Source organism: Ancylomarina sp. YFZ004, assembly GCF_054254355.1.
This window is the reverse complement of record NZ_JBTCHQ010000008.1, coordinates 1-57,671: the sequence shown is the minus strand read 5'-3', so window position 1 is coordinate 57,671 and position 57,671 is coordinate 1. Positions and strand designations below refer to the sequence as shown.

Sequence of the window (57,671 nt, the reverse complement as noted above, 5' to 3'; positions counted from 1 at the left end):
GAAGCCTTGGCAAAACGAAAAGTTGATGGCAACTATTTCTTCAGCTATTAAACTTAGAAAATCGAAGGAGGAGGTGACTCAACTAAAAACCAAGCAGAAAGAGTTAAATGCAGTACTTGATCAGCCATTTAATGATTTTATTGGTGTGTCTCCTGAGATGCAAACTGTTTTTAGTACGATTCAGAAGGTAGCAGTTACTGATGCTAATGTTTTAATTCTCGGAGAAAATGGAACAGGTAAGGAGTTAGTTGCCAGAGCTCTTCATCGTAACTCGGCGAGAAAGGATGAGGTTTTTATTAGTGTAGACCTAGGATCTATTAATGAAAATTTGTTTGAGAGCGAATTATTTGGCCATGTAAAAGGTGCTTTTACAGATGCCAGAACAGATCGCCCAGGCCGTTTTGAAATTGCATCAGGAGGAACTCTTTTCCTCGATGAAATTGGAAATCTTTCTTTACCAATGCAGGCAAAATTGCTTACAGTTCTTGAAAGACGTGAAGTAATACGAGTAGGGTCGAATAAGCCTATTCCAATTGATATTCGATTGATTTGTGCAACCAATATGCCTATTCTTCAGATGGTTGCTGAGGAAAATTACAGACAGGATTTATTATATAGAGTAAATACGGTAGAGATTAGTTTACCTACACTAGGCGAACGATATGAAGATATTCCGTTATTGGCAGAACACTTCTTGCAAATTTATGCAAAGAAATATAAGAAGAATTTTGGAACACTTTCTAAAGCTTGTATTAATAAATTATATGATTATTCATGGCCAGGGAATGTGCGTGAACTTCAACATTTAATGGAACGTGCAGTTATTATGGCTGATGATAATAATTTACAACCAAGCGATTTCCAAATTAATCCAGGGCATACACAACAAGGAGATGTTGAGCTGGATAGTTATAATCTGGAAGAAGTGGAAAAGAATATCATTCAGAAAGTATTAAAAACCAATCAGGGAAATATTTCTAAAGCAGCCGGAGAACTTGGTTTAACTAGAACGTCCTTGTATCGAAGACTAGAAAAATATGGTTTATAAAAGTTTCAGACTTAATTTTATTTTAAGGATCATAGCGCTTTCTGCGACAATTTTTCTATTTGCTTTTGTTCTGTCAAAAAATAATTATTTTACGACAGCAAGCCTTATTTTTCTCGTTATTATCTATCAGATATATGAGATGATTAAGTATGTAGAAAAAACGAATAGACTGCTTAAGAATTTCTTGGAATCGATACGTTATTCCGATTTTACTAGAAATTTTAAGGTGCAAGGCTTGGGAAGTTCCTTCGATAAATTACAAGAGTCATTTAATGCTGTTATTTCTGATTTCCAGAAGATAAGGGCTGAGAAAGAAGAGCACTATTTTTATTTGCAGACCGTTATTCAGCATATTGGAATTTCATTAATTGCATTCCATCGAGATGGTGCAGTTGAGATGATAAATAATGCTTCTAAGAAACTGTTTCAAGTTAGTAACCTTACTAAAATTCAAGATCTGGAGGCTTTTAGTCCCGAGTTCGTTGAAGCACTTCTCAAACTTAAACATGGAGAGAATACCCTGATTAAGGTTAATGATAATGATGATATTCTGCAATTGGCAATTTATGCTACTGAATTTAAAATAAACGACAGGCAAGTTATCTTGGTGTCAATAAAGAACATTCAGTACGAGTTAGAGGAGCAGGAGATTGAATCATGGCAGAAACTGATTCGGGTTTTAACTCATGAAATCATGAATTCTATTACGCCTATCTCATCTTTATCTAATACGCTTACGACAATTCTTGATGATTTTGGAGTGAACAATATGAGTAAGTTTGATGAGCATGATCAGGAAACCATTACGGAAGTAAAGATGGCCTTAGCTACAATTCAGAAACGGAGCTCAGGTTTATTACACTTTGTTGATACTTATAGGAATCTAACGAAAATACCTAACCCAAGTTTTAGTATTTTTCCGGTTAAGCAGCTTTTTGATAACATTTATATGTTGATGAAAGAGGAAATGAAGAGACGTAATATTGAGTGTGTTATTGATATTGAACCTGAGTCTATTGAACTTTCTGCCGATGAACGATTGATAGAGCAAGTTTTGATTAATCTCATAAAAAATTCGATTCATGCGCTTGATCACACAGAAAATCCCAAACTTAAATTGCGTGCTTATTTAAATAAGAGAGGACGTATTTCTATTCAGCTTACTGATAATGGGCAAGGGATTATAAAAGAGGTCCTAGATAAAGTTTTTATTCCATTCTTTACCACTAAACCTAAGGGGTCGGGAATTGGTTTGGCACTTTCTAAGCAAATACTTCGTTTGCATGGTGGAACGATAACCGCTCATTCTGTACCTGATGAAAAGACGACTTTTACTTTAACCTTTTAAGTTATAGTAGAATTAATTTGTGAAGTTATTACACAAAGAATAAAGGCAAGTGAGATTAATTTCACTTGCCTTTATTCATTTCCATCCAAAAGTTATAATTGAATTTGAAATATTATTGATTATCTTAATGTTTTGTGTGTCAGGATAAAAATAGATTATATTTATTAATCATTAATATTGAAGAGATGGAGAAAAAGAACAAAATAATTTATTGGATGGCAACAGGCTTGTTGTCAGCCATGATGTTAATGTCAGCCTCAATGTATATTTTCAATTACGAGATGGTAGGTCAAACTTTTGCCAGCTTGGGATTTCCGATTTATATTATTTATCCTCTAGCAATTGCAAAAATATTAGGTGTTATTGCTATTCTTTCAAGGAAATCGAAGTTTCTTAAGGAATGGGCTTATGCAGGTTTCTTTTTTGATTTTGTTTTAGCCTTGTCGGCACATTGGGTTGCTAACGATGGTGAATTTGTTTCCGCTTTTGTTGCTATATTATTGTTGATGGTTTCATATAGATATGATGCAAAGACCTTCGCTTAAATTATTCTAAGAGCTAATTGTATAAAAAAAGGTTGGCATGGAGCCAACCTTTATTTTAAAAAAAAAGCTATCTATTATAAATTTTCAGGGAATTCCTTCAAGTTATTTTGATATATTTTCATTCCTGTTTTTGGATCATAATTTGAACTTGGACCTGCAATACAGCCACCTTCACATGCCATAACTTCGATGAAATTACCACTGGTTTTACCTGTCTTTGCAAAAGCTTTAAGCATGTTAATTTTCTTTTTATCTAAGCCGTTTACAATAACGGGCTTGATATTAACATATGGTTTTATCTCAAGAACAGATTGAGCAACTCCACCACTGGCAGCATAGGCACGACCATGGTTTTTAATACTTCTGTCAAGTTCTATTGGGTTACCATCAATATTGATATTCCATCCTGCAAATAAACCTGAAAGCTCTTCAAATGTCATCACATAATCAACATTGGGATCTTCCATTCCTTCACGACGCTTTGCAATACATGGACCTATAAATATGAACTTGCCATTAGGATATTGTTTTTTAGCCAATTCAGCTGCGTAATACATTGGACTTTTTGTATGTGATACATACTGCTCCATGTTTGGTATATGTTTTTTTACAGCTGAAACATAAGCAGGACAACATGAGGTTGTCATAAATGGAGCCTTATTTTCTAGACGTTCTAGTAGTTCATCAGCCTCATTTACGGTTGTTACATTGGCACCTTTTGCAACTTCAATCACATCGTGGAAACCCAATTCTTTGATGGCGCCAATAACATTTTCAGTTTTATATTTGAATTGACCATACAGAGCGGGTGCAACCAAGGCGATTGTTTCTTGCTCTGATTTAAGTGACTTCATCACGTCAATGATTTGAGAGTTCTCCATAATTGATCCAAAAGGACAGGCTGTGATACATTTTCCACAGTCAATACATTTGTCTTCATCGATTTGCTCTTTACCATGCTCGTTTTTAGTGATAGCGCCTACGGGGCAAGCATTTTCACAAGGTACTGGCATGTAGATGATTGAATGATATGGACAAACATTCATACAAATTCCACAATTGATACAGCTTTTTGGATCAATTTGTGCTTGGCCATTTGCATTCCAACTCACAGCTTCTTTAGGGCAGTTCATCATGCATGGATGAGCAACACAACCTTTACATAGGTTGGTTACGATATATGAATTCTGAACGCATGATGTACAAGCTTCATCTACTACGGTTAATATTTTTTCAATTGGCTTTTCACGCTGCATAGCCTCTGTTGCATATTCAGCTAAAGTTTTAAGTTCATCACGATCTTCTTTAAGTTCGCAACCTAGTAATGGAATTAATTTTTCTTTAATTATTACTCTTTCTTTGAAAATACAACAGCGATCAGAGTAATCTCTGTTGCGAGGAGCCATTTCCAGAGGGACTCTATCAATGTTTGTAATAAGCTTTTCTTCGTTAAAGAGTTCAGCCATATTGGCTACTAAATCTCTTCGGATAATCATGGTATTATCAACGTAAGCCATATATTGGTATTTAGATGTACTAGTTAGATTGATTTTGACGCCGCAAAAGTAGATATAATATGTTTTTTTTTAGTGAAATATTTATATGTTATTTAATTATATTTTTGTGAAATTTAGTTTAACAAAAAAAGCTCGGATGAATCATCCGAGCTTTGTATGCCAATTATTTGATTTTGTATCGTTTTTATTTCTTTTCGACAGCCTTTAAACCGAGCTCTTCTCCTTTTTTGAGCATAAATTGATAGGCATCTTCATAGTTGTTTTGAATTTCCCCATCGAGGATGGCATCTTTTATTGCTGTTTTGATATCACCAATAACACGTGATGGAGAAAGATTGAATGTGCTGATAATCTCTTCACCGGTGATTGGAGGTTGGAAATTACGAATGGTATCTTTTTCTTCAACCTCTTTTAATTTCTGTCGGACCAATTGGAAGTTGTCAAGAAACTTTTTGACCTTAGCTTCATTTTTCGAAGTGATATCAGCCTCGCATAGAAGCATCAATTCGTCAATATCATCACCTGCATCGAAAAGTAAACGGCGAATAGCAGAATCGGTTACAAGTTCTTGTGCTAAAACGATAGGGCGCATATGTAAGGAAACCATTTTTTGAACGAATTTCATTTTTTCATTCAAAGGCAGCTTCATATTCTTGAATATTTTTGGAACCATTTTCTCACCAATAAAATTGTGAGCATGGAAAGTCCAGCCAATACCTTTTACAAATTTTTTGGTCTTAGGTTTTGCAATATCGTGAAGTAAAGCTGACCAACGTAACCACAAATTGTCAGAATGGCAGCATAAATTATCGAGTACTTCAAGGGTATGATAGAAGTTGTCTTTGTGACTGATGCCATTTCGAGTTTCTCTACCTTTAAGTTTCTGGAATTCTGGAAAGATGATATCAAGCAAGCCTGATTCATCCAATAGTTTAAACCCGATTGAAGGCTTAGGTGACATTACAATTTTATTCATCTCCTCAATAACTCTTTCTTGAGAGATGATATGTATTCTATCTTTATTGGTTTTAATCGCTTCGAAAGTCACATCAGAAATTTTGAAATCTAATTGTGTTGCAAAACGAATCGCACGCATCATTCTAAGCGGATCATCCGAGAAGGTGATCAAAGGATCCATAGGTGTTTTTATGATCTTGTGCTGAAGATCCTCAACGCCACCAAAAGGGTCAAGTAATTCACCGAAATTGTCTTTGTGTAAGCTTAAAGCCATGGCGTTAATAGTGAAATCCCTTCGTTTTTGGTCGTCATCCAAAGTTCCATCTTCAACAATAGGGTTACGTGATTCTCTTTGGTAGGATTCCTTTCGAGCCCCAACAAATTCAATCTCACAACCTTTATATTTCAGCATGGCTGTACCATAGCTTTTAAAAATAGAAACTTTGGTGTTACCAGCTTTTGCAGCTACTTTCTTCGCTAGTTCAATGCCGCTACCTATCACAACAACATCAATATCTTTCGATCCTCTTTCAAGAAAAAGATCCCTAACAAAACCTCCAATAACATAGGATTCAAGATTCTCTTTAGTGACAATTTCTGATAGTATAGGGAATATAGGGTGTGTTAAAAATCTCTTCACGTTCTTTTCTTGTTTGTATATCAATACGGGAGTTTCAATTCAGTTTATAAACTCTTTAGGCTCCACGAAGAGACAAAATTACAATTATTTAGGATGATTCTAAAATATAAAGAAAAATAATATGCGGTCAGATGGAAGACTTAATTGATTTTTCTAGGTGAATCGTTGTTTAGATCATTTTATACGGCATTTTGTCAGTTTTTAGCTGATTTTAACTTTTGGCATACCAATTGATATGTAAGAATCTATATATTTGTATTTTAAACTTTGTAATTATGGTAGAACATTTAACATTAGCATCTTTCAAGGAAAAGGTGTTTGATTTCGAAAATAATAAGGATTGGAAATTTGAAGGTAATAAGCCTTGTATAATTGATTTTTACGCCGATTGGTGTGGACCTTGTAAAACAGTTGCCCCTATTCTTGAGGAATTGAAGAAAGAGTATGGCGAAAAACTAGAAATTTATAAGATTAATACAGAAGATGAAAAAGAGTTGTCATCTGTCTTTGGTATTCAGAGTATACCTTCACTCTTATTTGTTCCACAAGAAGGACAACCTCAAATGGCACAAGGTGCTCTTTCAAAAGAATCTTTTAAACAAGCTTTCCAAGATGTTTTGGGTGTGAGTGAATAAGCTTTGAAAACGAGATTATTCATGTATATTTGAGTTTCAACATTAAATCAGACTATTATGAGAACATTTATAAAATCAGCCTTTCTACTTAGTTTTGTATTGCTAAGCCTTACAAGCTTTTCACAATCAAAAGTAATTGCTTTGGATGATGAAGGATTTAAAGAAAAAGTTTTTGACTTTGTGAAAGAAAAGGAATGGGTATTTAAAGGTGATAAACCTGTAATAGTCGATTTTTATGCGACTTGGTGTGGTCCTTGTAAAAGAGTAGCGCCTATTTTGGAAGAGTTACAAGAGGAGTATGGCGATGCCATTCAAATTTATAAGGTCGATACAGATAAAGCTAGAGGAGTTTCAGCTGCATTTGGTATCACAAGTATACCTTCCTTCCTATTTATTCCTGCCAAAGGACAACCTCAGATGGCAAAAGGGGCTTTTCCTAAAGCAACATTTGTGAAAGCTCTAACTGAGGTTATGGGTGTAAAGGAAGTGACTAAAGAAAAATAGAAGATTGTTAAGTCTTTAAATGTGAGAGCACCCAATACAATTGGGTGCTTTTTTTGTATCTAATACTTTTAGATACGATCACACATTCCTTGTATCTTTGTTGATAATCATAAGTTTAAGTCATTCTGTTTTGAAATGAACTAAGACTTGTATTTTAAGGAAATCAAATTACCTTTGCGCACTAATAACAGTGGGGTGCCTTAAATAAACGGGCTGAGATTATACCCTAAGGAACAGATTTATTTCGGTTTCTTACACCTGATCCGGATAATGCCGGCGTAGGGAATTGCGAAAATACGATTCGCCTGATATCTCATCTTAAGAACCTCATTGCAATATTTTTTTATCGAATGCTGATCATTCAGCCTAAAAAAACTTTATTGTAATGTCTACAAACAAATTCAATTCATTTTTTACCAAAGTAGTTTTACTACTTGTATTCCAATTCTTCTGTTTTGCAGGATTCTCTCAAATAACGCTTACAGGGAGAGTTTTAAATCAGGATGGAGATCCACTTCCGGGTGCAGCAGTTGTTATCAAAGGAAGTATACATGGTGTCTCTACAAATGCAGATGGAGAATATCAATTTGAAAACCTAAAGTCAGGTTCTTATGAGCTTATTGCAAGTTTTTTAGCTTTTGAGTCTCAAACACAAGAGATTGATCTTAAATCAAATTTAACTCTGGATTTTGTCCTAGAATACTCTGCAATACTTGCAAATGAGGTGTTGGTTTCGGCTACTCGTGCTGATGCGAAAACGCCGGTTGTTGTAACTAATGTAAGTAAGGAAGAGCTGAATAAAAGAAATTTAGGTCAAGATATCCCAATGCTATTATCCTTAACGCCATCATTTGTTACTTCTTCCGATGCTGGTGCAGGAGTTGGTTATACTGGTTTTAGAATTCGTGGATCGGATGCCAATCGTATTAACGTAACTGTTGATGGAATTCCATTGAATGATTCAGAATCACATGGTGTGTATTGGGTAAACATGCCTGACTTTACTTCATCTTTAGATGATATTCAAATTCAGCGTGGTGTGGGTACATCGACTAGTGGTGCTGGTGCTTTTGGTGCTAGCATCAACATGCAAACACAAAATGTGAACACGCAGCCATATGCCGGAATTTCAAGCTCGGCGGGTTCATTCAATACTTTTAAGAATACGCTTAAGCTTGGAACAGGTTTAAAGAAAGGTTTTGCTTTCGATACCCGTTTATCAAAAATCACGTCTGATGGTTTTATCGATAGAGCTAGTTCAAATCTGCAATCGGCTTATTTTTCTGCAGGATATTATGGTGACAGAACAAGTGTAAAGGCTAATGTAATTGTAGGTAAAGAAAAAACATATCAAGCTTGGAATGGCATACCGAAAGTACATTTAGAGAACGATGAAGCAGGTATGCAGCGTTATGCTGATCACGGTTTGGTAAGTCAGGAAGTTGTGGATCATATGATGACTTCTGATTCTCGTACTTATAATCAGTATACTTACAAGAATGAAACTGATAATTACTGGCAGAAGCATTACCGTTTATTCTTAACACACTTGTTTAAGGATAATACGAAGTTCAATATGGCTTTCCATTATACACAAGGTGAAGGCTATTATGAGCAGTTTAAGAAAAATGATAAGCTTAAGAAGTATGGTTTGGCTCCCATTGTAATTGGAGGTGAAACAATAGAGAAAACCGATATTATTCGTCGTAAATGGTTGGATAATGATTTTTACGGAACGGTGCTTTCTTTTTCGAAGAAAATGGAGGGACTTGATTTAGTTGCTGGTGGTGGCTGGAATAAATACGATGGTGATCATTTTGGTGAAATTCGCTGGATGAAGAATGCAGGTGATACATTCTTAGGCGATAAATACTACGACAATAAAGGGACTAAGGAAGAATATAATGCTTACGTAAAAGCGAATGTTGCTGTTGGTTATTACTTGAGCTTGTATGCCGATATGCAATTGAGAGGGATTGATTATAAAATCAATGGTACTGACTCTGATTTAAGAGACGTTAGTCAGAAACATGATTTCTTATTCTTTAACCCTAAATTTGGTTTGAATTATGAAATCAATAAGAATCACCGTCTTTTCGCTTCATTTGCTATAGCTAATCGTGAACCTAATCGAAGTAATTATACCGATGCTAAACCTGGTAATGTGCCTACAAGTGAGCGTTTGTTTGATTACGAACTAACTTATAAGATGTCGAAAGAAAACTTCTTATTCGAAGCAAATTTATTCTATATGGATTATAAAGATCAGTTAGTTCTTACTGGTGAGATTAATGATGTTGGTGGAGCTGTAATGGTCAACGTTGATAAATCATATCGAATGGGTGTTGAGTTGAGTGCAGCAACAAATATCACAGAGTCATTTTCATGGAAAGGAAATTTGTCTTTGAGTGAAAATAAGATTAAAAACTTTGTTGAGCATGTTGATAATTGGGACAACTGGGAAACTGGCGAGCAAACGATTAATGATTTAGGAACAACTGATTTGGCTTTTTCACCAAATGTAACGGCTAATTCAATCTTTTCGTATAATAAATCAGGATTCGGCATGCAGTTTATTTCTCAATATGTAGGTAAGCAGTATATTGATAATTCATCGAATAATGACAGAAGTCTTGATGCTTATACGGTATCAAATTTGAATTTCTCTTACGAATTCAAACCTAAGTTTGCTGAAAGTTTAAAATTCAATATTTTAGTAAATAATGTATTTAATGCCGAATATGAGTCGAATGCATGGGTTTATTCTTACATTTCTGGAGGCGAGCGTTTTGCTATGGATGGTTATTTCCCTCAAGCAGGAGCTAACTTTATGGCAGGTTTAAGCCTTACTTTTTAAGAAGAATAATTTATAAAATACTTCAACCAAGCTGAGAGTTTACTTTCAGCTTGGTTATATATATAAAAACGATGTTAGATTGGATTAGCGCAAATATTATTGAGATAATAGGAACTCTTTCGGGGTTTATATTTCTGTATTTAGAGATAAAGCAAAATAAATGGCTTTGGCCTGTTGGCTTATTTTCTGCACTGATGTATATCTATGTGTTTTTTATGGCTAAGTTTTATGCCGATATGGGGCTGCAGTTTTACTATGTCTTTATTAGTATTTATGGCTGGTTTCATTGGTCACGATCGAAAGGTCAGGATGTAAAGCAACTACCTGTTGTCAATTTAGGTAGGCGTCTGTTTTTTAAACTATTACTAGCAAGTTTATTCATCTATATCGCCATTTCTTTTATTTTGGTGAACTATACTGATTCCCCAATACCTTACTGGGATTCTTTTACAACTGCTTTAAGTATTATAGCCACCTGGATGCTAGCGAAAAAGATCCTTGAGCAATGGTTGGTATGGGTGATTGTAGATGCTGTTTCTATGGGCCTATATCTTTATAAAGAATTGTACCCAACTGCCATTCTGTTTGCCTTTTATTCGGTCTTGGCTTTGTATGGCTATATTCAGTGGAAAAAAGACATGGTAAAGTCTAAAGCATTCTAAAGCAATTCGCTACTTTTGTGACTCATAAGTTTAAAGGATAAAAAATGAGATCAAAATCAGCAGTTATATTGGCCAATGGTAGTTTTCCAATAAATGATATTCCTTTAAATATCCTAAAAACATCGGAGTGTATCGTATGTTGCGATGGAGCCATTAATAAGTTGGAAACTGCTGGTATAAAAGCTCATGCTATTGTAGGCGATTTAGATTCACTTTCCAACGATTTAAAAAGAAAGTACAAAGACATCATCCATCATTATTCAAATCAGGATACCAATGATTTAACTAAAGCAGTGAATTGGTGTTTGACTAATAAATACAATGATATTACCATTGTGGGTGCTACTGGCGAACGTGATGATCATATGATAGGCAATATCTTTCTCCTACCATCTTACACTAAAAAGATGAAAGTTAAAATGCTGACCGATTATGGTACGTTTACACCGATAATACGCTCCAGAAACTTCGATAGCTATATTGGTCAACAAATTTCAATCTTCTCACCAGAATCAGAAACGACTATTACTACTGCTAATTTACGCTACGAACTCACCAATCAGAAACTTGAAATGCTATGGCAAGGGACCTTAAATGAATCAATGGGGGATAGCTTTCGTATCGATTTCGAAGGTAATTCTCTAATTGTGTATCAGGAGTATGGAAAATAATTTTAATAGAGGATTCTGCATTGCCCGTTTTTACTATGATGAATAGAATTTCAATAACTTGACAGGTTTGACAGATCATAATATGGGGAAAATTAAATATATTTAGATCATTACTAATTTATTTAAAAGAATATTATGAAGAAAACTTTAGTTGTTATTTGTGTTCTGATAGCTTCTTGTAGTTTTGCACAAGATATTAAACTTGGTGCAAAAGGAGGTCTAAATATTGCGGACTTTGTTGGCGACGATACAGGAGGTAACGATGCCGTTACAAAATTATATTTTGGTGGTTATATTAATTCTCCAATAACAGAAAGATTATCTTTTCAACCAGAGTTATTAATTTCATTTCAAGGGACAGAAATTAAAGATGATTATTCTGGAGAGTCTGCAAAAATTAATACAAGTTATCTTAATATACCATTATTGGTGAAGATGGATCTTGGATCTAATGATTTTGTGAGTCTATACGCTGGGCCACAACTTGGTATATTGTTAGATGCAGAAGTTGAGATAGATGGTGACTCTGATGACATCGAAGATGAGATGAATAGTATTCAATTAGGCATAAACTTAGGGATTTCATTAAATGTGACTGAAGAGGTTGCTATTGATTTCAGATACAATAGAGGTTTATCTAAGGCTTTTGATGGTGAAGGGAAATTATTTTCTTCTGTAATTCAGATAGGAGCTTCTTTTTCATTCTAATTTTTGTAGAGCCGTAACTTATAAACCTCTAAGTATTATGTTCCCTTATAGGTTCTTTTTCATCTTGGCAAAGCTGTAGCTCTCCCATCTTTAGATTCTTATATCATCTCATCCTCAAATCTTCACATCTTCTCTTAACACATTTTAACTCTCATTAAATAAACTATCTTTGCGGCAAATATAAATTTTTAAGCAATTGCTATGAACCGCAACAACTATCTATTCCTTATTCTTCTATTTTTTTGCAGCACAAGCCTATTATCTGCACAATCAACAGAAGAGAAAAAGCCCATTAAAGTGAAATTTGGTGGCTATGTACATTCTCTATTTACCTATGACACCCGTCAGACAGTTAGTGCACGTGAAGGCTTTATTCTACTATATCCAAAAGATGAACTTATGGATGATAATGGTAAAGACATTAACAAAGGCAGTGTGTATAATATGGCTGTTATTCAGTCTCGTGTAAATGCAAAAATTACTGGACCAGATATCTTAGGTGCAAAAACCAATGGTTTATTGGAAGCTGAGTGGATTGGAAATGCAGAATCGGATGTAAACGGTATGCGTTTGCGTCATGCTTTTGTGAATTTGAATTGGGGTAAGACTTCTTTATTGGTAGGTCAAACATGGTCACCACTTTTTGTTGCTGAGGTATTTCCAGCTACTGTTGGAGCCAATGCAGGTTTACCATTTAAGCCTTTCGCTCGTAACCCTCAAGTTCGTTTAACTCATAAAACAAAGAATTGGAAGTTTTTGGCAGCCTTAGCTTCCGAGCGTGATTATACCAGTACGGGTCCTAATGGTTCAAGCAACCAATATTTGAGAAATGCAGGTTTACCAATCATGCAAGCTCAGATACATTATTATGCAGGAAAGCATTTAATTGGAGCTAGTGCAGAGTTTAAAAACATTAAGCCAACATTGGTAACGCCAAGTGGATATAAGGCTGATGAAACGCTTTCTTCATGGGCTTTAATGGGTTATTTCAAGTTGGATTTTAAGCCTCTTACTTTTAAAGCACAGGCAACTTACGGATCAAATATGACTGATGCTTTGATGTTAGGTGGATATGCGGCTAAAAGCTTAAATTCTGTAACTAATGAAGCATCTTATACACCAATTAAAGTGTTAGGTACTTGGGCCGACTTATCATACCAGAAGAATGACTATACATTTGGAGTATTGGCAGGTTACTCTAAGAACTATGGAGCAGATGATAAAGTTGTTCCAGGTATGATTTATAGCCGTAGTCAGAATATTGGAGAGTTGTACCGTATAGCTCCTCGAGTATGTAAGAAAATCAACAACCTTAAAGTTGAGCTTGAAGCTGAATATACGGCTGCAGCTTACGCTAATCTAGGTGGTATGAATGAGAAAGCAGAAGTTATCAGCTCACATTGGGTTGGAAATACTCGTATTTCAGTAGGATTATACTATTTCTTCTAAGAAGAAGTAACAAATATATTAAGGAAGCTTTACTGATGAGAATCGGTGAAGCTTTTTTTTATTCCGGATAATCGAGTTAATTGTTTATTTGCTGGCTAAGTTGATAAGCAAATCTTTATATTTTTCACTAATGATTTTACTGCTACAAGAGTAATTGTTGATGATAAGACTAATGGCGATTTGCTGTCCATCTTTTTTTGTCAATAGACCAGAATAGGAACGAACACCTGTCATGCTTCCCGTTTTCGCTTTGAAGTTACCTGCTAGTATACTTTGTTTTCCAAAACTCTTTAGCGTGCCATTTTTACCCGCTATTGATAGGGAATTGAAAAAAGTCTTAGCATTTTCACTTTTATTCATTTGAGTCAATATTTGATTCAAGGCTTTTACTGAGATAGCATTAAAATGAGATAGACCACTGCCATCAAATAGAAACAAAGCATTTGAGTCAACTCCCCTTGATTGCCAAAACTCTTTTACAGCCTCGATACCTGATAGCCAACTTGCTTCATTTTTTTTTGTCATTCCAATTTGAAATAATAAATGATCAGCAAAAAGGTTGATGCTTTTTTGATTGGTTACTGCTATAATTTCTGATAGGGGAGGTGAGTTAAATTGGACTAATGTTTTTTGAGTTTTAGTCTTAAATACTTGTTCTTTTATTGGAATTCCACCAGCATGAAGAACTTTTCTTAAATCTGAAAGCAGTACAAGTTCTGGTTTAGAAATCGCACCTTTAACTTTAAAGTCAGATCGGTATTGAGGAATCGTTCCTTCAATAAGCCTTTGTTCACTTGTTGTTCCACCAAAAATGTAAGCTCTGTCTTTATTGATTGTAGAACTCAATACCTCATTGGAGAAACTAATCCCATTTTGTTTGCTGTCAATCTTTTTTATCTCTGTGAGTTTACCAGCTTCTTTTGATTCAAAATGTAGGGTGTAGGTATTGTCCTTATAGCTTATAGGATGAGGAATGGCTCCATAATAGTTGCCAATATCTTCCCATATCCATGTTCGTGGAATTGAGCTTTTGAAGTAGTGATTATCAACTATAAGCTTACCATTAATCTGAGAAATCCCGTTATTTTTCAGCTCTTTATATATTGTAGATATAAAGCGATTGTTCTTAGGGAAATATTTTGAAGCCAAAGTAGGATCCCCATAGCCTTTGATGACGAGATTACCCATTAATATGCCGTTTTTATCAATTCGACCTGTGATAAAAACATCAGTTCTAAATTGAAAATCAGCACCTAAAATTTCGATAGCCGCAGCCGTTGTAACAAGCTTTTGAGTAGAAGCAGGCGTTAAACTTTTTTCTGATTGATGTTCAGCTAGAATCTCACCAGTTTCCAAATCCCGAATCTCAATACCAATACTGGCAGATTTAAAAATCTCTTGCTCCACAAAATGATCAACTATCTTTTGATCGCTAGATCTTTGTGCAAATAGAGAGAAGTTCATGAATGTAATTAGGACAAAGAAGCCTAATTTGGATATAAAATGATTCATATTGAATTGAGTCTAGTACGATAAAATATCAAGTGCTAAAATAGAGATAATCATAAATCATAGATCTGTAATCTAAACGATTTTAGTCTTCCATTTCATTTAGAATATTTTCAACTTCCTTTTCGGTATTGTGTAGTTTTTCTTTGCAAATTTTCAGAAGCTCTGATACACGCTTCACTTTATCGGAAAGTTGGTCCACATCCAATTCCTCATTTTCTATTGCCTGAATCGTTTCTTCAATTTCAGTGATGGCTTCGCGGTAGTTTATTTTCTTTTTAGGCATGATATTTATTATTTGTGATTTCTGAATTTGGATTGATGATTCTATGAGTGATAAAGGACTATTTTTTTATGCGTTTAATTTGACTCTCAACACTTCCTTTGGCAAATTTAGTCTCAATGATATCGTCTTCTTTTAGTTGGCTAATATCTTTTATTATCTTCCCATTGCTAAGTGTTAAGGTGTAGCCCTTTTTCAGAATGTTTTCAGGATCTGCATATTTTGCACTTTGTTCGAAAAGCTCAAGCTGGTGCTTGTGTTTATTGAAGAATCTTCTACTGACATTTCTTTGTTTTAGAACAAATCGATTTAAACTCATTTGTTCCATGTCAAGCTGATGCTTAATACTTAACTTTAAATCGAATGTGAAAGATTGAAGTTGATGTTTTGAATTACGCAAAAGACTTTTACCAGAAGTAATAATACTTTGGCTGAGCATATCTAATTGGTTGTTCTTACTCGCAAGAATTTGATGAACAAGTGGTGTGAATTTTTGAGATAGCTGTTGAAGTCGATCTGACGATTCCATTAGAATATCTTGTACACCAGCTAAGAAATTTTCCTGTAAACCTTCGTGATAAGATTCACATTCATCGAAACAATCGATTAAGAATTCAGCAGCAGCAGTTGGTGTTTTTACTTTTACATTAGCGACCATATCTACAACACTCTCATCACGTTCATGACCAATTCCCGAGATAACTGGCAAAGGAAATTGTGCAATATTTTGAGCTAAATCATACTTGTCGAAACAATTTAGATCGGAAGTTGAACCTCCACCACGGATGATAACTACCACATCAAAAACATCCTCGTAAGCGTATATTTTCTCCAGTGTGTCAATAATCGAAACTTCAGCCTGATTACCCTGCATAATAGCAGGAAAAAGTTTGTGATGAAATTGAAAGCCTTGTGAATTATTCTCCAACTGATCAACAAAGTCTTCATAACCAGCTGCTGTTGGCGATGAAATAAGAGCTATTGTTTTTGGGATTTCTGGAAACAGAAGATCTCTGTTCATATCGAAGACACCTTCTTGTTTCAACTTATCGATGACCTCTTTTTTTCTTCGAGCCATATCTCCCAAAGTATAAGTTGGGTCAATATCTTTAATATTTAGGCTATAGCCATATATCTCTTGAAATTCTACCGTAACTTTTATTAAAACCTTAATGCCAGAACTTAGTGCTTGTCCAGTGCTCGTCTTAAAATAGGGATTAAGCATTCTAAAGGTATAAGCCCATATGGTAGCACGAGCTTTCGCAGTAATTTGATCCGTGTTCTTGTCTTTTTCGATCAGCTCTAAATAGCAATGTCCTGGTTGAGTTTGTCTTAGTTCAGATATTTCAGCAACGACCCATATCTCATCCGAAAAGGCATCGGATAAATGCGATTTAACTTGATTGTTTAGTTGATATAAGGATATGCCTTTCACAGATTGGATTTTTATTGTTGATTGATTCGGTTTACGCACTACTTTACAAAGTACTTATTTTCCTCTTTGTTTCATTAAATACTCAGTAGGGTTTTCTATATAATGTTCAGGATCGATGTCTTTATTTTTATTCGCTTCCATAGCCTCCAGTTCCTGTTTTTGTATATTGTCAAGCTCACTTTGGTTATCTGCGACACCCATTACGTATGAAATTGTTTTTTCGATTTCCCCTTTTACAGTATAAAAAATCCATTTACCATGTCGTTTCCCGTTCTTATATGAGCCATCAATTTTGGTAATGCCATTTTTAAAATAAGTTGTGAAAAAAGAATCTAATCTTCTATTTGTGTAGTTGGCACAAATGATTTTCTTACCATCTCGATCATATCGTAACCACTGTCCATGCTTATTATTTTGCTTATATTCATAGGTCTCGTATATCTGTCCGTTTGGATAATAATAGGTGCTTAAGCCATCCTTTTCGCCATTTACGTAAAACTCTTGAATTCGAATTTGTTCATTTTTATCAAAGTATTGCCATAGCGAATCTTTCTTCTTATCGATATAATTACCGGTAGCAGACAATTGTCCATAAGTGTTGTAGAGTTGAGCTTTGGCATTTTTGCCTTTATTTGAAAAAATAAGAAGGGCTTTAATTGCACCATTCTTGTGAAAACGTTTCATCTCTCCTTTAGGGTAATCATCTTTAAAATTTCCTGCATAAACCCTTTTGCCTAATGGTGTCACATTTTCCCAATAGCCCTGTTTACGACCTTGTGCATCTTTTTTATTGATGTTTTGAGCAGATAAGGTCAACGAAAATAGGCAGAGTAAGCTAAAATGTAGGAATTTGTACATGAGTATATTCTTAAGGTGTTGGATATGATAGTGATAAAAATTTTGATTGTTCCTACTCAAAAATAGTAAGAATTTATGAATCTGTTTTTTGTTTTATCATAAAAAAATGAGTATTGGTATTGTTTATCAATATATATATGTTATGTTAGTGCTGTTTTTTAATTAACGAATTGATTTTATTTGTTAGTATTGTGTTTAGTAGGATGATAAGGGTAATTATTTAAAAATAGGATTTATGAAAATATTTAGATTGAGTGTTTGTATTATCTTATTGTTTTTTGGCTTTAGTGCTAAATCTCAAATAAACTGGTTGAATTCATATGATCAGGCAAAGGAAATTGCCAAAGAACAAAATAAATTAATAATTGTAGATTGTTGGGCAAATTGGTGTGGACCTTGTGTTAAAATGGATGATGAAGTCTGGTCAAGTGAAATAATTAATGCCTATGCAGATAGTTTTATTTTTGTGAAAATAGATTTGAGCTCAAGTTTTTCGCATCCGAATTTCACGGTTAAAGCTATTCCTAAGATATTTATAACAGATGCCTGGAATTCTCAAATGAAAGACTATACAGGTTATCAGAGTAAATCAAGAATGAATAATATTTTAAAATCTTTTAATTTTGATATTTCTGAGATTTATAATGCAAAGGAGGGAATCACCCAGAATAAGAAAGATTTTGCAGTTTGTTTAGAATTAGCTATGACATATCAAAAAATAAGCATTGGTTTAGAGCGGGATGCTTGTACTCCAATTAGATATTTAAGTATGGGTTATTTCAAAAAAGCTATAAAAGAATCGAAAAATAGAAAAGATATAAGATTAACTGAACAAGCAATTATTTTAAGTTGCCTTAATAAAAATTCAAAAAAAACTATTAAGATTCTACAGAAGCTTAAATCTGAAAATAATAATAACTTGATATTGAAACATGCTGTTTTAGCAAAAGCCTACTTTGCTTTGAAAGATATAAAAACAGCTAAAATGTATTTAGACAAAGTGAAATCTGAAGAATTACCTTATTATGATTTTCTAGAAGAAGAACGAAGTTTATTGAATTGAAAATACAGATACATTCGATTAATTTTTATTTTTAGATAAATAAGATTTTAGTGGATTGATATCTGTCAAAAAAAATAGATCTAATATTTAATATTAAATAAATGAGTTTTAGTTTAATTAGTCATCAGTACAAAGCTGCCACACGATCTCTCATATTTGGGAAGAGTTTGGGCATAAAGCTGGTTATGGGTTTTTTATTTTTTATCATCTCATTAGAGCTTTTGGGTTTTGCATTTTATGTTGGTACAACATTAGCCAAGCAGGGTGGCGATCCTTTAAATGAATTATTAAGTTATTTCATTTACTTTTTTGGAGCCATGTTGATCTTGCGATCGTTAATGCAAAAGTTACCAGCTATGGCCGGAACGCCATATCTTCTATTGCCTATAAAGAAGTCACGCTTGGTGAATTTTATTCTGACAAAGCCTCTCTTTAATGTGCTTAATTTGATTCCCATATTAATCATATTGCCACTTTTGTTTCCAATAGCTTCTTATCTCACATCATCTCAGATTTGGTTGGTTTTGGCATCCATAGTGATTTGCGATTTGTTTGTTAATTATTTGGCAATCTATATTAAAAGGGTGCAAATCAAGTACGAGATCGTTTTTTACATCTTCTTACTGACGATTGTTCTTTTTGGTGTTATCGATCATTTAAATTTGATTGATATTAAGTCTTATTCGGCTTCTGTTTTTCAGGCTATGATTCAGCAGCCGATTTTACTATTGTTTCCAACAGCTATGTTTGCTGTTGCCTATCTTTTAAATTATCGTTTGTTGTTTAGCAACTTTTCTTTGGAAGAATTCTCAAAAGGGAATGGTTCTTCAAAAGGAGCTTTAAGTCAGTTGACCTATTTTGAACGTTTTGGTAAGATAGGTGAATTTATGATGCTTGAAATGAAAATGATGATTAGAAACAAGCGTTCCCGTACCCTGTTAATGATATCTCCTTTGTTTGTCTTTTATGGTCTTATGGTTTATCCAAAGGCAGATGTGGTAGAAGAGATATCTTTAATACTCCTGATTGGTGTTTTTATGACAGGTAGTTTTATGATGAATTTTGGAATGTATTTATTCTCCTGGGAAAGTGGACATTTTGATCTGGTCTTAACTTCTAATACCAGTTATTTAAACTTTTTGAGGAGTAAGTATAACCTAATGGCTTTATCATCATTAGTGATGTACTTTTTGGTATTACCCTATACTTATTTTGGTTTCTCTATTTTATTAGTAAACACAGTTGCATTGATCTTTAATATTGGTGTTAATACTTTTATGCTACTATATTTTGCTTGCAATAACAATAAGTATATGGATTTGTCAGGAGGAGCAGCCTTTAATTTTCAGGGGGTAAGTGGACAACACTTTGTTTTGATGATTCCTCTTATATTATTGCCACTTATTCTATATGCTCCTTTCGGAATTATGGAATCTCCTATTATGGGTCTAGTGACTATTGGAACCATTGGATTATTGGGAATTATTTTTCATGAGAAGTTACTCGTAGCAGTTACAAAACGATTTATTAGCAAAAAATATAAAATGGCCGAAGGCTTCAGAATTAAATCTTAAGGTGATGATAAAAATAGAAAATCTTAAAAAATCTTATAATGGAGCTCTCGTATTAGATATTGATGAGCTAAATATAAAAGAAGGTAATAGTTTTGGCTTAGTTGGTAATAATGGTGCTGGTAAAACAACTCTTTTCAGGTTAGTATTAGACTTAATTAAAGCCGATATAGGTTTTGTTGAATCAAAAGGTATTGATGTAAAAAGAACTAGTGATTGGAAAACCTATACAGGGAGTTTTTTGGACGAAGGTTTTCTCATTGATTTTTTAAGTGCTGAAGAATATTTCAATTTTATAGCTAAGATCAATTCGGTCTCTAAATCAGAATTGGATGCTTTAATAGATCAGTTTTCTGATTTCTTTGGAGGGGAAATCCTAAATCAGAAAAAATATATACGTGATTTTTCAAAAGGAAATCAAAAAAAGATTGGAATTTTTGCTGCGATCATGAGCCAGCCAGAAGTTTTGGTTCTTGATGAGCCTTTTGCGAATCTAGATCCTTCATCACAGATTAGATTAAAGCAATTATTAAAAGATCTACAAAAGAATAAAAATGTATGTATGTTGATTTCATCTCACGATTTGAACCATGTAACAGAGGTTTGTGAGAGAATTGTCGTTCTGGAAAAAGGGAAAATTATTAATGATCTTAAAACTTCAGAAGATACTTTGAGAGATTTAGAAAGTTACTTTAGTGCAGAAGTATATTCATAATCTCAGATTACAATTAATCTTAAGATAAAAAAACGCCAAGCAAAATCAATTGCTTGGCGTTTCTATTATATATCAGTCATGTGATTTATAAAATCATCATTTCTAATTTGTCGCTTATTTTACTTCTTCGAAGTCAACATCAGTTACCTCGTCATCAGCTTTAGCTTGTTGTCCGCCTTGAGCACCTGCATCAGGTCCTGGCTGTCCACCTTGCTCTTGAGCATTGTAGATATCCTGAGAAGCTGCTTGGAATACAGTATTCAATTCTTCAATTGCTGTATTAATTGCTTCAAGATCCTCAACTTTGTGAGCTTCTTTCAATTTGTTAAGCGCATCTTCGATAGGCTGCTTCTTGTCAGCTGGCAATTTATCACCTATCTCAGTTAGTTGCTTTTCAGTTTGGAAGATTGTACTGTCAGCTTTGTTCAAAGTATCAACTCTCTCTTTAGCTTTGTTGTCAGCTTCTTCGTTAGCTTTAGCTTCGTCTCTCATACGAGTGATTTCTTCGTCAGATAATCCAGAAGAAGCTTCGATACGAATCGACTGCTCTTTTCCTGTTCCTTTATCCTTAGCAGATACGTTCAAGATACCATTCGCATCGATATCGAAAGTAACCTCGATTTGTGGTACACCACGCTGTGCTGGAGGAATGTTGTCTAAGTTGAAACGACCAATAGATTTGTTACCATTTGCCATTGGACGCTCACCTTGTAGTACGTGAATATCTACAGCAGGTTGATTGTCGGCAGCAGTTGTAAAAGTCTCAGTCTTCTTAGTAGGAATAGTTGTGTTGGCTTCAATTAATTTAGTCATCACAGCTCCCATAGTTTCAATACCCATTGAAAGTGGAGTTACATCCAAAAGAAGAACATCAGTTACTTCTCCAGTCAATACACCACCTTGAATAGCAGCACCTACAGCTACAACTTCATCAGGATTAACCCCTTTTGAAGGTGTTTTTCCGAAGAAATCCTTTACGATATTCTGAATAGCTGGAATACGAGTTGATCCACCTACTAAAATAACTTCGTCAATTTCTGAATTAGAAACACCAGCGTCTTTCATTGCTGACTTACAAGGAGCAAGTACAGCTTGAATCAATTTGTCAGATAATTGCTCGAATTGTGAACGAGAAAGAGTTCTAACAAGGTGCTTAGGCATTCCGTCAACTGGCATGATATATGGCAAGTTGATTTCAGTGCTAGTAGAACTAGAAAGCTCAACTTTCGCCTTTTCAGCAGCTTCTTTCAAACGTTGAAGAGCCATAGGATCTTTACGAAGATCAAGGTTCTCATCTTTAATGAATTCTTCAGCTAACCAGTCAATAATGATTTGGTCAAAGTCATCACCACCTAGGTGAGTATCACCATTAGTTGATTTTACTTCGAATACACCATCACCTAATTCAAGGATAGAAATATCGAAAGTACCACCACCAAGGTCAAATACTGCAATTTGCATGTCTTTGTCCTTCTTATCAAGACCATATGCCAAAGCTGCAGCAGTAGGCTCGTTGATAATACGCTTAACTGTTAAACCAGAAATCTCACCAGCTTCTTTAGTTGCTTGACGCTGTGCATCGTTAAAATAAGCAGGAACAGTAATAACCGCTTCTGTTACTTCTTGTCCTAAGTAATCTTCAGCAGTTTTCTTCATTTTCTGAAGAGTCATTGCTGAGATCTCTTGTGGAGAATATTTTCTATCGTCGATTAAAACACGAGGTGTGTTGTTATCGCCTTTTACTACTTTATAAGGTACACGTCCAATTTCTTTAGATACTTTATCGTGAGTTTCACCCATGAAACGCTTGATAGAGGAAATAGTTTTAGTAGGGTTAGTAATCGCCTGACGTTTTGCAGGATCTCCAACTTTTCTTTCTCCATTTTCAATAAAAGCCACAATTGATGGTGTGGTTCTTTTTCCTTCGCTGTTAGGAATTACAACTGGTTCATTTCCTTCCATTACAGAAACACAAGAGTTTGTTGTTCCTAAGTCGATTCCAATAATCTTACCCATTTTACTATTTATTTTGGTTTTAAAATATTCAATTTTGTTTTGAGTTCTATTTCAAACTCGATTGGATTTAATCAAAGGCTGTGCCAATTTTTTTTTTGCCAAAAGCAATGCATATTTGGCACTGAGATTGCCAAAATCAAGTATTGCCATGACAGAATAGCTGCCAAAAAGACAGAATACCGACATTAATTGTGAAAGAAAATCATGACTTAGGCAGTTGTTATTGGTGATATATATTGCCTGGTTTATTAGATATCGACTAATTTAGAATACTCCAAAGGTCTATTTATCTCTATCTGTTTCAACTTATTTCAATCTTTTTCTAACTTTGCGGAGTAAATATGCAATACTTAAGTAGCTTTGCAGATTCAACTATTTAAAAATTAGCAAGAAGAAAAGATGTCAATTCATAAAGAATCAATCAAACGAGTAACCACTCATATCCTTTCAGAGATGAAATTGAAAGGAGAAAAAATCGCCATGTTAACTTCTTACGATTTTTCGATGGCAAGTATTGTTGATAAGTCAGGTGTGGATGTGATTCTAGTTGGAGATTCCGCTTCGAATGTGATGGCTGGTCATGAAACAACACTTCCTATTACACTTGATCAAATGATTTACCATGGAGCTTCTGTGGTTCGTGCTGTCAATCGTGCTTTGGTTGTTGTCGATTTACCATTTGGTACTTATCAAGGTGATTCGAAAGAAGCTTTGTGTTCTTCAATTCGTATCATGAAGGAATGTAGTGCTGATGCGGTAAAATTAGAAGGTGGTCGTGAAATAATTGAATCGGTTAATCGAATTCTATCAGCCGGTATTCCAGTAATGGGACACTTAGGTTTAACACCACAGTCGATCCATAAGTTTGGTTCGTATGCGGTTCGAGCTAAAGAGGAAGAAGAAGCTGATAAACTATTGGAAGATGCTAAAATGCTTGAGGAAGCAGGTTGTTTTGCAATTGTATTAGAAAAAATTCCGGCTAGCTTAGCGACTAAAGTAGCTAAAGCACTTTCAATTCCAGTTATTGGAATTGGAGCAGGAGGAGGCGTTGACGGTCAAGTATTAGTTGCTCATGATATGCTGGGGATTACTCAAGAATTCTCCCCTCGCTTTTTAAGAAGATATCACAACTTATTTGCTGAAATGAAAGGCGCTGTTGAGAATTATATTCAAGATGTTAAGTCGAAAGACTTCCCAAGTGAAAGAGAGCAGTATTAAGAATTATAAATATAGAATTAGTAGTTCATTAATTGCTAATTAGGCATTAAGATATGGCAAAAGAAAGAGTTTTAGATATATTATTTGAGGATAATCATATTATAGCTATTAATAAGCGAAGAGGGGATATTGTTCAGGGTGATAAGACTGGGGATGAGCCTTTAAGCGAAAGAGTAAAGGCTTATATAAAAGAAAAATATAAAAAGCCAGGTGAGGTTTATTTAGGATTACCACATCGACTTGATAGACCTGTTAGTGGAGTTGTCGTTTTTGCTAAAACAAGTAAGGCACTAACTCGCCTTAATTTGATGTTTCAGCAGAAAGATGAGCAAATTAGCAAGATCTATTGGGCTATTGTTAGTAAATGTCCAAGACTTGAAGAAGAAGTGTTGACTCACTATATGTTGAAGAACGAGGAAAAAAATAAGAGTAATGTTTTCGACAAGCAGAAAAAAGGAGCTAAGGAAGCAATTCTGGAATACAAGCTTATGACTCGATCTCAAAAATATTTCTTACTAGAAGTGAAACTTCATACAGGACGTCATCATCAAATTCGTGGACAACTGGCAAAAATTGGTTGTCCCATTCGAGGTGATTTGAAGTATGGTTACCTTCATGCAAATAAAGGTAAAGGAATTGATCTTCATGCTCGTGAGATTAGCTTTATGCATCCAGTAAAACAAGTGCCGATTACTATTAAGGCTCCAATACCTAAGAATGATAACCTTTGGAAAGAACTATACCATTTGGTTATAGGAAGATCTTAAGTTTAGTAGAGGAAACTCACTGAAAAATAAAATGGCTAAATCATCAGCGTGAGCTTGAGGATTTAGCCATTCTTTTTTGAAATAAAGCTGATACTTATTCATCAAGCATATCTTTTTCGAAATACAAAGGAAGCAATTGTTTGATGTTTGCTATTTCGAATATTTGTTTTTGTCCGTAAAGGAAAACCTGCATGGGCGTATTGTGACGCTCTTCAGTTTCCAATAAAACCTGACGACAACTACCACATGGAGGAATAGGTCTTTCAAGAAATTGCCCATTATTATAACAAGCAATGGCAATACTTTTTACAGGGATATTAGGGTATCTAGAATTGGCATAAAACATAGCAACTCTTTCTGCACATAAACCAGAAGGATAAGCTGAATTTTCTTGATTACTTCCTTGAATAATTTCACCATTTTCAAGTAGAATCGCTGCTCCTACACTGAATTTTGAATAGGGAGAATATGATGATTGAGTGGCTTCTTTGGCTTTCTTAATCAATTCTTGATTGATAGAATTTAGTTCTTCAATTGAATTGTATTCTAGAACAGTTGTAATTATTTGAGTTTTCTTCATTACCATACAAATTTCCTGATAAATAAATTTTTATTACAAATTAACGGAGAGTAGTAGGATTGTATTTTGATTTCCTATTTTTATGGTTGTTTACTAGAAGTGGCGATAAAGATATAGAATTATTATCAATATTTTGTAAAATGAATTCTAATCCCATTGAAAATCATATTTTTCAGATTTGATGATAAGCAATATACTTCTAGTAAAAAGATATTATTTATTCTGATCCTTATAATAAAGATGCATATATGAAACTACATAAAGCTCTACTTGTTCTTTTAACTTGCTGTTTGTTTTCAACATTAGCTTTTGCTGAAAAAACATCGCGAAAGGCTTATATTTCCAAGTATAAACAGTTGGCAATTACTGAAATGGAACGTACTGGAATACCTGCTAGTATAACCTTAGCTCAAGGTTTACTTGAATCAGGTAATGGCAATTCTACTTTAGCTACAAAGGCAAATAACCACTTTGGAATAAAATGTCACGATTGGACTGGGCCCTCCATTAAAATTGATGATGATAGGAAGAATGAATGCTTTAGAAAGTATAAGGATCCTTATCAATCTTATAAAGATCATTCAGAATTTTTAACGAATAGATCTCGTTATGAATTTTTATTTAAGTTAAAGCTAACTGACTATAAGGCTTGGGCAAAGGGATTGAAGAAGGCAGGTTATGCAACGCATCCCAAGTATGCTCATATGCTTATCGATATTATAGAGGAAGAAGAATTGTATCTTTTTGATAGTAATGCAAAGAGACATAAGATTAAGCATTCCGAAAAATCAAAATTTGAGAAAAGCTTAGGGAACTTAGATTTAAGATTAGAAGTCGCTAATGGTGTTCATTTTATTAAGGTTATAAAGGGTGATACTTTTTATAACTTAGAGAAGAACATGGATGTTAGTCGTGCAAAACTTTTGAAGTATAATGAACTTCCTAAGGATTATGTTTTGGGCATTGATCAAATCTTATATTTCCATAAGAAGAGAAATAAGGCAGCAAGAGGCTACAATTTTCATCTCGTAAAAGCAGGTGAGACTTTATATGATATTGCACAGAAATATTGTGTGAAACTTAAAAGGATTAGAAAATTCAATAACTTTTCTAAAAAACATAAAGTTTCAGAAGGAAATCGAATCTACTTGAGGAAAAGATAAATATTTTTTGAAAATAGTTGAAAAGAGAAAGGTTTATTAAAGCCTTTCTCTTTTTTATTTTATGGATTTGTAGATTTCCATAAGTCGTTATTTATGAGTGTTATGATTAGGAATTATCTGTGATTAATTATACATTGAGCAGTGGGAAATTGATGTGATTTTATCTTACGAAATATAGCATATCATTTATTTGGATCTTATTTTTCACCAAAACACTTAATCATGACTAATCTAATGCAATTGCTGAAAAACACGAGCTTGCTCCTCTTGTTATCAGCTTTTCTTCTTGTACCCAATGTTTCTAATGCCAAGAAGAAGAAACCGGAGCTTGAAAAGAAAGATACTTTAATAAATTCGAAACTTCTGAATGGACTTAAATTCCGAAATATTGGACCTGCAACGACCTCGGGTAGAATTGCTGATTTTGCAGTAAACCCAAATAATCATAGTGAATACTACGTTGGGATAGCCAGTGGTAATATTTTCAAAACAACAAATAATGGAACAACTTGGAAGCCCGTTTTCGACAAATATGGGTCTTATTCTATTGGAGTTGTAAGTATGGATCCTAATAACAGCAATGTTGTTTGGGCAGGAACAGGAGAGAATAACCATCAACGAGCTTTAGGATATGGTGATGGCGTATATAAAACTATGGATGGTGGAAAGAGCTGGAAGAATATGGGTTTGAAAGCATCTCGCCACATTGGAGGTATTGTTATCGATCCACGAAATTCCAATATAGTTTTTGTTGCGGCTGAAGGTTCAGCATGGGGACCTGGTGGTGATCGTGGCTTGTATAAAACTATGGATGGCGGAATAACTTGGAAGAAGGTACTAGCCATAAGTGAAAATACCGGTGTTAATAATGTGATTATCGATCCTGTAGAGCCAAATATCATGTATGCAACATCGGAACAAAGACGTAGACATGTGTATGCTAAAATTAATGGCGGACCAGAAAGTAATATCTATAAATCAACTGATGGTGGGGAGACATGGCGAAAGCTGACGTCAGGTTTACCTATGGTTCATAAGGGAGGAATGGGAATTGCCGTTTCTCCAGTGAATCATAACTATGTTTATGCCATAATTGAGGCTGCTGATGATAAAAGCGGTTTTTTTCGATCAACAGATAGAGGAGAATCATGGATTAAAATGAGTTCTCATGTGAGTAGTGGTCAGTATTATAATGAGATTTATTGTGACCCCATCGATGCTGATAAAGTGTATTCAGTAGAAACCCGATCTCATGTAACTGAGGATGGTGGTAAGACCTGGACGCGATTGGGCTTGAAGAATCGCCATGTTGATGATCATGCAATATGGATTGATCCTAATGATACGAAGCACTTCATGATTGGTGGTGATGGAGGGATCTACGAAAGTTTTGATGCAGGTGCTAATTACTTATTTAAATCAAATCTCTCTGTAACACAATTCTATCGTGTACAAGTGGATAATGATAAGCCATTTTATAATATTTATGGAGGAACTCAAGATAATAATACGCTTGGAGGACCGTCAAGAAATATTAATAGAAAAGGCGTTACAAATGCCGAATGGGATCCTATTCTAGGTGGAGATGGCTTTTGGGCTCAAGTTGATCCGACTGATCCCAATATTGTGTATTGTGAATATCAATATGGTAACTCATTTCGTTACGATAAAAAAAGTGGTGAAAAAATAAGTATTAAGCCCCGGGAAAGAAAAGGTGAGCTGACTTATAAATGGAATTGGAATGCACCTATGATTATATCTTCTCATAATAATAAGAGACTATATGTTGCGGCTAATAAATTATTTAGAAGCGAAGATAGAGGAAACTCGTGGGAAGTCATTAGTGATGATTTGACCAGTGGAAAAGATCGTGATTCATTTAAAGTGATGGGTAAATATTGGGGAACTGATGCCTTAAAAAAACATGTTTCTACTTCTCAATTCGGAACCATCGTTTCATTGGCTGAATCTCCAATTAATGAAAATATTCTGTATGCTGGTACTGATGATGGATTGATTCAAATGACACAAGATGGAGGTCAGACTTGGGAAAAGACTGCTGTGTTTATAAGCGTTCCTGAAATGACTTATATCAGTGATATTCTACCATCAAAATTCGATGAGAACACTGTTTATGCTGCCTTTGATAATAGGAAACGTGACGATTTTAAACCTTATATTCTAAGAAGTTCAGATAAAGGTAAAACTTGGGTAAGCATTGCTTCCAACCTTCCTAAGAATGGAACGGTTCATACGATAGAACAAGATTTTATTGATCCAAATCTTTTATTTGTTGGGACAGAATATGGTATATTCTTTACGAATGATGATGGGAAAAACTGGGTGCAGTTAAAGTCTGGTATTCCAACGATTGCTGTTCGAGATTTAACGATTCAAGAGCGCGAAGGCGATTTGGTTGCTGCTAGCTTTGGACGTGGCTTCTATATTCTAGATGATTATTCACCATTAAGGGATGTAAAGCTTGATCTTGTAAAGAGTGATGCTCACCTTTTCCCAGTTAAGGATGCTTTAATGTATATTCAAAAAGGAGGTAAAGGAAGCATGGGAGCGACTTATTTTACAGCTCCTAATCCAGTTTTTGGTGCAATTTTCACCTACTATTTAAAGGATGTGCCTAAAACTGCTAAACAAATCCGAAAAGAGAAGGAGGCGAAGTTATTAAAAGCGGGTGATTTTATTCCACAAGCAAGTTGGAAAGAATTGGACGATGAGACTATAGAGTTAACACCCTATCTGGTTTTTACTATTAAAGATGCTGATGGAATGGAAGTTCGTAAGCTGTCGGTAAAAGCACAAAAAGGAATCAATCGGACCCATTGGGATTTAAAGTTTCCTTCTGTACGACCTTTAAAGAACAAAGAATTTAAACCTACAGGAAAAGTTCAATCTGGAATGTTTGCTATGCCTGGGGCGTATCAGGTAGAAATGGGAATGGTCGTTAATGGCAAATACAAACAATTGGCTAGCCCAGTTAAATTCAATGCAGTTCCATTGAATAACACCACACTTCCTGCAGGAAGTAGAGCTGAACTGGTAGGTTTCCAAAAGAAGACAAGTCGAATGTCTAAAGCTATTCAGGGAAGTCGTCAGTTAATTGAAACTTATAAAGCTAAATTTGCTGCTATTAGAACAGCTTTAATTCAAACACCATCTCTTTCTGATAATTTGAATGAAAAAGTAGAGCAACTTATTGAAGATCTAAGTCAAGTTGATTTCCTTTTTAATGGCGTTAAAGCTCGAGCGAGTTGGGAAGAGATTCCTCCTACAAAGCTCCCAATTTCCAATAGAATCAATAATATTATTGGAACACATTGGTCAAGTACTTCAGGAATTACTCAAACGCAAAAAGATCAGTTTGAAATTTTGAAAGGTGAATTTCCTATAGCACTGAAGAAGTTGCATAAAATAGCTGATGATATGAATTGGGTAGAAGATGAATTAGAGAAACAGGGTGCTCCTTGGACTCCAGGAAGAGTACCTACTTATGACGTAAAATAAAATTTTAAGGATAGGTGTGTTGAACATCAGATCTTAAATTATAAAAAAATAAATGGGACAATCCTCTTAATTGGATTGCCCCATTTTTTTAACAGACTATTTTGAATTTATTTTTCTAATTGTTCTTTTGTTCTACTTAATAGTAGTGAATCTGCCAGCTGAATGGCTGTCAAGATGATCAAGCCAAATGCAAGAGGGGATTTAAATTTCAATACAAATTCAAGGAAAATATTAGCTTGCTCAGTTCTGAAGTAAAATAAGAAGGCGACTGTGAAGGCTATAATAACAAATAAACCTAAGGACATCATCAGATGTTTCAATAAGGCTTCTCTTATCGATTTTCGCTTTTCAACAAGTTCAGTGACTTGATCTGCAAAATCGGTAGGAATAGATATCTCAAAATCGTCCTCTAGACTTTCCTTCATCATTTGATCAATAAAATTCAATTCCTCCAAGTTGAATTTATCCTCTGTATATTTATCTTGATTTTTTTGCATATCAGTTCTATTTATAACTAACTAATTCGCTGTTTACAATCAGTTCTTTTAATAATTTACGGGCTCTAAAAATATAGTTTTTTACAGTCCCTTCAGGTAAGCCTGTTATTTCAACTATTTCTTTATAGCCCATCTCTTCCAGATGATACAAACTGAGTACCGTCTTATATTGAGAGGGTAGTTGATCCACCATTCTCCTCACATATGCTTTCAATTCCTTCTTTTCAACTATATTCTGAGGATGATCATTTGTTATCATGTCGTCGTGCAAAAACTCTCTCTCTGAGTCATCGATATCGGTTTCAGCTTTCTTTTTCTTAATGTGGTTGACTGCCACTCTGTAGGCAATTGTTGCAATCCACGTTGAAAGCTTTGAATCTCCCCTAAACTCTGGTAATTTCTGATGCACTTTTATAAATACTTCCTGACAGATATCCTCCAAATCTTCCTGTCGGTTCAACAAACGGGCAGCCACGTGAAATACGAGTCGCTCATATTGCTTCACCAAAAACCGAAAGGCCTGTGGATTACCATTACATATTTGGTGTATCAGTTCTTTTTCCTTCATCTTCTACTTGAGTAGACAAGCACTCGTTTAAATAGGTTGCAACAAAATCACTAAATTCTGAAAAATATTTCATGGATGTATTTTCAGCAGTTCTAAAGTTAGCTATTTATTGATGAAGATTAGATAAATGAAAGAGTCCATAAGTTTAATAATATGGGTGTTCAAAAAAATAATTCAAACATTTTGCAACATTTTAAAAGCTTCATGGGTCTAATAGGCAAACACATTGAAAAACTTAAAAATTGAAATATGAATATTGGTGAATTATTAATGGTTGCAGTGGTGTTCTTTAGTATCATCACCTTTGTGAAGGTCTTATCTTCTCACTTTCTGAAAAGAAAAATTATTAAAACGGGACATTTTGATCGAGCTGATATTTTGGATCAGAATACAGATGTAGAAGTTAAGAAGCAAGTCGAGTACGATCAGTATCCAGCCTTAAAATGGGGCTTGGTTGCTTTCTTTGGTGGCTTAGGATTTATAGCTCTGGAAATATTAGGTTTGGAATATCCTATATTCAAAGAATATAGAAGTGCTATGCCTTATGGAATATTCTTTGTTTCGGTTTCGATCGGATTCTTAGCGTATTATTTCATAATGAGTAGAAAGATTAACGGTTGATATTATTCTTCAGTTTAAAAAAGCTCTCAATGCAAGATGTATTGGGAGCTTTTTCTATTCACACTCAATAAGTAATAAAAAAAAATACAACTTACTGATAAAGAAAATATTCAAATAAATTTAGTTAGATTTACATGTTTTTTTGACATGTACTGATTATACAGTATGTTCAATGCATTATTTGTAAATATAAAAGGTCGATTAATATGGCATTTGATTACGGAAAGAATACTATAAAAATTAAAAACCCATTTAAACTTGAGGGACTTTTTGATGTTGCTCAAGGCTTAATAATTCTTATTCTTGGAATTATTTTGGTTTTTAAAATAAGAATAAGCTTAAGTGAAAATATGAAAGAGATAGCTTGGGTAGAGCTTTTTGCAGCACTTATTTTTATAGGCTTTAGTTTAAGATCGATCATAACTGGATGTGTGAGGATGTTTCGTTTTTTGGTGGGAAGGAATATGCCTTCAGATTTGTCACCATTCCCTTATGGTGAAGAGACCATCGAAAAAGTTTTGATGAATAGGGCAAATCCGACTTTTATAGAGAAAAATGATTTCGTATCAAGATTAATTATTAGTCTTTTTAATAAGTTTTTATTTCTACCGATAGGGTTTAGAAATTTAATAGAAGCTATTTCTTCCATAATATTGAGCTATCTGATATTGGTTGTCGTTTTTTTAATTGCTGTTTTCTCTACTTCTATTGGTTTAATCAATCTTACCGATAAAGAAGCTATTATCAATATATTTGGCATCTTATTTTTAATACAGCAGTTATATATCTGGTTTAAATATCGCCCTTCAAAGGCTAGGATTTCACAGATGCATCCAAATGTATTTGGATTTCGAAATATTGTAATTACAATTGTTCTTGCAATTTTAACACCTGTAATTCTTGAGGTTGCTACTAGACAAGGTCTCTTTTTACCTAGACTTGATATTAATATTGGTGTTCCAATATTTTTACTTTTTATATTTTCTTCTTTAGTTACATTTTGTGCCTATTATCTGTCGGCTAGTCGTTTAAAGACTCTTGATCCAGAAACAGATGTTAGTGAATATAAAGAACACTTACAATTAGCTGTTCATCCTAAAGATTTGTTTAGGTGTTTTGAGATGGAGATGGCTAATAAGCGTTATAAGGAAATGCCGAATAGAGTTTATAAAGCGATTAAGCCCGTTTTGGAGTTGGAAGGAAGTGAAAATAAAGGAAGTTTTCATGGGAGTACAGTTCAGGAAACTCAGCCAACGGTTAAAGAGAATGAACTGCCTTTAATGGCACAAAAAATTAGGCTGATAACTGCTATATTAGGTCGTGTATTCTTTGTTATTAGCGCCTTATATTTATTTTTCAGTATTGGATCATTAGGGTCGAATACAACACTAGGGGCAATATTTAATCTTTTTTATTATCCTTTATTGTTAGGTGTTTTTGCCCATTTCTTAACTCGAATTGCCCATCTGTTCTATTCTGAAGTTCAATTCTCATCTTATCTGGTTCATTTCTTTGCTGATGGAACTTATAGCGAATCTCAGGTATCTACAGGGATGTCGGTATATGATAGTAATAGAAGTGAGAATACGGTTACTAATACTAGTTCTACATCATGGATACTGGTAAGTGAAATTATAACTTCTACTTTTGCTGATTCTTCAACAAGAAATCTTGAAGGGAATAGGTATATTTTAGAAATGTATAAAGCTGAGGAATTTTTAGAAGATATTGTTGGAAGTTTTAATGATTATCTAAAGAATAGAGACTTATTAGTTGGATTCAATTCTAAGGAAGATTATGAGCGTTCATTAAACTTCCATAAGCTTAATGAGATTACACGAGCAAATAAAAATGCAAGTAATGAGGCTATTGAAACGGTTGTTGAGAGAGAAAAGCTACAAGAATAATTAGTCTGAGATTTTATTTTTAATTCATAAATGCCTCCTAACCAAGGAGGCATTTTTAGTTTCAAACTTCATATTCTAAAAGCAATGTCCATTTTCGTTTATTAATTTCTTGGCGATAAGTCGACGTGATGTTTTACTATCTAAGCCACTATGCTTGGTAAAGCGTTTGATACCAAGTAGCATCATTCTTAATTCATCACCTTCGGCAAAAGAGTTAAGAGCATCCTTTGCATTTTTGTTAATACGATCAGCTGCATCGTATATAAAAACTTCGACCATGGCTATTTGTTCTTTGTATGAGTCAGAATCCTTGAGCTCTATCAATTTTTCAACTCTTAATAGTATTGATTCAGCCAAGTAACAATCCATTATGATGTCTGAAATATTCATTAGGATCTCCTGCTCTTGGCCTAATTTCTGCATAAACTTTTGAGCAGCAGCACCAGCGACCAAAAGAGCAGCTTTCTTAAAGTTTGCCACGAGTTTATTTTCCCTAACGAATAAGCTCTCATCTATTTCACCAAAATCAGGAATAGACATGAGTTCTTTGGCAACCGCTTGTGATGCTGATAAAAGAGGAAGTTCATTCTTAAAAGCTTTTTTCAGCAGAAAATCTACTGTCAGCATGCGATTGATTTCATTAGTGCCTTCAAAAATTCTGTTGATTCGGGAATCGCGATAAGCTCTTTCCATAGGAGCTTCGCTTGAATAGCCCATACCTCCATAGATTTGAACACCTTCATCAACAACAAAATCTAAAGCTTCAGAGGCTGATACTTTGAGGATAGCAGCTTCGGCCGCAAATTCTTTTTGAGCATGAATAACGGCATTTTCTTTACTCATTCCCTGCTCAATAAATTCTGATATATTATTTTTAATATCGTTGCTACAGCGATAAAGAGCAGATTCTATTGCAAATAAGCGAATGCTTTGTTCAGCCATCTTAGCTTGAATAGCCCCAAAGTTTGATATGGTTTTACCAAATTGAATACGTTCGTTAGCATATTTCACCGAATTTGTAATGACATTCTTCCCAGCTCCTAAAACAGCAGCAGCCAATTTTATTCGGCCATTATTTAAAATGTTTAAAGCTATTTTGAAGCCCAAACCTCTTGCGCCAAGTAGATTATCTACAGGAACAAGACAATCTTCAAAAAACATCATGCAGGTTGAAGAACCTTTAATTCCCATTTTTTTCTCTTCTTGCCCAAGCTTAATGCCATTGTAGGTCTTCTCAACGATAAAGGCACTCAAATCCTTGTCATCATCAATTTTTGCAAATACGGTATAAACATCTGCGAATCCTCCATTGGTAATCCACATCTTTTGGCCGTTTAGGATGTAATGCTTGCCATCATCACTTAAACATGCTTTTGATTTACCTGAGTTCGCATCAGATCCAGCTCCTGGCTCTGTTAGGCAATAGGCACCTTTATATTCTCCGCTTGCTAATTTTGGGAGGTATTTGTTTTTTTGTTCATCCGTTCCATAATATAGAATTGGAAAAGTCCCAATACCAACATGAGCAGCATATGCTACGGCAAAAGAACTGAATGTTCCCATAATTTCAGTACTTAACATGGACGTGTTGATATCCTGCCCGAAACCATCATATTCCTCTGGAACCGATATGCCAAGAAGTCCAAGTTCTCCCGCTTTTTCTAAAAGTTCAACCATCAAACCATCTTGTTGGTTGTCGATATTATCTAGATTAGGGAGAATCTCTTTCTCAAGAAAATCACGGCATGTTTCCTTAATCATGATTTGTTCTTCCGAGAATTCTTCTGGAATGAATATGTCTTGAGGCTTCGTTTCTTTTACTAAGAATTCACCGCCTTTGGGATATTTTTTCGTTGTCATATCTGAGGATTTAGAGTTCTTACTACTTGAGATTATATGATAGTGTGATTTTTTTCTGCGGTTTAGAACACTTCGAATATACCTGCTGCACCTTGCCCTGATCCAACACACATACTTACCATGCCATATCTTTGTTTTTGCTTTTTCATTTCGTGAATCAACTGTACAGTTAGCTTTGTTCCAGTACAGCCTAGAGGATGACCTAATGCAACTGCACCTCCATTTATATTGGTAATCTCAGGATTTATATTGAGTTCCCGCATAACTGCTAAGGCTTGAACAGCAAATGCTTCATTCAATTCCAGTTGTTCAATTTGATTCATTTTCAGACCTGTTCTTTTTAAGATTTTAGGTATGGCTTCAATAGGCCCAATTCCCATATGTTTAGGTTCTACACCGGCAACGGCATAATTAACGAAGCGGGCTATAGGTTCAACATTAAGCTCCTTCAACATTTTTTCAGATACAACTAACACAAAAGCAGCTCCATCTGAGGTTTGAGATGAATTTCCAGCCGTTACACTTCCTTTCATATCAAACACAGGTCTTAGTTTGCTTAAGCCTTCTATTGTCGTATCTTTTCGAGGACCTTCATCTTGCGAAATTGTATGTTCTTTAGATTCTAATATGTCGTTTTCATTTACAAATTTTTCAATAAGTGTAATAGGTACAATTTCTTCTGCAAAGCGTTTGTTATTAATGGCTTCAATAGCCTTTCTGTGAGAGTGGTATGCGAATTCATCCTGATCTTCACGTGAAATATTGTATTTTTTCTGTAGCGCCTCGGCAGTTATCCCCATATTCCAATACCAATCCGGATTATTTTGGGCAATGTCCAGATTAGGTACTACACGCCATCCACCCATGGGTATCATTGACATGGACTCAGCGCCACCAGCCAAAATACAATCTGCTAGTCCCATCTCAATTTTTGAGGCAGCAATAGCTATGGATTCTAGTCCAGAAGAGCAATATCGATTCACAGTCATACCTGGAACAGTGACAGTATTCAAGCCCATTAATGAAATCATTCTGCCCATATTTAAGCCTTGTTCACCTTCTGGCATTGCATTTCCAACAATAACATCATCAATTTGCTTACTGTTAATCATCGGAAAACTCTTCATGATATCTTGAACAACTCTCGCAGCCAAATCATCAGGACGAATTAAACGTAGCTTGCCCTTTTTTGCTTTTCCAACTGCTGTTCGTTTTGCGGCTATTATATATGCGGTCATAGTAATTGGTATTATAGGTTGATCTATTGAATAGGATGCTATTTACTAGATTTAGTTTCGTGAAATTTTTCCTTTTTGTAATAGGCTTTGCATACGTTCTAAGGTTTTTTTCTGTTGGCAAAGTTTCACAAAGGTTTTTCGTTCTAGGTTTAAAAGATAATTCTCGGAAACCTGAGAAGGTTCATTTAATTCACCACCACTAAGTATTTTACCAAGTTCAATTGAAAGGTGTTTGTCGTATTCTGAAATGAAGTTTCCAACTTGCATGCCATCTGCACCTGAATAAACCAGACTAAGTCCTTCGTTGCCAAGAACAGTAATATCCTTAGGAGGAATAGGAGGCGTATAAGCTTTTTCTATCATTAATAAAGCAGCTTGTTTTGCATATTTGAGTTGATGCTTTCTACTAACGACAATCTCGTCCACATCTTTTCGGAGATAACCTAAATCGAAGGCTTCATGAGCTGAAGTCGAAACTTTAGCTTGTCCGATGGTTAGGAATTTATCTCTAAATCGGTTAATTCGGACATCATCGGTTTTCATTTCGTTGGATAAACGCAAGGCAAACTCTTTCGAGCCACCACCTGCAGGGATAACACCAACTCCAAGCTCAACTAAGCCGATATAGGTTTCGGCATGTGCAATAACCTTATCGCAATGCATGGTAATTTCACAACCGCCGCCTAAAGCCATATTATGGGGAGCAGCTATAACAGGGAATGGTGCGTACTTGAGCTTTAGCATGGTGTTTTGGAACGTTTTTACAACCATGTCCAACTCTTCATACTCTTGTTCGATAGCCAACATGAAAACCAAACCTATATTTGCACCAGCAGAGAAATGATCACCTTCGTTTGAAATGATAAGAGCTTGATGATCTGCGTTAGTCATTTCAATGGCTTTGTTGATGCCTTGAATGATTTCACTGCCTATGGTATTCATCTTAGAATGAAATTCTAAATTAATGATGCCATCACCTAGATTGATAATGCTACAGCCTTCGTTTTTCCATAATGTTTGACTCGAACGGATGTTCTTTAGTGAAATGAATTGTTCAGATCCAGGAATTGTGATATGTTTATTGGAGCTGATATCGTAATACTGCTGGTGTCCATCCTGAAGCTGGTAGAATGATTCTTTTTTCTCCATCATTTCATAAATCCAGGCAGCTGGTTTCATACCGAGTTTTTCCATTTGAGGAATGGTTTTTTCAAGTCCCAAACTATCCCAAATTTCAAATGGGCCTATTTCCCATGCAAATCCAGCGCACATGGCTTCGTCAATTTTATATAGATCATCTGTTATCTCAGGAATACGATGCGAGATATAAGTGAAAAGTCCAAAGAAGAGTTTCTGGTAAAATAGATTGATTTTTGAATTGCCCGAAATCAAACTTTTAATTCGCTTTGTTAATTTAGGGAGCACTTTTGCTTTTTCAAACTCTGGAATCTTTAATTTTTGTTTTGCCTGATATCCAAACGTATCAAGATTTAAGCTTAGTATCTCTGATTGACCATCTTCTCCTTTTACTTTTTTATAGAATCCCTGTTTTGTTTTGGAACCCAGCCATTTTAGCTCTATCATTTTTTGAATACTATCAGGAACTAAAAAGGTGTCCTTAGCTTCATCATGAACTAAAACTTTTTGCAAGTTTTGGGCGACAAAAACTAAGGTGTCTAAGCCGACTACATCACAAGTTCTAAAGGTTGCTGATTTTGGTCGACCAATAATAATACCTGTTAATTTATCTATTTCTTGAACTGATAAATCCATTTCTTCCATTAAATGTACAACTGACATCATGGAATATATACCGACTCTATTAGCAATAAATGCAGGAGTGTCCTTGCATGAAACGACTGATTTTCCAAGAAATCGTTCTCCAAAGTGGGAGAGGAAGTCCAATACTCCCTTAAGAGTTTCTTTTGCTGGAATAATCTCCAATAATTTTAAATATCGTGGTGGATTAAAAAAGTGAGTTCCACAGAAATATTGTTTGAAATTTTCACTTCTTCCCTGAGTTAATATTTGAATTGGAATTCCAGACGTGTTCGTGGTAATTAGTGTGTTCTCTTTTCTGTAGAGTTCAATTTTCTCATAGAGATTCTTCTTTATCTCAAGGTTTTCTACCACAACTTCAATTATCCAATCACAATCCGCAATTTTGGGCAGGTCATCATCAAAATTTCCGAGACTGACTCTTTTTGCAAATGCCTTTTTATATAAAGGATCTGGCTTTAGTTTTAGGGTTCGATTAAAAAGTTCGCTTGTAATTCTATTTTTAACCTGTGGATGATTCAAATCAAGTCCCAGCTTTTGTTCTTTCTCATTAAGATCTTTTGGGGCTATATCAAGCAATAAGACTTCTATTCCAATATTGGCAAAATGACAAGCTATTTGAGCTCCCATGACACCAGCTCCAAGTACAGCAATCTTTTTTATTTTGAAATTCATATGTTCGGAATTTGAAATTGTATAGATAGAATATGATTAGTTCGTATAAATATCTTTTATGATATCTCGATACTTTTGTCTTAGAACCTTACGCTTTAATTTAAGTGTTGGTGATAGTTCTCCCGTTTCTGGTGCCCAGGTATCTGTTACTAAGCGCATGCTTTTTATGCGTTTGGGGTGATCAAAACTCTTATTGTTTTTTATCAATTCACGCCAAATACGTTTTATGATTCGATGATTACTAATGATCTGTTCTCTATCACTGTAGGTGATGAATTTATGTTTAGCGTAGGATTCTAAAAATTCAAAATTTGGTGAAATAATTACAGCAGGGAATCGTTCTGATTCTCCAATCACGATCACTTGATCGATAAATGGCGATTCTTTCAGCTTGTTTTCCATTACTTGTGGTGCAATGTAAATTCCTCCAGATGTTTTAAATATCTCTTTCTTTCTATCTGTGATTTTTAAAAATCGACCTTCCTCAATACAACCAATATCTCCTGTATGAAACCAGCCATCCTTATCGATAACTTGATTGGTCAAATTAGGATCTTTATAATAGCCAAGCATAATATTGGGACCTCTAGCCAGTATTTCGCCATCATCTGCAATTTTAACTTCTACATCTTTTAAAAGCGGTCCTACAGTTCCAAATCGGATATCAGGCCAAGTGCTTTGATTGGCAGCTATAATAGGAGAGGTTTCCGTTAAACCATATCCTTCCTGAACAGGAATGCCTGCCGCCCAAAACAGACGTTCTAATCGAACTTGAAGTGCAGCACCCCCTGAACACATAAATAAGATATTCCCCCCTAATGCTTCTTGCCATTTGATAAAGATGAGTTTTCTTGCAATTTTTAGTTGAAATTCATACCATTCTCCATTGGCTCTATTCAATTCATATCGGTAGCCTAAGTTTACGGCCCAGTTGAATAGGATACGTTTTACGAAGCTTAAGCTTTTACCCTTAGCCATAATTTTATCGTAGACCTTCTCTAAAAGGCGAGGCACAGTTGCAAAGCCATGCGGTTTTATTTCCTTTAAGTTATCACCAATCGTATCCATACTTTCGGCATAATAGATACTTAAGCCTTTGTATTGATATTGGTAGTTAACCATTCTCTCATACACATGATTTATGGGCAGAAAACTAAGTACTTTATGAGAAGAATTCAGGACTAGTCGTTCCGCAGAGGCCAGCACATTACTTAGGAAATTGTGATGTGAAAGCATAACTCCCTTTGGTGTACCAGTCGTTCCTGAGGTGTAAATGATTGTTAATAAATCTTTGGGTGAGATATTTTTTTTTATCTCGATAAGATTTTCTTTTAGTTTGTTTTCTACTTTTTCTCCTAGTTCAACTAATTTTCCCCAGTTAGTAACTCCATTAATTTCATTGAATGCGTATACCTTTGGTATAGTATCTTGACTACCTAAAGCTTCTTGAATTTTGGCATAGTGTGTTTCATCTGCAACGAAAATAGCCACAGGCTTGCAATGTTCAATAATAAAATTGTAACTCTTGCTTCCAATTGTAGGGTAAAGTGGGACGTGTACCAAGCCGGTTTGCGATAATGCCATATCCAAAAAATTCCATTCGGGTCGGTTGTTAGATATGCTTATAACACGATCTCCTTTCTTGAAACCCAATTCGAGAAAAGCATAGGACAATAGGTTTGCATTACGGATATAGTCTTGAGTACTAAAACTAATCCATTCCCCATTTTCTTTCTTTACTAGAGCAGATTTTTTATCAGAGAAATGTTCTTGATAATTATCTAATAAATCGAATATGCGCGATACCATAAGCCTATGTTTTCGTGTTAAAATGACTTTAAGTTGGCGTATGCCTATAAAAAGTATACTAATGACAGAGGGGAAATTCATAAGACTGACGAGACTTATAAATTAAAGATAGCGAGACTCAACTGCACAAATCGGTAAAACTGTTTCGCTATGAAATGAGGATTTCTTTTAGATCCTTATTAAAAGTTAAGCAAAACTTTTTTGAAATGGAAAAATATTTTTTGAATGGCCTATATCCTTATTTGGAAGGAATTTGTTCGCTCTAGTCGGGCTGAATAGATTTGTTAACGATATTCTGATTTTTGATATGCTTGTATTACAAAAAAAAAGAGCTTATCTCTTCTGAGATAAGCTCTGTATATTATATTCTTTTATTGACTAGTCTATTATAAGCTTGTAATTGTCGATTTGCTGAAATCCTCTTAGGAAATCTCCAATTTTCATTCTCTTTTTACCTGCCATTTGAATGGTTATAAGGTTTAGGAAACCACCATCAACTGCAACTTTAAAGTACGTTTTTTTGTCACTTAAAAGTGTTCCAACAGGGTGGGAGTGAGATTCAAGTTCTTTATTTGCTGCATAAATTTTAACTGCAACTTTTTTATTATTAGTATCACCTAGTTCTGTCCAAGCGGCAGGATAGGGACTTAAACCTCTAATGTGGTTGTGAATACTTTCGATTGATGAAGACCAATTAATCTTACAATCATCTTTAAATATTTTTGGAGCAACTTTTAGTATTTCATCTTCTCTCACCAAATCTTCTTGAGGAACCTGAGGATAATCATTTGCCTCAATTGCTCTAATGGTTTTAACAACTAGTTTTGAACCAATTTCCATTAGCTTATCGTGAAGAGTTTCAAGATTATCATTTTCTCCAATACTCACTTTCTCTTGGAAAATAACATTCCCGGTATCAATTTCCTTTTGTAAGAGGAAGGTTGATACGCCTGATTCCTTGTCGCCATTCATAATTGCCCAATTGATAGGAGCAGCTCCACGATAGTGAGGAAGTAAAGACGCATGTAGGTTTAGAGTGCCATATTTTGGCATATCCCAGACCATTTCAGGTAACATCTTGAATGCAACGACTACTTGTAAGTCTGCATTTAAAGCTTTTAGTTCAGCGAGGAATGTCTCATTTCTAAATTTTTCAGGTTGTAGAATAGGAAGACCTTTCTCAAGGGCATATTTTTTGACCGCTGACTCTTGAATTTTTTGTCCTCTACCGGCAGGCTTATCAGGATTTGTAATAACCCCAACAACATTGCATCCAGCTTCAATTAAAGCATCAAGAGGCGCTACTGCAAACTCAGGAGTTCCCATATAAATAATTCGTAAGCTATTTTTAGTCATATCGGTCTTTTTTATTCTTTTAATGTTCGATTACCTTTGGTATGCTTTGGGAAATATGGACAATGTTTACATCCGTTTCCGCAACAATAGCCTCTTTCACTTAAGTATTTATGTGTTAAAATACGATAGCCATCTGGGCTCATATAGTAATCTATATCTGGTTTTAAATCGTCGAACATGGTATTGTGTAATTTGAATGAATTAATTCTCTAGAAACGAATCTATTGGACTTCCAGAAATTGTTCCATCTTCTCGTTTTTAACTGTAACTGAAAGGTGATAATGTGAAATCTTCCAATTCCCATCTTTTAAACGTAGAACCCCAGAGGCTCTGCAAACGCCCATCCAGGTGTTGAGTAATTCGTTGAACCAAGCAGTCTTCCCATCTTCAGAGAAATAGATTTTTCTATCGAATGCTTTAAAATCCCAAGCTTTCCCTTTTTTAAAATAAGGTTCACAAAAGTTGAAGAATTCTGATTTTGTCCACCTTTCAGATGCATCAGTTCCGATATAAATCGCATGGTCATCTAAGGCTGAAAAATATGCATCAAGATTAGCGTTGGTGGCAGCTAGATGCCAATTGTCTAGAAGTGTATTTATGTCTTTAGGGGCTGTTGTCGTTTCGTTTTGACATGCTCCTAAAGAAAGTGATAATGCAATGATGAATAGTATTTGCTTAAGCATCTTTTTTAGAAAAAAGTTTAATCGGATTAATCTTTTTAAAGAAGTTGATGTAAGAATCAATATTTAGGATGCCAGAATCGGTTGTTGCCTTATAAGTAAGAACAATACCCAATGGGAGAATCACTAATGAAGAAATCCACATCCCCATAAATGGGGATAAGGCAAGTTCTCGAGCTGCTCTTTCACCAGTCATCGAAATGATATAGTAGATGATAAAGAATAGAACAGAAACGATAACAGGCATTCCTAAACCACCTTTTCTGATGATAGCACCAAGTGGAGCTCCAATAAAGAAAAAGATAATACAAGCGAAAGACAAAGTAAATTTACGATGCCATTCGTTTACGTGTTTCTGAATCCATTTTTGTTTGGATTTTTGAATCGATATGTTTCTTGAAATACGATCCTTTGACTTACGGCTATAACTTAAAGCATTTCCAACTGATGTTAGTTTATCACTTAAGTTTAGATGCTGATATAATGAATCTGCACTCCAGGTTTTAGCATTTAAAAGGATTTGACGAGTCGAATCTTTACGTGATGCTTTGCTTTCTTTTTTGAAATATTGATAGCTAGATAACTGATGAGCTAACCTATCCTTTTCATCTTGTAATTGATCTTCAAGCGTATCTCTTTGATTAGAAAGTTGCTTTAAATTTAGCATTCGGTACGAATTTCGGAATTTATCCTCATCGGTTCTTTTTAGTTCGTTACCAGGTAAGCTAATTGTGGTTTTGTATAAATCGAATTTAACCCTTTGAGATGGGTGTTTTTCTTTATCTTTACGTTTCCTTTTTTTCACATCTTTATACATGATACCACTATAAAGAGTTAGATCCATAAACAACTTGTCAGCACTGGTTGACATGACACCTGAGTCAGCAACAGTTACCTGATTATTTCCCTGACCATCTCTATGATCATAGATCAACAGATCGTGAATCATACCTGTTTCTTTATTGATGGGGCCAACCTTAATGCCAAAACCATCTAAGTCACTGGTGAAAATACCTTCTTTCAAAATCAATTCAGGGTTTTGATGCTTGATGTCGTAAAGAAGAGCGCTGGTTTTAAGCGAAGCAACTGGCATGACGTAATTGGAGAAATAGAAAGCTCCCAAACCAATGAATATGACCAGAATGACTAGGGGACGCATTATTCTCTGCAAGGAAATTCCTGCAGCCTTCATGGCAATCAGCTCATAGTTTTCTCCCATGTTTCCAAAAGACATAATGGATGCCAAAAGAATGGCAAGGGGAAGTGCCATGGGCACAAGCGTAGCTGAAACATAGAACATAAACTCCATAATTACAGTCCAGTCTAAACCTTTACCTACAAATTCATCAATATAGCGCCATAGGAATTGCATGAGCAAAACAAACATGCAGATAAGGAAGGTAAATGTTAAAGGACCTAAAAAGCTTTTTAGTATAAAGGAGTGTAGTCGTTTCATGGATCTGGTATTCAAGAATAAGTATCAAACGAGTTTGATTGACTTAATACAAGCTTATTTTATAATGCAAAAAAAAGACCAGGTGAAAATGAGTCTGGTCTTATAGGTACAAAAATAAAATATTTTATCAGGAATATATGTTTTTGAGTGTTAAAAATTATGCACCCAACACATGTTTCAATTCCGAAATTTGAGAGTCCCAGAGTTCCATGTTTTCTTCAATTTCATCTTCATCGGCAAAATCGGTAATGATTAATGACAAGTCGTTGGTTAAGGCATCAATTTCAAATTTGAATTCGAAATAAGAGTCTTCATCCTCGCTGTCTAGCCAATGAAATCTTATGACCTGATTATCCTTCTTATGGATCATCTCAGCTTTTTGCTCAGATCCTTCCCATTCGAAAGTGAAAATTTTTCCTTTTTGATTCACATTATCTGCAAACCATTCGGATAAGCCACTCGAAGTACTTAAGCGTTCAAACAATAGCTTTTGTGAAGCGCGAATGACATATTCTAAATCGTATTTTGTCATGTTTTTTGTTTTCTTGTCAATTTGAAATATTCCTAAATCTTTATTCTATAGATGCCTGATTTTTATATCGCATCTCCAATGTGTCCTCTAATATTTGCGCTCAAAAATAGCAAATATTATTTAATATAATTATCTTTTGTTACTTATTCTAAATATGGGTATAAAACTAAGGGATTAGTGCTTTTGCTAGCTTTATTTTGTATAAGATATACAAAAAATAATTATAATTAGTGGTCGTATCTTGTTTTAAGAGTAATTTGAAAAGATTCTGAAAGAGAAGTATAAAAAAAAGGCTTAGAAAAATCTAAGCCTTTTTGAGTAGCGAGAGGCGGGGTTGAACCGCCGACCTCATGATTATGAATCATGCGCTCTAACCAACTGAGCTACCTCGCCGTTTCTCAATTGCGATGCAAATATAGTATCTATTTTCAATTATAAAAATCTTTTTTTTGATTTTTTGGAATTTTGATTGAATGGCTTCTGAAACCTATTAAAATAGAGGCTTCTGTGAAGAATTATTTTTTTTGGAACTGATGTCCAAAAAAAAAAGGCTTAGAAAAATCTAAGCCTTTTTGAGTAGCGAGAGGCGGGGTTGAACCGCCGACCTCATGATTATGAATCATGCGCTCTAACCAACTGAGCTACCTCGCCGTTTCTCAATTGCGATGCAAATATAAAGGCATTTCTGAATAAAAAAAAGGATGATCATGAATTTTGTTTAAAAATATTTTTCGTGAGAATAGGTGTCTTTGTATATTAGAGACTTAGCTCCAAATATTTTTTTTGAAATATTTTACTCCCAAGCTTATTTTTTAATGAAAGCGGATATAAGCCTATGTTTATTGGTGTTTCTAGATTGTTTTATTTCAATCGAGGTTCAATAAAAAAGCCAATTTGAGATTTGTTGTTGATTTATTTTAAAAAAAAACAATTCTAAGGCAATAATTTAATGATCGTTTTTATCGGTTGATTTTACTGTGATAATAGTATCTTTGTCTGCCTTTCAAAAAGGAGATAATTTTGAATTTTAAATCATATAAAACACAATACTATGACTAACAATTGGTTTGAATGTAAAGTGAAGTACGTTAAAATTGATGAAAACGGAAAAGAGAAGAAAGTAACAGAACCTTACTTGATAGATGCCGTCTCTTTTACGGAATCAGAAGCTCGTATTCATACTGAATTAGAGAAAATGATTCATAGTGATTTTATTGTGACTAATATAAGTAAGTCGAATATCAGTGAATTGTTTCCTAATGAGAATGGAGATCGTTGGTTTAAAGCTAAGACGAGTTTCGTTACTGTAGATGAGGAATCAGGTAAAGAGAAGAAATCGAATAATTATATGTTGGTTGAGGCCAATAATGTAAAAGATGCCTATGAGTACCTTACTGAAGGTTTAAGTGACATGATTGTTCCTTTTGAAATTCCATCGGTTACTGAGAGTCCTATAATGGATGTATTTCCTTTCTTTAAGGATGAAATCAATGAGGAGATTCCTGGAAATTTAAAACCAATTTCTGAAATTGAAACGGCTTCTTCAGATTTCGAATAAAGACCTACATAAATAGAATCGAATGGGGAGCTGCTTTTTAAAGTAGCTCCTTTTTTATTGTTCTATCTTGATACCAACTAAAATTTGCATTGGATTTTTACGGAAACGTTTGTTTTCTGTTGAAAAACATTTTTGATTTTCTTATTTATGTGAATTATCTTTGTCTTTATGTGTGACTCAGTATTCTGTATATCAATGATATATGTCGAGGTTTGATTTTGTTTTAGAAAAATATTGAAATTGCATTGAAAAAGTGGACAAAATCTGATTGAAGCTTTACATTTGTTGCATAAAGTTATCTATAAAATGACGCTAGTTATTAGCCTTTTTCGAGTGTTGATAATTAGCAAAAGCATACAATATGAAGACTAGAAAAGAACACGATTTATTAGGAGACAGAGAAGTTTGTGCTGAGGCATATTATGGAGTTCAAACCCTAAGAGCAATTGAAAACTTTGATATTTGTGGTGTTAAACTGAGTGCATATCCAAAATACATCAAAGCTTTGGCTATCGTTAAGTTGGCTGCTGCAAAAGCAAACAACGATTTGGGATTATTGTCTGACGAAATAACCAATGCAATTATTGCTGCTTGTGAAGAACTTATAGATGGGAAATTGGTAGATCATTTTCCTGTTGATATGATTCAAGGTGGTGCTGGTACTTCGACCAATATGAATGCCAACGAAGTAATTGCTAACCGTGCTTTAGAGATTCTAGGACATGAAAAAGGGGAGTACAAATATTGTCACCCAAACAATCATGTGAATCTTTCACAATCTACCAATGATGCTTATCCTACAGGTATTAAAATTGGTTTGATGTTGATGAACGAAGATCTAGTTGCTAATTTAACAACACTTGTTGCTTCATTTAGAGCAAAAGGTGTTGAGTTTAGCGATGTTATCAAGATGGGTCGTACTCAGTTGCAAGACGCCGTACCTATGACATTGGGTCAGGAATTCGAAGCTTGGGCTGAAAACTTGAGCGAAGAAATTGAGCGTTTGAATCAAAATGCTAAATTATTCCTTGAAGTAAACATGGGTGCTACTGCTATCGGAACAGGTATTAACTCTGAGCCTGAGTATTCAGGATTATGTGTTAAGCATTTGTGTGATGTTACAGGTATGCCTATTGTATTGGCTGGTAACCTTATTGAGGCTACTCCTGATACTGGGTCATACGTAATGTACTCGTCAGCAGTGAAGCGTTTGGCTATCAAACTTTCTAAAATTTGTAACGACCTTCGTTTGCTTTCTTCGGGTCCACGTTGTGGATTCAATGAGATCAACTTACCTGCAATGCAACCAGGTTCTTCTATTATGCCAGGAAAAGTAAATCCTGTTATCCCAGAAGTTGTAAACCAAGTTGCTTATAAAGTTATTGGTAACGACCTAACTGTAACATTTGCATCTGAAGCAGGTCAATTACAATTAAACGTAATGGAGCCAGTTATTGTTCGTTCTTTATTCGAGTCGATGGAGATGTTGGAGAATGCAATGTCTACATTAAGAGAGCGTTGTATTGATGGCATCACTGCTAATGTTGATCATTGTAGAGATATGGTGATGAACTCTATCGGTATTGTTACTGCAGTAAACCCAACTTTAGGTTACGAAGCATCTTCTCGAATTGCCCAGCGTGCATTGGCTGAAAACAGATCTGTTTACGATTTGATTCTTGAAGAAGGATTATTGACTAAAGAGAAGCTTGATGAGATTCTTGCTCCTGAGCGTATGATCAAGCCACAGAAATTTATTAAGGCTTAATCCTTAGGATTACAATATATAGAAAGAGCCATCCTTTGGGATGGCTCTTTTTTTATATTTGAATGTCTGTATAGTCCTAAAATAGCGTTGTATTAAAAGACAATTATGAAAGAAAAGTAAAAGGAATTCATAGAATTACAGAATTAAATATTTCAATTCTGAAAATTATGATATTATGGAGATTTATTTCCTTTTTAGGGAGTCTTTTGATAATCGTGATATTATTAAGAATGTTTTTATTGGTTGAGAACTATTTTTTTGATTGTCTTAATCCAATCAGGATTATCGTTTAAACTTTCAACCAATACGAGTTTTTCGCCACCATTCTCTTTGAATAGTTCCGTAAATTCACCGCCAATTTCTATGGTTGTTTCCAAGCAATCTGCAACAAAGGCAGGACTGAATACCATGATATTTTTCTTACCTTCTTTTGCCAGTTTAACCATTAGTTTATCGGCAAATGGCTCAAGCCAATCCTTATCTAATCTCGATTGAAAGGCAACGGTATATTTATCTTGTGGAATATTCAGTTCCTTAGCAATTAGCCTTGCATTTTCGTAGCAAGTTGCTTTATAGCAATAGTAATCGGTTTCGCGCTTAAATTCCTTATCACAATCGCAAGTTTTGCAATTTCGATGAGGATGTACTTTGTTGATTTGTCTGATAGGCAAGCCATGGAACGAAAATACAAAGTGATCAAAACTTGTCAAATCATGTTTCAATGCATTATTGGCAATAATTTTGATGTAATCAGGATCCTCGAAAAACTGATTGATGATATTAACCTCTGGAATTACTTCCCAAGATTTCATCAGTTCCATTACCCTTTCGATAGTTGAACCGGTAGATGAAGAAGCGTATTGTGGATACATTGGAAAAACAATTAATCGCTCAGGCATCTCGCTCTTTATTCTAGCTAAAACACTAGGGAGTGATGGTTCCTTATACCTCATAGCCAATTCGACCTTGTAGTCATTACCAAGCTCTTCTTGCAACATGCTTTTCACCTTCTCTCCATATAGCATCAATGGTGATCCTTCAGGAGTCCAAAGTGCTTTATATATTTTGGAAGAATTTTTAGCCCTGAATGGAATGATAATCAGATTGACTAAAAATTTACGTAGAAGCCATGGAATATCAATGACCCTTTTATCGTTTAGGAATTCTTTCAAATAAGATCGAACATCTTTGACGCTTGGACTATTGGGTGTGCCAAGGTTAATAAGAAGAATAGTCGTTTTTTTATTCATATTGAATTATAGATAGATCTTTTGTGAAGATATTAAAAATGACTCAATCAGCAAGATTCCAAAACTCGCTCTATAGATATTGAAGCCAGTTGATACCTTTCTTTAGTAGATTGATGGTGTTTGCCTCTTCAGAACCGTCTTTAATTTCATATTGATATGTCCATTTTACTTCAGGAGGCATACTTACTAATATAGATTCAGCACGTCCGTTGGTGTCAATGCCAAAGCGAGTTCCTTTGTCTTGCAGAAGATTAAATTCCACATAGCGTCCTCGTCTGTGAAGTTGCCAATCTTTTTCCTGCTCGTTGTAAGGCGTATCAACTTTCTTTTTCATGATAGCCGCATAAAGAGGTGCAAAGAGTTGCCCAATTTCTATTACAAAATTGAATAATTCTTCTTTTGATAGCCCTTCTGATTCATTTAAGTGATCAAAGAAGATACCGCCCACACCTCGTGTCTCTTCTCTATGGCTTAGGTAGAAATAATCATCAGCCCATGTTTTAAATTTTGGATAGAATTCTGAATGGTGTTTATCACAAACCAATTTAAGTGCTTGATGAAAATCAGCCGCTTCTTTTTTGTCGATATAAATAGGAGTTAAGTCAATTCCTCCACCAAACCAATAAGTCCCATCTTTAAGCTCAAAGTACCGAACATTCATGTGAATAATGGGAATATGAGGATTTTCTGGATGCATGATAAGAGATACACCAGTAGCAAAAAACTCATCGCAATTCACTTTTAGCTTTGTTTTAATTTTTGAGGGTAAGTAGCCATGAACCGCAGAGAAGTTGACGCCGCCTTTTTCTATAATCTTACCATTGGATATAACGCGAGATCGACCGCCACCGCCACCATCTCTATCCCAAATGTCTTCTTCAAACTTGGCTTTTCCATCGGTACTTTCAATGGTTTGAGTAATTGTATCTTGGAGTGCTTTAAATTGATCAGCTATTTGTTCTTTAGTCATTTGAACGATTTAATCAGTTGTTTTATTCTACTTTTCAGTTGCCTTTAATTATTTCTTCTTACCGAAGCGAAATCGACTAAGCATTTTCTTTTCAAAAGCCCAAAAGAATCTGAATTGCCCAAGAATTGAACCTACAATAATGAGTAGAACTTGGTAGGATGGTGTGATGATTAGAATACTCATTGGAATTTTTACCCAAAGGCTTGTTGTTGCATCAATACCTAGATATTCAAATATGGGGCGACGCACCATTACCGAAAGAGATCCAGTTACAGAAAAGGTAAGGAGTATAAGAGTCAGTTGAAAGTTATTTTCAATCTGCCATCTATTTTTAAGTTTTTGAAGCATTTATCTTTTGTTAATGAATTCCCAATGATTAAAATACATGGTTATATATTGACTCAAAGATAGAATAAAATACTTCTTTGTCTTTAAATATAGTTTTAGATTATTATTGTAATTATTTATGAGAGTATAGAGCAAAAAAAAGGATGCCCAATAGGACATCCTTTCATTATATATTATTGGAAGATATGCTTATTTAGCAACTCTCTCCAACCATTTAATCATAAACATGATTGTAGTCATTGAAATTGCACAAGCAATAACAAAAATACTCCAAGTCATCCAAACAGGAATAGACTCATAAAGTATTGCGCCAATAAATAATAAACCATTTCCTAAAGCGGTAGCACCTAACCATCCACCTTGCATCAAACCTTGATACTGAGGAGGAGCTACTTTAGAAACAAATGATATTCCCATTGGGCTAATGAAAAGCTCAGCTACAGTAAGAATAAAGTATGTACCAGCAAGTAAAAAAGGAGTTACACGGTTTATGTCAGCTAGAGGAGTTCCACCGTTAGAAGTGCTTACTTCATTAAATAATGGTAAACCAAATGATCCAAGCATCATAAGAACAAAACCTAGCATAGCAATACCCATACCGATAGCAATTTTCTTTGGAGTAGAAGGTTCTATTCCTTTATTTCTTAGGTAACCAAATATAGCTACTAGAACAGGAGTTAGTCCTACTACAAATATTGGATTCATAGCTTGAAATACTTCGGCACCCTTAAATGTAATTCCGCCTAAAGAAAATACTAATAGACTAAGATCCGTATAATCTCTAGCAAACATTGTTAGAGTTAATCCATTTTGGTGGAAAGAGAACCAGAAGAAAATCACCACACCGAATACTGCTAATAAAGCATACATTCTTTGAGCAACTTCTTTTGCTTCCATTTTAATTTCGTCAGTAATTTCACCTGGAGCCGCTTTTACTTTTGGATCTGGGAAATTCTTTTTGTTTACCAAGTAAACAACAGTAGAGATTGCCATTGCAATAATTGCAACTCCAAAAGCATAATGGAAACCTTCATTAAATACATTTAAGTACTCATTAGAGAAAGATGTTAAATCAGCAATACTACCTCCTGTAGTTTTTTCAGCAGCTATTCTAAAATTAGCTTCTGATTCTGGAGTTAAAGAACCACTAAGGAAAGAATGGCAATATTCAGGTAAACTACCATCATATTTGAAACCAGATTTACTCAACCACCAGTTACGAACACCAATAGCAGTAAAAGGAGCAAAAATAGCACCTACATTTATGAAAGCATAAAATAAAGAGAAACCTGAATCTCTCATTGCACCAAACTTAGGATTGTCATACATTTGACCAACCAAAGCCTGAAGGTTACCTTTAAATAGACCGTTACCAAAAGCGATTACAAATAATCCTCCTATTGAAATACTTAAATAAAGTGGAACATTAGCAACTGGAGTAGGTGTAGGAATAGCCATAATTAGGTATCCGACACTCATAAGAATCAAACCAACAAAAATAGTCCCTTTAAAGTTTTGAATCTTATCAGCAATAACACCACCTACTAAAGCAAGAATGTAAATTGAGAAATAGAACCCAGAATAGATGTAACCAGCATCAGTTCCTGATAAACCAAATTTAGCTTGTAAGAATAATACCAAAATAGCCATCATGGTATAAAATCCGAATCTCTCGCCCATATTTGCTAAAGCGGCAGGAATCAGACCTTTAGGATGTCCTTTAAACATAAGTTGTTTGTTTTAATTATTAATAGTTTTTACTTGTTTTCTGAGATGGACAAATATATAAAAATATTACAAGGCTGAGGCGTATTTATACGTTTATGGTATTATTTAAAACGTTTCCGTAATATGCAATCTTTAAAGTTTTTATCTTTGATAGAGAGATCAATGATTCCACGATTTAGTACGCTAATTTATTAAATCGATAAGTTCAACACAATTACCAAATAGATGAAAATATTTTGTTCGAAACAAGTTGCTGAAATTGATGCTTATACAATTAAAAATGAACCTATATCTTCAATTGATTTGATGGAGAGAGCTTCTTTGAAATTATATGATTGGATCATTAAGCGATATTCTGAAAATCAAAATTTCAAAATAATTGTTGGACCCGGCAATAATGGAGGTGATGGTTTGGCTTTGGCACGGATGCTTGCTAAAGCGAATTTTCAAGTGGAGGTCTATCTTGTTAAAATAAGTAGGCATTTATCCACAGATTGTCAGATGAATCTTGATCGATTGAAGAATCAGAATGCTGTTTCTGTTATTGAGATTACAAGCTTAGAAAATTTTCCGATTCTTATGGAAGAATGTATAGTGGTAGATGCTTTGTTTGGTTCTGGTTTATCTCGACCGTTGGATGGTTTAGTGAAAGATGTGGTGAAAATAATTAATGATACAGACGTTGAAGTTGTATCCATTGATATGCCATCCGGTTTATTTGGGGAAGATAATTCTGATAATAAGCTTGATAATTGCATTCATGCTGATCATACTCTTAGTTTCCAATTTCCAAAACTGTCGTTTCTATTTCCCGACTGTGATGCGTGTGTAGGAGACTGGGAAGTCTTGCCTATTGGTTTACATCCTTGCATTATCGATGAATTGGTAAGTCCCTATCAGTTAGTTGAAGAATGCTTTATTAAAAGTTTACTAATAAAACGTCAGCGCTTTAGTCATAAGGGAACATATGGGCATGGTTTATTAATTAGTGGGAGCTATGGGAAAATGGGAGCTGCTATTTTAGCTTCTAAAGCCTGTTTGCGATCAGGTATTGGTTTGTTGAGTACGCATATTCCTCGTTTGGGTTATGATATTATGCAGACGGCTGTTCCCGAATCTATGGTGAGTATCGATCGTTCGGATATTATTTTTACGGAATATCCTGATTTAGAAAACTTCGATGCAATAGGTATTGGACCTGGAATAGATACGAAGTGTAATTCAACCAGAGCTCTAGAAGAATTGCTCCGTGAATGTGAGAAGCCATTGGTGTTGGATGCTGACGCTCTTAATATTATTGGAGCTAATAAGGGAATGAAGGCGATATTGCCTAAGGGCACAATACTTACGCCACATATGAAAGAGTTTGAAAGAATACTTGGAAAGAGTAGAGGTGCTTTTGATAGAAATGAGAAACAGAGGGCTTTCTCAAAAGAACAATCGGTGGTGATGGTTTTAAAGGGCGCTTTTTCTGCAATAACTGATGAAGATGGACGTTGTTATTTTAATCCTACTGGAAATCCAGGAATGGCAACTGCAGGAAGTGGTGATGTTCTCACGGGAATAATATTATCTTTGTTAGCACAAGCTTATTCTTCGTTGCATGCTGCACTTATTGGAACATATGTGCATGGCTTAGCTGGTGATTTAGCTGCTGAGGAAGTTGGTGAAGATGCCTTAATTGCAAGTGATATTGTGAAATTTTTGCCTGAAGCTTGGAAGAATCTTAGATCTTAAAAAAGAAAACTTGAGTGTAGTCTTTTAATATAATTGAAATAAAAAAGAAGATGTTTAGACTAGTAGTAAAAATGATGCTGGTAGCTGCGTTTAGCATGCAGTTTATTACAGTAGAAGCTCAAAAACGAAGAGCTGATTTAGATGTACCGTCAACTGTTGTTTATGCTTTGCCGCAAACAGTTTTAAATGTTGATGTCCTTGTAGAAAAGAAGATCCAGAAAGTAGGGCCATTTGCTAGCTTTTCTGAGAAATATATTGGTATTACCCCTAAGATAACATCTGATGCGATTAAATGGAATGTAAAATCTATTGCTGTTTCTGAGAAATGTGAAGTTGATCCCCAGAATTTTTATAAACTGACAAGTGTAGGGAATTATAAGCCTAATTTAATTCAGTTAACACCTGAAGGTTTGATTCATGGTTTTAATATGAATATATCTAATGTGGAAGAGGAAATGGCTTTTACTTCTATAAATGAAAATGTTGAAGTTCAAATTGAATATGGAAAATTCTCGATTGACCCTAATTTGTTGATCAAGAAGGATACGGTTTATAAAGTGGTTGAAACTGATACAGCTTTCATAAAGGTGCCAGAGTTGAAAGAAGTAGCTTTTGCAAAATCGATTGAAGATAAGGCTAAAGAGGCAGCTCATCAGTTATTTAAATTGAGAAAGCGTCGTTTTAAGATTCTTACTGCCAATTATGAGGTTTTACCTCCTGATGGCAAAGCTTACGAAATTATTGTTAGAGAATTGGATAAGTTGGAGAAGGAATATTTGGCACTTTTTCTAGGTAAAGAGGTAAGTGTGATGGAAAGCGGACAATTTACTTATAAGCCTGCTGCTAATGATAAGGGAGGCGTTCTTTTCCGTATTTCATCATCGAAGGGACTTGTTGATGTGAGTGATTTGAAAGCTGTACCTGTTCGTATAGAGTTTAAAAACCTTGCAGTTACCTCAGAACTTCCTGTTTTGCCTCAGGATCCTAACGTTCTTGCTAATTCATTAATTCATTATAGAATCCCTGGCCAAGCTGTGGTTATAATAAAAGGGAGGGATGTTTTGTATAAAGGAAATCATACTATTGCTCAGTTTGGAAAGGTAATGACTATGCCTTCACAGGTCTTGATGCATGAAGGGTATAGAATTGAATTCTATCCTAAGACCGGAGCTATAAAAAGTATTTCTAAACAGAAATAAGTTTAGATAATTTTAAAACAAGAAGAGGGAAAAACTGGTGTTTTTCCCTCTTCTTGTTATATAAACTCGGGTTTAATATATCAATTCACCTATACCTTCACGGATAATCTCAATTTCACCTGCAGTACAATCGATTATTGTTGAAGCCACATTGCGTCCAAAATCACCATCAATAACTAAATCAACATCTCTGCTGTATTTCTCATGAATGAGTTCCGGATCGGTGGTGTATTCAATAACTGAATCTGGATCATGGATGGAAGTAGTTATAATTGGATTTCCAAGTTCTTCCACAATGCCCAGTGGGATATAATGATCGGGTACTCTAATTCCTACACTTTTCTTTTTACTCTTAAATAGCTTAGGAAGATTACTGCTAGCAGGAAGAATAAAGGTGAAAGCTCCTGGTAGATTTTTCTTCATCATCTTAAAAATGCTATTATCTACCTTAGCATATTCTGACAAATTGCTTAGATTGTTACAGATGATTGAAAAGTTTGCTTTATCTGCTGCTACACCTTTTAATCTAGCTATTTTCTGAATGGCTTTATTGTTTGTAATGTCACAACCCATCGCGTAAACTGTATCCGTAGGGTAGATAATAACACCACCTTCTCGTAGAATTTCTGCAATTTTCCGAAACTCTTTGTAGTTCGGATTATCGGGGTAGAGTTTAAGTAGCATGTTCGATTATTAGAATATTTTGCTTAAAGGTATAAGTTTCCTTCAAATTCAGGTAGATATGGATTTAATAATCATGATTTTTTCTATTTAACCAAATGCGAACATTAATATGTAAGTGTCTGTTTTATATGATCATGGATTGGGAAATACTTTATTATAAGAATAATATTTAAAGCATATCGCATGTTTTATTGGGAGGAGTAAGGGCCTTTTTGATCAGAAGTTGATGATTTAATATAAAAATGGAGTCGTTTAAATTTGTGATTGTTTGAAACATGCGTATACAAAATAAGGAGCATAGCGCTCCTTATTCGTTGTGAATTCTGATATCAACTTAGCTGTTTAGCTTGTTGTAATCTGCAAGGAATTGCTCCAGGCCTTTATCAGTTAAAGGATGGTTTAATAAACCTGTAATGGCATTTAATGGACAAGTTGCTACATCGGCACCAGCCTCAACGCATTGTAAAATGTGCATCGTGTGTCGAATCGAAGCAGCTAATACTTCCGTTTCGAAACCGTAGTAGTTGAACATGTTGGCAATTTGGCGAATCAGATCGACTCCATCAGTTCCTATGTCGTCTAAACGACCAACGAATGGAGAAACGTAGCTTGCACCTGCTTTAGCAGCTAATAAGGCCTGTCCCACTGAGAAAATTAGTGTGCAGTTAGTGCTAATATTCATAGAACTTAAATGCCTTATTGCTTTAATACCAGCTTTTGTACATGGAACTTTAACAACGATTTGAGGATGTAAAGCAGCTAATTCTTCACCTTCTTCTATCATGCCTTCAAAATCAGTTGCAATTACCTCAGCACTTACGTCACCGTCAACGATATTGCAAATGTCTACATAGTGTTGATTGATCTTATCAGTGCCTTTAATGCCTTCTTTAGCCATAAGAGAAGGATTGGTTGTTACGCCATCTAGTACACCTAGATCCTGGGCTTCTTTAATCTGATCGAGATTTGCTGTATCGATAAAAAATTTCATGTTATTTGGGATTTGGGTTGGTTAATGATGATCGAAAATACATTATTTTTTTTGACCATCAAAGATGAACGGATTGTTCTTTTAGGAAGGAGAGAGTGATTTTTCTATAAACGAAAAAAAGAAAGCCGATCGACTTTCTTTTTTTCTTGTTTTGAGCCGGTAGCCGGATTCGAACCGACGACCTGCTGATTACAAATCAGCTGCTCTGGCCAACTGAGCTAT

General features: G+C 34.8%; 48 protein-coding genes and 2 tRNA genes (1 of these 50 running past the window's edge). 23 read left to right on the top strand and 27 right to left on the bottom strand.

The features are described 5' to 3' along the window. From ACXR6G_RS13250 to ACXR6G_RS13240, 3 genes are all read left to right on the top strand, one after another. Positions 1 to 1,048, top strand: partial view of a sigma-54-dependent transcriptional regulator gene (locus ACXR6G_RS13250; protein ID WP_458361915.1) — the 3' portion only. Its footprint begins 326 nt before the window's first position; only the last 1,048 of its 1,374 coding nucleotides appear in the window; its start codon lies beyond the left edge, outside the window; it ends in the stop codon at positions 1,046 to 1,048. 139 nt (positions 1,049 to 1,187) lie between these two features. Continuing rightward, entirely contained in the window at positions 1,188 to 2,396 is a 1,209-nt protein-coding gene (locus ACXR6G_RS13245) for a sensor histidine kinase (protein ID WP_458361914.1), read from the top strand. Positions 2,397 to 2,581: 185 nt separating this feature from the next. Then, positions 2,582 to 2,941: a DoxX family protein gene (locus ACXR6G_RS13240; protein WP_458361913.1), complete on the top strand. Its 360-nt coding sequence runs from the start codon at positions 2,582 to 2,584 to the stop codon at positions 2,939 to 2,941. 74 nt (positions 2,942 to 3,015) lie between these two features. Here ACXR6G_RS13240 and ACXR6G_RS13235 read toward each other — a convergent pair whose 3' ends face one another. Both ACXR6G_RS13235 and ACXR6G_RS13230 read right to left on the bottom strand, forming a co-directional pair. After that, a complete protein-coding gene (locus ACXR6G_RS13235) occupies positions 3,016 to 4,458 on the bottom strand; it encodes a monomeric [FeFe] hydrogenase (RefSeq protein ID WP_458361912.1) in 1,443 nt (480 codons plus the stop codon). A gap of 184 nt (positions 4,459 to 4,642) precedes the next feature. After that, positions 4,643 to 6,055 (bottom strand): CCA tRNA nucleotidyltransferase, encoded by a 1,413-nt coding sequence (locus tag ACXR6G_RS13230; RefSeq protein WP_458361911.1) that lies wholly within the window; start codon positions 6,053 to 6,055, stop codon positions 4,643 to 4,645. Positions 6,056 to 6,330: 275 nt separating this feature from the next. On the opposite strand from ACXR6G_RS13230, the gene trxA (ACXR6G_RS13225) reads away from it, so the two are divergent. The 7 genes from trxA (ACXR6G_RS13225) to ACXR6G_RS13195 all read left to right on the top strand — a co-directional run bounded on the left by trxA (ACXR6G_RS13225) (position 6,331) and on the right by ACXR6G_RS13195 (position 13,541). Beyond that, entirely contained in the window at positions 6,331 to 6,690 is a 360-nt protein-coding gene (gene trxA / locus ACXR6G_RS13225; RefSeq protein WP_458361910.1) for a thioredoxin, read from the top strand. A gap of 57 nt (positions 6,691 to 6,747) precedes the next feature. After that, positions 6,748 to 7,194 carry a thioredoxin gene (trxA, locus tag ACXR6G_RS13220; protein ID WP_458361909.1) on the top strand — a complete coding sequence of 149 codons (447 nt, stop codon included), beginning with the start codon at positions 6,748 to 6,750 and terminating at the stop codon, positions 7,192 to 7,194. Positions 7,195 to 7,579: 385 nt separating this feature from the next. Beyond that, positions 7,580 to 10,051 carry a TonB-dependent receptor gene (locus ACXR6G_RS13215; RefSeq protein WP_458361908.1) on the top strand — a complete coding sequence of 824 codons (2,472 nt, stop codon included), beginning with the start codon at positions 7,580 to 7,582 and terminating at the stop codon, positions 10,049 to 10,051. A 71-nt stretch (positions 10,052 to 10,122) separates the two neighbouring features. Then, the gene (pnuC, locus tag ACXR6G_RS13210) at positions 10,123 to 10,713 is read left to right on the top strand and encodes a nicotinamide riboside transporter PnuC (protein WP_458361907.1); all 591 of its coding nucleotides are present in this window, start codon (positions 10,123 to 10,125) and stop codon (positions 10,711 to 10,713) included. 44 nt (positions 10,714 to 10,757) lie between these two features. Then, positions 10,758 to 11,384 carry a thiamine diphosphokinase gene (locus ACXR6G_RS13205; protein ID WP_458361906.1) on the top strand — a complete coding sequence of 209 codons (627 nt, stop codon included), beginning with the start codon at positions 10,758 to 10,760 and terminating at the stop codon, positions 11,382 to 11,384. Between the two features lie 135 nt (positions 11,385 to 11,519). Then, a complete protein-coding gene (locus ACXR6G_RS13200; protein WP_458361905.1) occupies positions 11,520 to 12,092 on the top strand; it encodes a porin family protein in 573 nt (190 codons plus the stop codon). Between the two features lie 201 nt (positions 12,093 to 12,293). Continuing rightward, positions 12,294 to 13,541 (top strand): hypothetical protein, encoded by a 1,248-nt coding sequence (locus ACXR6G_RS13195; RefSeq protein WP_458361904.1) that lies wholly within the window; start codon positions 12,294 to 12,296, stop codon positions 13,539 to 13,541. A gap of 84 nt (positions 13,542 to 13,625) precedes the next feature. Here the strand turns inward: ACXR6G_RS13195 and dacB are convergent, their stop codons facing one another. From dacB to ACXR6G_RS13175, 4 genes are all read right to left on the bottom strand, one after another. Next, positions 13,626 to 15,053, bottom strand: coding sequence for a D-alanyl-D-alanine carboxypeptidase/D-alanyl-D-alanine endopeptidase (dacB, locus tag ACXR6G_RS13190; protein ID WP_458361903.1), 1,428 nt, complete (start codon positions 15,051 to 15,053; stop codon positions 13,626 to 13,628). An 82-nt stretch (positions 15,054 to 15,135) separates the two neighbouring features. Further along, the gene (xseB, locus tag ACXR6G_RS13185; RefSeq protein WP_458361902.1) at positions 15,136 to 15,336 is read right to left on the bottom strand and encodes an exodeoxyribonuclease VII small subunit; all 201 of its coding nucleotides are present in this window, start codon (positions 15,334 to 15,336) and stop codon (positions 15,136 to 15,138) included. 58 nt (positions 15,337 to 15,394) lie between these two features. Beyond that, positions 15,395 to 16,768 (bottom strand): exodeoxyribonuclease VII large subunit, encoded by a 1,374-nt coding sequence (xseA, locus tag ACXR6G_RS13180; RefSeq protein WP_458361901.1) that lies wholly within the window; start codon positions 16,766 to 16,768, stop codon positions 15,395 to 15,397. A 54-nt stretch (positions 16,769 to 16,822) separates the two neighbouring features. Continuing rightward, the gene (locus tag ACXR6G_RS13175; protein WP_458361900.1) at positions 16,823 to 17,626 is read right to left on the bottom strand and encodes a toxin-antitoxin system YwqK family antitoxin; all 804 of its coding nucleotides are present in this window, start codon (positions 17,624 to 17,626) and stop codon (positions 16,823 to 16,825) included. A gap of 310 nt (positions 17,627 to 17,936) precedes the next feature. On the opposite strand from ACXR6G_RS13175, the gene ACXR6G_RS13170 reads away from it, so the two are divergent. The 3 genes from ACXR6G_RS13170 to ACXR6G_RS13160 all read left to right on the top strand — a co-directional run bounded on the left by ACXR6G_RS13170 (position 17,937) and on the right by ACXR6G_RS13160 (position 20,975). Further along, entirely contained in the window at positions 17,937 to 18,689 is a 753-nt protein-coding gene (locus ACXR6G_RS13170; protein WP_458361899.1) for a thioredoxin domain-containing protein, read from the top strand. Between the two features lie 101 nt (positions 18,690 to 18,790). Continuing rightward, the gene (locus ACXR6G_RS13165) at positions 18,791 to 20,263 is read left to right on the top strand and encodes a DUF5687 family protein (protein WP_458361898.1); all 1,473 of its coding nucleotides are present in this window, start codon (positions 18,791 to 18,793) and stop codon (positions 20,261 to 20,263) included. Between the two features lie 4 nt (positions 20,264 to 20,267). Next, positions 20,268 to 20,975, top strand: coding sequence for an ABC transporter ATP-binding protein (locus tag ACXR6G_RS13160; RefSeq protein ID WP_458361897.1), 708 nt, complete (start codon positions 20,268 to 20,270; stop codon positions 20,973 to 20,975). A 114-nt stretch (positions 20,976 to 21,089) separates the two neighbouring features. Here ACXR6G_RS13160 and dnaK read toward each other — a convergent pair whose 3' ends face one another. Further along, positions 21,090 to 22,991, bottom strand: a complete 1,902-nt coding sequence (gene dnaK / locus ACXR6G_RS13155) for a molecular chaperone DnaK (protein WP_458361896.1) — start codon at positions 22,989 to 22,991, stop codon at positions 21,090 to 21,092. Positions 22,992 to 23,390: 399 nt separating this feature from the next. Between dnaK and panB the strand changes: the two genes are divergently transcribed. After that, positions 23,391 to 24,209, top strand: a complete 819-nt coding sequence (panB, locus tag ACXR6G_RS13150; RefSeq protein ID WP_458361895.1) for a 3-methyl-2-oxobutanoate hydroxymethyltransferase — start codon at positions 23,391 to 23,393, stop codon at positions 24,207 to 24,209. Positions 24,210 to 24,262: 53 nt separating this feature from the next. Beyond that, entirely contained in the window at positions 24,263 to 24,976 is a 714-nt protein-coding gene (locus ACXR6G_RS13145) for an RluA family pseudouridine synthase (RefSeq protein ID WP_458361894.1), read from the top strand. Positions 24,977 to 25,070: 94 nt separating this feature from the next. On the opposite strand, the gene cdd is transcribed toward ACXR6G_RS13145, so the two are convergent. Further along, positions 25,071 to 25,556: a cytidine deaminase gene (gene cdd, locus ACXR6G_RS13140; protein ID WP_458361893.1), complete on the bottom strand. Its 486-nt coding sequence runs from the start codon at positions 25,554 to 25,556 to the stop codon at positions 25,071 to 25,073. A 248-nt stretch (positions 25,557 to 25,804) separates the two neighbouring features. Here cdd and ACXR6G_RS13135 point away from each other — a divergent pair, with 248 nt between their 5' ends. Both ACXR6G_RS13135 and ACXR6G_RS13130 read left to right on the top strand, forming a co-directional pair. Continuing rightward, on the top strand, positions 25,805 to 26,719 hold the full coding sequence (locus tag ACXR6G_RS13135) for a glucosaminidase domain-containing protein (RefSeq protein ID WP_458361892.1): 915 nt from the start codon (positions 25,805 to 25,807) through the stop codon (positions 26,717 to 26,719). 222 nt (positions 26,720 to 26,941) lie between these two features. Continuing rightward, on the top strand, positions 26,942 to 30,238 hold the full coding sequence (locus ACXR6G_RS13130) for a WD40/YVTN/BNR-like repeat-containing protein (protein ID WP_458361891.1): 3,297 nt from the start codon (positions 26,942 to 26,944) through the stop codon (positions 30,236 to 30,238). A gap of 107 nt (positions 30,239 to 30,345) precedes the next feature. On the opposite strand, the gene ACXR6G_RS13125 is transcribed toward ACXR6G_RS13130, so the two are convergent. Together ACXR6G_RS13125 and ACXR6G_RS13120 are read right to left on the bottom strand one after the other, a co-directional pair. After that, positions 30,346 to 30,735: a hypothetical protein gene (locus ACXR6G_RS13125; RefSeq protein WP_458361890.1), complete on the bottom strand. Its 390-nt coding sequence runs from the start codon at positions 30,733 to 30,735 to the stop codon at positions 30,346 to 30,348. 7 nt (positions 30,736 to 30,742) lie between these two features. Then, a complete protein-coding gene (locus ACXR6G_RS13120) occupies positions 30,743 to 31,303 on the bottom strand; it encodes an RNA polymerase sigma factor (RefSeq protein ID WP_458361889.1) in 561 nt (186 codons plus the stop codon). A gap of 249 nt (positions 31,304 to 31,552) precedes the next feature. On the opposite strand from ACXR6G_RS13120, the gene ACXR6G_RS13115 reads away from it, so the two are divergent. Next, positions 31,553 to 31,924 (top strand): hypothetical protein, encoded by a 372-nt coding sequence (locus ACXR6G_RS13115; protein ID WP_458361888.1) that lies wholly within the window; start codon positions 31,553 to 31,555, stop codon positions 31,922 to 31,924. A 206-nt stretch (positions 31,925 to 32,130) separates the two neighbouring features. Then, positions 32,131 to 33,831 carry a hypothetical protein gene (locus tag ACXR6G_RS13110; protein ID WP_458361887.1) on the top strand — a complete coding sequence of 567 codons (1,701 nt, stop codon included), beginning with the start codon at positions 32,131 to 32,133 and terminating at the stop codon, positions 33,829 to 33,831. Between the two features lie 75 nt (positions 33,832 to 33,906). On the opposite strand, the gene ACXR6G_RS13105 is transcribed toward ACXR6G_RS13110, so the two are convergent. The 11 genes from ACXR6G_RS13105 to ACXR6G_RS13055 all read right to left on the bottom strand — a co-directional run bounded on the left by ACXR6G_RS13105 (position 33,907) and on the right by ACXR6G_RS13055 (position 45,867). Further along, positions 33,907 to 35,691, bottom strand: coding sequence for an acyl-CoA dehydrogenase family protein (locus tag ACXR6G_RS13105; protein ID WP_458361886.1), 1,785 nt, complete (start codon positions 35,689 to 35,691; stop codon positions 33,907 to 33,909). Between the two features lie 62 nt (positions 35,692 to 35,753). Continuing rightward, positions 35,754 to 36,929 carry an acetyl-CoA C-acyltransferase gene (locus ACXR6G_RS13100; protein ID WP_458361885.1) on the bottom strand — a complete coding sequence of 392 codons (1,176 nt, stop codon included), beginning with the start codon at positions 36,927 to 36,929 and terminating at the stop codon, positions 35,754 to 35,756. A 51-nt stretch (positions 36,930 to 36,980) separates the two neighbouring features. Continuing rightward, on the bottom strand, positions 36,981 to 39,383 hold the full coding sequence (locus ACXR6G_RS13095; protein WP_458361884.1) for a 3-hydroxyacyl-CoA dehydrogenase/enoyl-CoA hydratase family protein: 2,403 nt from the start codon (positions 39,381 to 39,383) through the stop codon (positions 36,981 to 36,983). 36 nt (positions 39,384 to 39,419) lie between these two features. Next, positions 39,420 to 41,192: an AMP-dependent synthetase/ligase gene (locus ACXR6G_RS13090; RefSeq protein WP_458361883.1), complete on the bottom strand. Its 1,773-nt coding sequence runs from the start codon at positions 41,190 to 41,192 to the stop codon at positions 39,420 to 39,422. A gap of 378 nt (positions 41,193 to 41,570) precedes the next feature. Then, positions 41,571 to 42,548 carry a methionyl-tRNA formyltransferase gene (gene fmt, locus ACXR6G_RS13085; RefSeq protein WP_458361882.1) on the bottom strand — a complete coding sequence of 326 codons (978 nt, stop codon included), beginning with the start codon at positions 42,546 to 42,548 and terminating at the stop codon, positions 41,571 to 41,573. 11 nt (positions 42,549 to 42,559) lie between these two features. Beyond that, on the bottom strand, positions 42,560 to 42,727 hold the full coding sequence (locus ACXR6G_RS13080) for a DUF5522 domain-containing protein (RefSeq protein ID WP_275124366.1): 168 nt from the start codon (positions 42,725 to 42,727) through the stop codon (positions 42,560 to 42,562). Between the two features lie 42 nt (positions 42,728 to 42,769). After that, on the bottom strand, positions 42,770 to 43,231 hold the full coding sequence (locus tag ACXR6G_RS13075) for a nuclear transport factor 2 family protein (RefSeq protein ID WP_458361881.1): 462 nt from the start codon (positions 43,229 to 43,231) through the stop codon (positions 42,770 to 42,772). After that, entirely contained in the window at positions 43,224 to 44,684 is a 1,461-nt protein-coding gene (locus ACXR6G_RS13070; RefSeq protein WP_458361880.1) for an LptF/LptG family permease, read from the bottom strand. The genes ACXR6G_RS13075 and ACXR6G_RS13070 overlap by 8 nt, the downstream gene beginning before the upstream one ends. A 157-nt stretch (positions 44,685 to 44,841) precedes the next feature. Beyond that, positions 44,842 to 45,216: an START-like domain-containing protein gene (locus ACXR6G_RS13065; protein ID WP_458361879.1), complete on the bottom strand. Its 375-nt coding sequence runs from the start codon at positions 45,214 to 45,216 to the stop codon at positions 44,842 to 44,844. A 319-nt stretch (positions 45,217 to 45,535) separates the two neighbouring features. Further along, positions 45,536 to 45,609 (bottom strand) — tRNA-Met (locus tag ACXR6G_RS13060). Between the two features lie 184 nt (positions 45,610 to 45,793). After that, a tRNA-Met gene (locus ACXR6G_RS13055) sits at positions 45,794 to 45,867 on the bottom strand. 400 nt (positions 45,868 to 46,267) lie between these two features. Here ACXR6G_RS13055 and ACXR6G_RS13050 point away from each other — a divergent pair. Both ACXR6G_RS13050 and aspA read left to right on the top strand, forming a co-directional pair. Beyond that, positions 46,268 to 46,774 (top strand): DUF4494 domain-containing protein, encoded by a 507-nt coding sequence (locus ACXR6G_RS13050; RefSeq protein ID WP_458361878.1) that lies wholly within the window; start codon positions 46,268 to 46,270, stop codon positions 46,772 to 46,774. Positions 46,775 to 47,135: 361 nt separating this feature from the next. Next, a complete protein-coding gene (gene aspA, locus ACXR6G_RS13045) occupies positions 47,136 to 48,542 on the top strand; it encodes an aspartate ammonia-lyase (RefSeq protein WP_458361877.1) in 1,407 nt (468 codons plus the stop codon). Positions 48,543 to 48,778: 236 nt separating this feature from the next. Here the strand turns inward: aspA and hemH are convergent, their stop codons facing one another. The 4 genes from hemH to ACXR6G_RS13025 form a co-directional block, all read right to left on the bottom strand. Beyond that, positions 48,779 to 49,792, bottom strand: a complete 1,014-nt coding sequence (hemH, locus tag ACXR6G_RS13040; RefSeq protein ID WP_458361876.1) for a ferrochelatase — start codon at positions 49,790 to 49,792, stop codon at positions 48,779 to 48,781. A 70-nt stretch (positions 49,793 to 49,862) separates the two neighbouring features. Beyond that, positions 49,863 to 50,762 (bottom strand): oxygen-dependent coproporphyrinogen oxidase, encoded by a 900-nt coding sequence (hemF, locus tag ACXR6G_RS13035; protein WP_458361875.1) that lies wholly within the window; start codon positions 50,760 to 50,762, stop codon positions 49,863 to 49,865. Between the two features lie 48 nt (positions 50,763 to 50,810). Next, on the bottom strand, positions 50,811 to 51,110 hold the full coding sequence (locus tag ACXR6G_RS13030; RefSeq protein ID WP_458361874.1) for a DUF6787 family protein: 300 nt from the start codon (positions 51,108 to 51,110) through the stop codon (positions 50,811 to 50,813). Positions 51,111 to 51,299: 189 nt separating this feature from the next. Beyond that, on the bottom strand, positions 51,300 to 52,838 hold the full coding sequence (locus ACXR6G_RS13025; RefSeq protein ID WP_458361873.1) for a peptide MFS transporter: 1,539 nt from the start codon (positions 52,836 to 52,838) through the stop codon (positions 51,300 to 51,302). A gap of 225 nt (positions 52,839 to 53,063) precedes the next feature. Here ACXR6G_RS13025 and ACXR6G_RS13020 point away from each other — a divergent pair, with 225 nt between their 5' ends. Further along, complete coding sequence (locus tag ACXR6G_RS13020; protein ID WP_458361872.1) at positions 53,064 to 54,575, top strand: NAD(P)H-hydrate dehydratase; 1,512 nt, start codon at positions 53,064 to 53,066, stop codon at positions 54,573 to 54,575. A 50-nt stretch (positions 54,576 to 54,625) separates the two neighbouring features. Further along, positions 54,626 to 55,774 (top strand): DUF4831 family protein, encoded by a 1,149-nt coding sequence (locus ACXR6G_RS13015; protein ID WP_458361871.1) that lies wholly within the window; start codon positions 54,626 to 54,628, stop codon positions 55,772 to 55,774. Positions 55,775 to 55,846: 72 nt separating this feature from the next. On the opposite strand, the gene ACXR6G_RS13010 is transcribed toward ACXR6G_RS13015, so the two are convergent. Then, positions 55,847 to 56,458, bottom strand: coding sequence for an L-threonylcarbamoyladenylate synthase (locus tag ACXR6G_RS13010; RefSeq protein ID WP_458361870.1), 612 nt, complete (start codon positions 56,456 to 56,458; stop codon positions 55,847 to 55,849). A 334-nt stretch (positions 56,459 to 56,792) separates the two neighbouring features. After that, complete coding sequence (gene fsa, locus ACXR6G_RS13005) at positions 56,793 to 57,449, bottom strand: fructose-6-phosphate aldolase (protein ID WP_458361869.1); 657 nt, start codon at positions 57,447 to 57,449, stop codon at positions 56,793 to 56,795. Between the last annotated feature and the right edge of the window lie 222 nt (positions 57,450 to 57,671).

What these genes read in the sequence shown, in the direction of transcription:
- ACXR6G_RS13245 (WP_458361914.1), top strand. Translation starts at nt 1,188, where the DNA reads ATGATTAAGTATGTAGAAAAAACGAATAGACTGCTTAAGAATTTCTTG.
- ACXR6G_RS13240 (WP_458361913.1), top strand. Translation starts at nt 2,582, where the DNA reads ATGGAGAAAAAGAACAAAATAATTTATTGGATGGCAACAGGCTTGTTG.
- ACXR6G_RS13235 (WP_458361912.1), bottom strand. Translation starts at nt 4,458, where the DNA reads ATGGCTTACGTTGATAATACCATGATTATCCGAAGAGATTTAGTAGCC.
- trxA (WP_458361910.1), top strand. Translation starts at nt 6,331, where the DNA reads ATGGTAGAACATTTAACATTAGCATCTTTCAAGGAAAAGGTGTTTGAT.
- trxA (WP_458361909.1), top strand. Translation starts at nt 6,748, where the DNA reads ATGAGAACATTTATAAAATCAGCCTTTCTACTTAGTTTTGTATTGCTA.
- ACXR6G_RS13215 (WP_458361908.1), top strand. Translation starts at nt 7,580, where the DNA reads ATGTCTACAAACAAATTCAATTCATTTTTTACCAAAGTAGTTTTACTA.
- pnuC (WP_458361907.1), top strand. Translation starts at nt 10,123, where the DNA reads ATGTTAGATTGGATTAGCGCAAATATTATTGAGATAATAGGAACTCTT.
- ACXR6G_RS13205 (WP_458361906.1), top strand. Translation starts at nt 10,758, where the DNA reads ATGAGATCAAAATCAGCAGTTATATTGGCCAATGGTAGTTTTCCAATA.
- ACXR6G_RS13200 (WP_458361905.1), top strand. Translation starts at nt 11,520, where the DNA reads ATGAAGAAAACTTTAGTTGTTATTTGTGTTCTGATAGCTTCTTGTAGT.
- ACXR6G_RS13195 (WP_458361904.1), top strand. Translation starts at nt 12,294, where the DNA reads ATGAACCGCAACAACTATCTATTCCTTATTCTTCTATTTTTTTGCAGC.
- dacB (WP_458361903.1), bottom strand. Translation starts at nt 15,053, where the DNA reads ATGAATCATTTTATATCCAAATTAGGCTTCTTTGTCCTAATTACATTC.
- xseB (WP_458361902.1), bottom strand. Translation starts at nt 15,336, where the DNA reads ATGCCTAAAAAGAAAATAAACTACCGCGAAGCCATCACTGAAATTGAA.
- ACXR6G_RS13175 (WP_458361900.1), bottom strand. Translation starts at nt 17,626, where the DNA reads ATGTACAAATTCCTACATTTTAGCTTACTCTGCCTATTTTCGTTGACC.
- ACXR6G_RS13165 (WP_458361898.1), top strand. Translation starts at nt 18,791, where the DNA reads ATGAGTTTTAGTTTAATTAGTCATCAGTACAAAGCTGCCACACGATCT.
- ACXR6G_RS13160 (WP_458361897.1), top strand. Translation starts at nt 20,268, where the DNA reads ATGATAAAAATAGAAAATCTTAAAAAATCTTATAATGGAGCTCTCGTA.
- dnaK (WP_458361896.1), bottom strand. Translation starts at nt 22,991, where the DNA reads ATGGGTAAGATTATTGGAATCGACTTAGGAACAACAAACTCTTGTGTT.
- panB (WP_458361895.1), top strand. Translation starts at nt 23,391, where the DNA reads ATGTCAATTCATAAAGAATCAATCAAACGAGTAACCACTCATATCCTT.
- ACXR6G_RS13145 (WP_458361894.1), top strand. Translation starts at nt 24,263, where the DNA reads ATGGCAAAAGAAAGAGTTTTAGATATATTATTTGAGGATAATCATATT.
- cdd (WP_458361893.1), bottom strand. Translation starts at nt 25,556, where the DNA reads ATGAAGAAAACTCAAATAATTACAACTGTTCTAGAATACAATTCAATT.
- ACXR6G_RS13135 (WP_458361892.1), top strand. Translation starts at nt 25,805, where the DNA reads ATGAAACTACATAAAGCTCTACTTGTTCTTTTAACTTGCTGTTTGTTT.
- ACXR6G_RS13130 (WP_458361891.1), top strand. Translation starts at nt 26,942, where the DNA reads ATGACTAATCTAATGCAATTGCTGAAAAACACGAGCTTGCTCCTCTTG.
- ACXR6G_RS13125 (WP_458361890.1), bottom strand. Translation starts at nt 30,735, where the DNA reads ATGCAAAAAAATCAAGATAAATATACAGAGGATAAATTCAACTTGGAG.
- ACXR6G_RS13120 (WP_458361889.1), bottom strand. Translation starts at nt 31,303, where the DNA reads ATGAAGGAAAAAGAACTGATACACCAAATATGTAATGGTAATCCACAG.
- ACXR6G_RS13115 (WP_458361888.1), top strand. Translation starts at nt 31,553, where the DNA reads ATGAATATTGGTGAATTATTAATGGTTGCAGTGGTGTTCTTTAGTATC.
- ACXR6G_RS13110 (WP_458361887.1), top strand. Translation starts at nt 32,131, where the DNA reads ATGGCATTTGATTACGGAAAGAATACTATAAAAATTAAAAACCCATTT.
- ACXR6G_RS13105 (WP_458361886.1), bottom strand. Translation starts at nt 35,691, where the DNA reads ATGACAACGAAAAAATATCCCAAAGGCGGTGAATTCTTAGTAAAAGAA.
- ACXR6G_RS13100 (WP_458361885.1), bottom strand. Translation starts at nt 36,929, where the DNA reads ATGACCGCATATATAATAGCCGCAAAACGAACAGCAGTTGGAAAAGCA.
- ACXR6G_RS13095 (WP_458361884.1), bottom strand. Translation starts at nt 39,383, where the DNA reads ATGAATTTCAAAATAAAAAAGATTGCTGTACTTGGAGCTGGTGTCATG.
- ACXR6G_RS13090 (WP_458361883.1), bottom strand. Translation starts at nt 41,192, where the DNA reads ATGGTATCGCGCATATTCGATTTATTAGATAATTATCAAGAACATTTC.
- fmt (WP_458361882.1), bottom strand. Translation starts at nt 42,548, where the DNA reads ATGACTAAAAATAGCTTACGAATTATTTATATGGGAACTCCTGAGTTT.
- ACXR6G_RS13080 (WP_275124366.1), bottom strand. Translation starts at nt 42,727, where the DNA reads ATGTTCGACGATTTAAAACCAGATATAGATTACTATATGAGCCCAGAT.
- ACXR6G_RS13075 (WP_458361881.1), bottom strand. Translation starts at nt 43,231, where the DNA reads ATGCTTAAGCAAATACTATTCATCATTGCATTATCACTTTCTTTAGGA.
- ACXR6G_RS13070 (WP_458361880.1), bottom strand. Translation starts at nt 44,684, where the DNA reads ATGAAACGACTACACTCCTTTATACTAAAAAGCTTTTTAGGTCCTTTA.
- ACXR6G_RS13065 (WP_458361879.1), bottom strand. Translation starts at nt 45,216, where the DNA reads ATGACAAAATACGATTTAGAATATGTCATTCGCGCTTCACAAAAGCTA.
- ACXR6G_RS13050 (WP_458361878.1), top strand. Translation starts at nt 46,268, where the DNA reads ATGACTAACAATTGGTTTGAATGTAAAGTGAAGTACGTTAAAATTGAT.
- aspA (WP_458361877.1), top strand. Translation starts at nt 47,136, where the DNA reads ATGAAGACTAGAAAAGAACACGATTTATTAGGAGACAGAGAAGTTTGT.
- hemH (WP_458361876.1), bottom strand. Translation starts at nt 49,792, where the DNA reads ATGAATAAAAAAACGACTATTCTTCTTATTAACCTTGGCACACCCAAT.
- hemF (WP_458361875.1), bottom strand. Translation starts at nt 50,762, where the DNA reads ATGACTAAAGAACAAATAGCTGATCAATTTAAAGCACTCCAAGATACA.
- ACXR6G_RS13030 (WP_458361874.1), bottom strand. Translation starts at nt 51,110, where the DNA reads ATGCTTCAAAAACTTAAAAATAGATGGCAGATTGAAAATAACTTTCAA.
- ACXR6G_RS13025 (WP_458361873.1), bottom strand. Translation starts at nt 52,838, where the DNA reads ATGTTTAAAGGACATCCTAAAGGTCTGATTCCTGCCGCTTTAGCAAAT.
- ACXR6G_RS13020 (WP_458361872.1), top strand. Translation starts at nt 53,064, where the DNA reads ATGAAAATATTTTGTTCGAAACAAGTTGCTGAAATTGATGCTTATACA.
- ACXR6G_RS13015 (WP_458361871.1), top strand. Translation starts at nt 54,626, where the DNA reads ATGTTTAGACTAGTAGTAAAAATGATGCTGGTAGCTGCGTTTAGCATG.
- ACXR6G_RS13010 (WP_458361870.1), bottom strand. Translation starts at nt 56,458, where the DNA reads ATGCTACTTAAACTCTACCCCGATAATCCGAACTACAAAGAGTTTCGG.
- fsa (WP_458361869.1), bottom strand. Translation starts at nt 57,449, where the DNA reads ATGAAATTTTTTATCGATACAGCAAATCTCGATCAGATTAAAGAAGCC.